The sequence below is a fragment of the Vallitalea maricola genome (genome assembly GCF_036985595.1).
Lineage (GTDB): Bacteria > Bacillota > Clostridia > Lachnospirales > Vallitaleaceae > Vallitalea > Vallitalea maricola.
Map to the genome: position 1 here is coordinate 1 of NZ_BTPU01000020.1, position 57,671 is coordinate 57,671.

The following is a 57,671-nucleotide window of genomic DNA, read 5'->3' on the forward strand; positions in this document are numbered from 1 at the left end:
AACATATACATATACTATTTTCAAAATCCACGTCCGAACAAAACATTTTTTCGACCCACTTCCACTAAAATTCAATTCTTCAAAAGCTTTTATTGTTGAAGCGATTAATTAAATGGTATATAATTAATAAAAGTAGAACTGAAAATATGATTGAAACATATAAGTGATTAATAATTATTCGAATTGAGAAATAGAATATAATTATAGTAATTTTCATTCATATTTTAGATACTACATGGTATAATTACTCTAGGCTATATGAAGGTTTACTATTGTTGCATTGGTGTTAAGTAAGAGATATAAGGTGATATTATTGAGGATTGGTTTTTTTGATTCAGGGATAGGTGGAATAACAGTTTTAAATGAAGCCCTTAAAATGCTACCAAATGAAGAATATATATATTATGCGGATTCAATTAATGCTCCTTATGGGATTAAGCCAAAGGAAGTAGTTAAGAAATACATATATAATGTGGTTGAATTTCTTATATCTGAGGATATTGATGTTTTAGTTATTGCGTGTAATACAGCTACTAGTATAGCGGTCAAGGAATTAAGGAAAATCTATGATATTCCTATAATTGGAATGGAACCTGCTGTAAAATATGCTGTAGAACGTGATAAAGATATGAGAATTCTCGTAACAGCAACTGATTTGACTCTAAAGGAAGAGAAATATCAGAAGCTGGTGGAGAGAGTTGATAATGAGTCGAGGGTTGATTCGTTAGCACTTCCAAAACTAGTTGAATATGCTGAGGATTTCATATTTGAAAAAGAAGAAGTTGTACCTTATCTAAGAAAACAGTTAGAGCCGTTTGATTGGAGTAAGTATGGTTCTGTTGTACTTGGTTGTACACATTTTCCATTTTATAAAAGTTATTTTAGGGAGATTTTACCGGGACATGTGAAAATATTGGATGGCAATGTAGGTACTATCAGGCACCTAAAAGATATCTTAGATAAAAATAATAACTCTTATGGTAGCGGGGATAAAAAAATGACATTCTATTATTCAGGTATAAAAGATGAGGATAACAGTATTTTGAAGAAATATCTTAACAAACTATAGAGTTATAGTTACAGTAATTTATTAAGATAAAGATTGGAGTAGAATAAATGGGTAAAAAAATTTTAAAAGAAGTAAAAGATATTATTATATTTGCAGTTATAGTTATTGTTAGTGTAGTAGTCATTCAGAGTTACGCATTGGCATCAACTAAGGTTCAACAACATTCTATGGAAACTACTTTAATGGAAAATGATTTTTTATTTGCTGAGAAGATATCATATATTTTTACAGATCCAGAAGTGGGAGATATCATAGTATTCTTGCAAGAGAGACCCGAAGGTTTTTGGGGGAATCCAATAGGTATCTGTATTGAAGACACTTTAGGAAAATTTAAAAGGGATGATCCTAGGATGAGATATGTAAAAAGAGTAATAGGTTTATCAGGAGATAAAGTTGACATAAGAGATGGTAAAGTATTTGTTAATGGGGAGCAATTAGAGGAATCCTATACAAAAGGTATGACAGATGCTAGGAACATTGAATTTCCTTTAGTAGTTCCAGAAGGACAATTATTTGTTCTTGGTGATAACCGAGAATATAGTTGTGACAGTAGAAATTTTGGATGTATAGATAAAGATAATATAGAAGGTAAAGTAGTTTTTAGACTATGGCCTCTTAATAAGATGAGAGCATTTTAAGAATAACAGTTTTATTAGTAACTTTTTAATAAATATAGCTTCTGCTATATCATGTGTTACTAATAAAGCTGTTTTATTTTCTTTTTTTATTATAGTACCTATTTCATCTCCAGCAGATAGCCTTGTCTGGTAATCAAGTGCTGCAAAAGGTTCGTCTAATAATAATATTTCAGGCTTTAATGCTAGAGTCCTGATAAGAGCTGCTCTTTGTCTCATCCCCCCTGAAAGTTGCGATGGTTTATAATTTTTGAAATTATGTAAACCATATTGTTTGAGTAAATTATCTATATATTCAAGATTCTCAGTAGTCAGTTTATTATTTATTTCTAAGCCAAGCAATACATTTCTATACACTGTTCTCCATTCAAAAAGGTGATCTTTTTGCAGCATATATCCAATGTAATGAGAATCATTATTTATCAAAGACTTATCAAGGACAACTTCTCCAATTGAAGGCTGTATCAGGCTAGATATAACTGATAATAGAGTGGATTTGCCACAACCACTTGGACCTACAATACTGATAAATTCTCCTTTATTAATCATAAGGTTAATGTTTTCTAGAGTCTTTGTTTCGCCTTTTGGGGTGTGATACGTATATGATAGATTTTGAATCTTAACTAAAGGAGACATATGGACCTCCAACTTATTTTAGATATACTATATTGTATTAGAATATATATTGTTTTGTGTTAGATATAAGGTTAAAGTAGAGAAAAAATACTATTATAGGTAGAAGTATTTTTGGTAATGTGATATCATATATAGTAGTTAAACTATTATATATAAAAGCAAAGGTGGATATATGAAAAAAATTACGCTGGATATCAAGCAGAAGAATGTCTTTTTAATATGTATTGCATTACGAAATATCTTTGAAGCGATAGCTATGCCAGGGAATCTCGTATTAACAAGTTTTATGATTTTTCTAGGGCTGGCGGATTATGAGATGGGATATATTCTTGGCTTCATAGCTTTAACCAATATATTTCAGTTGTTTTCACCATTGATATATGAAAAGTTTGGAAGTCCTAAGAAGATGGTATTAGTTACAAGAACACTAAGATTCGTTATATTTTATTTGATAATGTTATTACCTTTTTTAGAGAATTCACGGTTTATCATTCTATTATTTATTATATTTACATCAGTGTCTTTTACATCTTTGATGGGAGGAACTTTTTTAGCATGGAATGATAGAATAATACCAATGGACAGGAAAGGAAGATATTACTCTACACGTAATTTGATAGGAAATGGTGTTGGAATAGTTATCCCATTATGTGTTGGTAAGATTCTTGATAATTATGTACATAGTACAAGGTTATTTATGATAATATTCATTGTAAGTATCATATTTGCTATTGGAGAAATACTCATTATTACTAAATTGGAAGATTATCCATTAGTAACTAAGGGTAAACTATCTCTGAAACAAACATTGACCTTGCCGTTAAAAGACACTAAGTACAGACAATTTATTATATTCTCGTTATTATGGATGTTCGCATGGAATTTTGGTAGACCATTTTTTAACATATATGCAATAAAATATGTGAAGCTTTCCTATGGTTTCATTGCTTTTGCATCTAGCTTTACTGCTATAATAAAATTGTTACTTGCAAAAGTTTGGGGAGCAGGTGTTGACCGTTATGGTTTTAAGAAGATTCTTAAGTATACTGGGTTATGTTTTATGGCAACACATTTCTTATGGTTTTTTATTTCTTTAGATTGTCATATAATTTACTTTTTATTTTTCTTATTAAATGGTATATTTATGATAGGATTTAATATAGCTAAGTTCAACGTCAACTTAAAATTAACTGACCATGAGCACAGACTTTCATATATGGCAGTTAATGCAGCTATAACAGCAGTATTTTCTTTTTTAAGTACTAACATAAGTACAATAATCATTAGAGTGATTGATCCATCATGGAAAATATTTTCTTTAGATATTTTTCAATTACTATTCGGTATAGCAGGTATATTATATTTGATTGCTCTGATTTACATAAACAAGAAAGATATATAATACATAGAAAGGTACGGTGATAAAATGTCCTTAACACCAGCCCCAGCTTTAGAAAAAGGGCTAAAAATATTAGAAATAATAGCAAGAGAAGAACAAGTAAGTTTTAATCAGCTTCAATCCATGACAGGTTATAATGTTAGTAGTTTGAATCGTTATCTACATACATTACGTTATCTTGACTATATACAGAAAAACTTGAACAACAAATATATAATAGGATTAAAATTTTTTAGTTTGGCAGAGAAGAGTAACAGATGGCATTTCCTTAAGGAAGTAGCTAAGAAATATTTAGTGGATTTAAGTAACAGGTACGGTATCAGTTTACTGCTTATAGGATATTCTAACGACCAATTCATTGTTTTAACAAAGCAAGCTCACAAGGATAATATTACAATGATGAGTGTTGATACTTGCCGTTATTATGAAGAATCTATCACATGGGCTTTACCATATATTGTTCATCTTGAAGAAGAAGAGCAAAAACGGATTGAAGAAACATATGTAAACAATAATAATAATATATTAGATGATGTGAACCAATTAAAATCACATTTTTTAGAAAATGGATATGTTCTAGATAATGGATTCGTAAATAAGAATATACTACGTATAGGAGTACCATTATATGCTGGCGAATCCAAACCTATTGCTGTGTTGGGAGCAGGAACCTTCAAACAGCACTTGGAAGATAATGTAGATGATGTGATTGAAGCTATGAAGGATACAAGTACTAAGATAAGCGAGTTGGTCTTTTAAATACAATAATATTTATTTTACATTAGTCAAATGTAAACCACCCGTTATACGGGTGGTCATGATTATTCAATATTCTTAATTGCCTCTTCAGCAAACTCTGTTGTAACAATTTTATCATATTCTACTCTTTTATCTAATTCACCAGCTGAATCAAGAATGTTTTGAAGTAGGTCAAGACCTGCTTTTTCAAAATATGGGTCTTTTCTCCAAGTATCTTGGTCTTTATATCTTTGCACAATCTGAATAAGTAATTCCATATCAGTATCTTTGAATTGTGGCTTAATAACTTCAGCAATTTCTTCAGGTGTATGTTCATCAACCCAAAGTTGACTCTTATAGATAGCATTGGTAAACTGTTGTATAGTTTCTGGATTGGCTTTTATATAACTTTTTTCAGCCATGTACCCAGTATAAGGAACTAAACCGCTTTCAATACCTAAAGATGCAACTACATGACCTCTGCCTTCGTTTTCGATTTTTGAAGCAGATGGCTCAAATTCTGCTGTATAATCTCCTGTACCGCCAATAAATGAACCAGCTGTAGCGGTAAAATCAATATTGGTAATGATCTCTACATCTTCAAATGGTTTGATATTGTTCTTTTTTAGGATGTATTCTAGAACCATCTGAGGCATTCCACCTGGACGACCGCCAATTATTGTTTTGCCTTTCAAAGCTTCCATATTGAATTTTTCATCAGTTCTTCCAATTAAAAAGTTTCCAGCTCGCTGGGTAAGTTGTGCGAAGTTGATTACATAGTCCTCTTTGCCTTCATTAAAAACGTATATAGATGCCTCTGGTCCCATGAAAGCTATGTCTGCGTTATTAGATATTAGAGCTGTCATTGATTTATCTGCGCCCCATCCAGAGGAGTAGTTAGCTCAAAATTTCTTTAATAAACATTTCTGAGTACGGTGCATTTCTTCTTTTACTGGAATTGTGTACTGCATACTTTCACAGAATGTAATTACATTAGTGGAATTTTATTTTACTTTAAATTTGTCTGTTTTTTCTTTTAAAGTATATGCAACGTTTTTTTGCTCTTCAATACTAGCACCAATCTCTTCAAATGAACTAGCTTGTTCTTCAATGACACTGTCAATCTGTTGAACGGAGCTTGCATCCTCTTGAATTGATGATGACATCTGATCCATTGCTTTTGTCATTTCTTCAGCTACTAAGGTTTGCTGATTAGATGATTCTGATATCATTTCAATCTTATCATTTATATTTTTGATTGAGCTTAGTATATTCTTAAAATGATCATGAATGACATTAGATTTTTCAACGCTGACGTCAACTAATTCCTGTCCTTGAGAAATAGCTGAACTAGCATTATCAGCCTTTATTTGTATTTCACCTATCAATTTACTTATACTTAATGCTGATTCTTTACTTTCTTCTGCTAGGTTTCTAACTTCATCGGCAACTACAGCGAACCCTTTACCATGTTCACCAGCTCTTGCTGCTTCTATAGCTGCATTTAATGCAAGTAGGTTAGTCTGCTCGGAAATATTGGTAATTATAGTTACAATTTCACCTATTTTGTCAGATGATGCCTTTAAGGTAACAATAGCTTCGTATACTTGATCTGTTGATATTTTTACTTTATTGTTTGCATTAACTACTTGTTGAATATTATCGGCACCTTGATTAGTATATTCTAGAGCAGAATTACTATCTTCAAAAGCATTTTTGACTTCTTGTGAAACCATATCAGCAGTACTTGCTAATTCCTCAATGCTTGCTGTTGCTTCTTCAATTACACTAGCATTATTCTGAGAACTATCAGATAAACTAGCTATGCCATTAGATATCTCTTCCATTCCTTGGTTGGAATGATCCATTCCTAATGAAATCTCATTAGATGATACTGCTAAATTATCCGCATTAAGCTTTACTTGTGAGATAATGTCATGTATGTTGTCAACAAATAAATTGAAGTATTTTGCTAGTTCTCCCAATTCATCCTTAGTAGATATATTAAGTCTCTTGGTCAAGTCTCCTTCACCTTCTGATATATCCTTTAACATGTTTATAGATTTTCTAATAGGTTTTCTAATTCCTCTTGATATAAGGATACCTAGAATGATTGCTACTACAACTCCTAAAGTAATTGCCCCAAGCACTATCAACTTAGCAGTAGTGTATGTCTCTATCCCTTTATCATTAGCTTTATTAGCCACTTCCATGTTAAGGGCAATAATCTCATCAAGCATACTATTAATTTTTAAGAATAATTCTCTATTATTTAATGAGATTTGTTGTGATCGATTGTCTATTTTTACTATTTTATCATCAGTAACTGATAAACCTGATGTAATAAGCTTATCTTTTTGTTTAGATAAGTCTATTATTTCTTGATTTAGTTCTATCCACTTATTCCATTCTGTTGTTAGTTCTCCCCAAATGATAGCTTCATCATCTGTTTGTGGGAGTGCTGAGTATACTTCCCATGCTTTGTCAGCCCTATCATAAGCACTTTCAATATAAGCATATTGATCATTTATGAATTTGGTGTTATATAAGTCATTATTAATTAATGCACGTTCTCCCGCAATGATAGCTGTGTGAGCTTCATTAATGATTAGTAGAGATTCTACACTAGGAAGACTTACGTCAGCAATCTCGTATTGATCATTCATTATAAGATCCATTGCACGATAACCAACAAATCCTACAATACCAGTAATTAAAGAAACTAATAAGAATCCAGTTAAAATTTTTGTTGCAATTTTCAAATTCTTGAACCAATGCATGTTACTACCTCCGTTAAAAAAATTCTAGTTATATAGATAACATGCATTATATCATTTTATGTTATATTTTGTCAAAATTATCCATATGTATTTATGTAAAAATCTATATTATAGATTCTATTTGTACAATAATTTTTTCAATAAAATTAATAGGACATATTATAGAAGGCATATTAATAGATATATGTTAATATGGGAGAAATTCAAGTGGAAAATGATAATATAACTAAGATAAAATATGTTAATGGTATTAAGGTTATATGTAATTACAAGGGGGAAGACAAAGAAAAAGAACAAGTGGAGGATAGAGTATTCAATATATTAGTTGATATAGGCAGGAATGATTAGAAAAAACAATTCAATGTATGTATGCAGGGGGTGTTACTTATGTATCATAACATAAAGGGATTAAGGACTATAGCATTGTATAGGGTTAGTACTAATAAGCAGGATGAAGCTATGCAGAGAAAGAGCTGTAGAGATTTTTGTGAAAATAATGGACTAAAAATAATAGATGAGTACACTGAAATTGATGTTTCAGGGTTTAAAACTCCTCTAAAAGATAGATATGAATTGATTAAGATTCTTATGCGAGCGGAAAAAAAAGAGTTTGATATATTATTAATCTATAATAATGATAGATTAACCAGACGTTCAGACGAAGCACCTCACATTCTACAGGTTCTGTCTAATAATGAAATAAAAGTATTTGAAACTTCTACAGATGCTGAAATCAAGACGGATTCCCACATGGACAAGTTAATGAATTTTTTTAATAGCTGGACTGCTGAGTTCGAAAGTATCAAGACTTCTATGAGAGTCAAATCCTCTTTTGCAGATAAAAATGAAGAAGGAAAATTTTTAGGAGGGTTGCCATTTGGATATAGATTAATTAATACTAATTATAAAAATAAAAAAGGCAAGTATATAAATAAGATGATTATTGATGAGAATGAAGCAAATATAGTAAGAAAGATATTTGATTTATACATTAATAAAAATATGGGTACAGTAAGAATAGCTAATTACTTAAATGAAAACAGTTATTTAACTAGAAAAAAGAAAGAGGCATTAGACCATAATATTGATATAAAGGAAAATCAATATTTATGGAGAGCTTCAACTATAACAAGAATATTGAGAAATCCTGTATATATAGGTCAGAAAGCTTATAATAAAACTAAATCAACCAGAGATAAGGTAGTCAAGAACAAAAGAGAAGAATATAAGTTACAACCATATAACGAAGAGCTTAGAATAATAAGCAACGAAGATTTTTATCAAGCAGGTTTTTTATTAGAAAGACGTAAAAAAAGAAAAAATGTTCATGTAAGTACGGCAACAATAAGTGATAATGCACTTTGTAGTGGATTAATCTACTGTAGATGTGGAGCAAAGCTGAAAACAGGTTATTCAATAAGTAAGTATCATAGAAAAAAAGATAATAAGGATATACAGTTGAAAATATATTATTATTTTTGCCCTAATTCTAAGGTTAACAAAGTAAAGCATAAGGATATTACAAATAAAAATATATTCAGTGTACTAAGATATGATTCTATCATTGATAAAATAATACTACATGAATTAAGAAATTTTAATAATAGGAGATATCAGCAAGTCTTAAATGAAAGAATCAACAGCAATATTCATATAAAACAAAATGAACTCAATAACTTAAGACTATTAAGAGGTAAGCTTGAAAAACTAATTGTAAAATATGAAATAGCTATAGATGAATGTTTTATAAATGGTGAAAAAGATAAAGTTGATATATATATTAATAATATCAATCGTAACAAGGCTAAACTTACAAAATTAGATATGGAAATAAAGAGATTAACAGATTATAATTCTGATGGGGATAGAAAAATAAAAATGAATACGAGAAATGATGAGTTTAGCAGCTTAGGAGATAGATACAGCAATGCTTCCTTAAATGAGAAGAAAGCAATTCTAAGTAAAATAATTAATAAGATTGTAATTAGTGAAGATGAAATAATCATAGATTTTATGTACTGATGTACTCTTTTCCCCATCCTGTAGTTAGTTCAATATCCAGTCCTTCATCTTCAAAGAAACCTTTCTCAATAGCTACATATTGAGGAGCATAGAATATTGAATGTACAACTTCGTTAAGTCTTACAGTTGTAAGATTACTTTTGTTATTACATCCACTTAGTATTGCAGATAATGCAACAATTATAAGTACTACTAAGCTAACCAATTTTCTTCTCACTAATAAATCCTCCTTATTTTGTGATATAAACAACTGCTGGTTGGTTGCTTACTTTGGTATTAAATATACTATGCAACTTAGATTGTACCTGTTACACTTATTACCTATAGTAATAATCTTAAAATGATAATAGAAAATTATAATTATTTTGGTAGATTTTTTCCTTTAAATATAACTGTTTATATGGTAAAATATGTTGAGTTTTGACGTAATAATTAAAAGGTGATTAATGATGAATAATTTTAAAGAAATTATTAAATATTATTTGGTTTTTTTTAAGATAGGGTTATTTACTATCGGTGGAGGTTACGCAATGCTTCCTATAGTGGAAAAAGAGTTAGTAGAAAAATACAAATGGTCCACTGAAGAAGAAGTTCTTGATAGTTATGCATTAGCACAATCTATTCCAGGAGTAATAGCTGTAAATACATCTGCATTACTTGGTATAAAAGGAAAGGGATTCTGGGGTGCGGTGGCTGCATCACTAGGAGTCATATCTCCATCTATTATTATAATAGTTATTATATCAATATTTTTTAACAGGTTCAGAGAGATTACAGCAGTAGCAAATGCTTTTAAGGGAATAAGAATTGCAGTCTTAGCGTTATTGATACTATCAGTCTACAAAATGGTCAGAAAATCTGTTAAAGATATATGGGGAGTAGTACTTCTTACGGCATCTTTTGTTTGTGTCTTGATTTTTAATATATCACCAATATATGTAATTGTAGGAGCTGCAATCATAAGTATATTCATTTACTATAGAAAGGAAAAAGATAATGATCCTAGCTAGGTTATTCTATGAGTTTTTTAAAATCGGTCTATTTACTTATGGTGGGGGTTTAGCTATGCTGCCTTTACTTCAAGAAAAAGCGACTACCTATGGTTGGCTGACTAAGGAACAGTTTACTGATATGATAGCCATATCCCAATCAACACCTGGAGCTATTGCAATCAATATGGCTACTTTTGTAGGTTATGACCAGGCAGGGTTTTTAGGGTCACTAATATCGTCTATAGGAGTTATACTACCAGGCTTTATAATTATAATTATTGTAGCAAAGTTTTTGAAGCATTTTAATGAGAAACCTGTTGTCAAGGCAATTTTTGTAGGACTTAGAGCAACTGTTATAGGTCTGATACTTACCGCTGTTATTAATGTAGCTATGGTTTCCGTTGTTAACATTGATCTATACAATGAAACTAAGATAATAGGAAATTTATTTGATATAAAATCAATAATACTATTTGCAGTTACTATGTTTGCAGTGATAAAATACAAGAAGCATCCTATTTATTATATTATTTCAGCAGGGATTATAGGGATTATTATATGGTAATAAATGAAAGGATCTGATCTAATGGATTATATACTAGATGTTCACACTCATACAATAGTTAGTGGACATGCATACAGTACTATGCAAGAAGTGGTTGAACAAGCTGCTAAGAAAGGTCTAGAGTTGGTAGCTATTACTGACCATGCACCTGCTATGCCAGGTTCAGCACATATGTTTTATTTTAGTAATCTAGGAGTGTTACCACAATATATTGATGGTGTCGAAGTACTAAAAGGTATAGAAGCTAATATAATCAATTATAATGGTGATATTGATGTTAGTGAAGTAATACTTAAGCAATTGGATATAGTAATTGCAAGCCTACATCCACCATGTATTGATTTTGGAAACATAGAAGAGAATACAAATGCAATAATAGGAGCCATGAAGAATCCTTATGTTAATATAATAGGACATCCAGATGATGCAAGATATCCTCTTGATTACGATAAAATTGTTAAAGCGGCAAAAGAGCATAATGTTCTCTTAGAGGTAAATAACAGTTCCATGAACCCTAACGGGTTTAGAAAAGGTGCTGATAAGATAAAGATTATGCTTGAGAAATGCATGAAAGAAAATGTTCCTGTAGTTATTAATAGTGATGCTCATGTATCATTCGATGTTGGAAATTTCGATAGCGCAATTAAACTTATTGAAGAAATTAATTTTCCAAAAGAGCTGATAGTTAATACTTCTACAGAAAAATTAAAAAGATTTTTGAAAGGATAAATTATTGCTTTACTTTAATATTTTATCGTGGTAAAATTTGATTAAGGAGTTTGGGCATAATAGTAAATGGGAAAACCATTTGGTTTTATTATTATACCTTAAGAAAGGGAGAGGGATATAAATGAGCAAGAATATTAAATCAAATGAGTTGGATAGGCTTTTTGAGGCTATATTGAACTTAAAAAATCCTGAAGAGTGTTATTTGTTTTTTGAAGATATCTGTACAGTTAATGAATTACAGTCACTTGCCCAAAGACTACAAGTTGCTAAGATGTTAAGGGAGCAACATACATACTTAGAGATTGCAGAAAAAACCGGGGCATCTACTGCAACTATAAGTAGAGTTAATAGGTCATTGAATTATGGCAATGACGGTTATGATATGGTATTTTCACGAATGAAAAGCTAACGTTAAAACGTTAGCTTATTTTATTTCCCTTTATTCTCTTTTGTGTCAGAGCTTTGCTTGAAATATCTATCTATCAATTTTTCTGCCAAGTGTTTCTGGGCTGTTGCTTGTAAAGTCAATAGATATATGATATTAAACAGCTCCAACATATCTTTGTCTTTACCTTCTATATCAGAATCTTTAAATGTATTAACTGCTACTTCAATAGTATTTTCTATATGCTGCTTAAATAGTTTAAACTCATCTTTCTGGACATTCAATAATTTATCATAAAATTCTTCCAATGAAAAATCTGAATTGTTTTCTAACATATCTTTTATAGGTGATAAAAGTTTTTGAATATCAGTAATGGAAAGCACATGTTTAGAATAATAAATGAATATTAGCATAATCATATGATCAGGCGAATATTTTTTCTTTATTGGTGGTGGCAGTATATGGTTTTTACTATAGTTGTTAATCATTGTCTTAGTTAATATTTTATCTTCATCTCTACGTTTTAGGGAGCCTAGATTATCATCCATAAAAGTAGTTACTTGATCCATATACAGGCTTATATTAGGTATGTCCTTTGAATAAACATGATCCATGGTCTCCAGTTGGTTTAATAATTTTTTCATATACGTTAAATAATTCATTAATTTATCACCTCATTATATGATGAGTAGCACTTAAAAAAGATAACTAATCAATAATAAAAATGTCTATATATTGTATTTTATGCATTATAGTTATTATATAGTATATAAAACTACTTAGCAAGAAGTTTGTTAAATTAAGTGTATTATATTGAGACGCAAATACTTTGAAATAGTCCTATTTTGCTCTAGCGAATTTATGTTCGATATGATATTATATTATGTATATGAAAAACTCTACTATAGGTGGTAATAGATATGGATAAAAAATATGACTCTTTGAATAAGGACCAGAAAAAAGCGGTATTACATACAGAGGGCCCCTTGCTTATATTAGCTGGAGCAGGATCAGGAAAAACAAGAGTATTAACACATAGAATAGCTTATCTCATAGAAGAGAAGAAAGTAGCTCCTTGGAATATTCTTGCGATCACTTTTACCAACAAAGCAGCTAAAGAAATGAGAGAAAGAGTAGACAGCCTTGTTGGCTCTGGAAGTGAGGATATATGGGTAAGTACATTCCACTCCACATGTGTTAAGATACTAAGACGTCATATTGATAAAATAGGATATGACCGATATTTTACTATATATGATACTGATGACCAGAAAAAATTAATCCGTGACTGCATGAAACAGCTTAATGTTGACCCTAAGCAGTTCAAAGAAAATAGTATTCTAAGCAGTATAAGTTCTGCGAAAGATAAGTTACTTACTCCTAAGAAGTTTGAAAAACAAGCTTATGAATACAGGGATCAAGTAGTATCAAAAGTATATACAATGTATCAAGATAGGCTTAAGAAAAACAATGCTCTTGACTTTGATGATCTATTAGTAAAGACAGTTGAAGTTTTCAGGCTTTGCCCAGATGTATTATCATATTATCAAGATAAGTTTAGATACATAATGGTAGATGAATATCAAGATACCAACCATGTGCAATATATTTTTGTAGGTTTACTAGCAAGCAGATATAAAAATCTATGCGTTGTTGGTGACGATGATCAGTCTATCTATAGATTCCGTGGTGCTGATATTAGTAACATACTTGATTTTGAAAAAGATTTTAGAAATGCTGAAGTTATAAAACTTGAGCAAAATTATCGTTCTTCTAAAAACATTCTAGAAGCTGCTAATCAAGTAATCAGTAATAACTATGGCAGAAAAAATAAGACTCTCTATACAGATAATGAATCAGGAGATTTGATTAATTATAGATGCCTTCAAAATGAACAAGCTGAAGCAGAATTCATGGCTGGTGAGATAATAAAAGGCATTGAATCAGAAGGCAGAGATTTTAAGGATTATGCAATCCTATATAGAACCAATGCTCAATCACGTGTTATTGAAGAAAGATTCATACTTAACAATATACCTTATAAAATTGTGGGTGGTACATCTTTCTATCAAAGAAGAGAAATAAAAGATATCTTAGCATATCTTAAAACTATAAATAACAGTACAGATGATATTGCTGTAAAAAGAATAATAAATGTTCCAAGAAGAGGAATTGGTACAACAACAATTAATAAAGTAGAAAATTATGCATATAATAATGATGTGAATTTCTTCGACGCACTTTGTGAAGTGAGCCAGATACCAAATATGACACGTTCATCTAAGAAAGTGGGAGCATTTACCCATTTTATTAAAGTATTAAGAGTTGAGATGGCAACCATGAGTCTAGTTGATTTAACCAATGAAGTTATTGAGAGGACAGGTTATGTCAAAGAGCTTGAAGCGGAAGGTACTGATGAGGCACATGGAAGAATTGACAATATTGGAGAATTGATTTCCAAGTTAACTGAATATGAAAACAACGAAGAGGAACCAACCTTAAATGGTTTCTTGGAGGAAGTAGCCCTTATAGCTGATATAGATAACTATAATGAAGAGACAAATGTTGTTGTTCTTATGACTATGCATAGCGCTAAAGGCTTAGAATTCCCTTGCGTTTTCATTTCTGGTATGGAAGACGGTTTGTTCCCTAGCTATATGAGCATATCTTCAGGACAACAAGAGGATATTGAAGAAGAAAGAAGATTATGTTATGTAGGTATTACAAGAGCTAAACAGAAACTATATCTCTTAGGTGCTAATTCTAGAATGATTAGAGGTATGACTCAATATAATCAAGTATCAAGATTCATTAAGGAGATTAATAATAAATTATTTGATCTAGAGTACACAAAACCAGTACAGGACATGCCTAATGAGAAAACTAGTTTCAGAAAAAATGCTCATAGTTTCTTGAAGTCCAATCCATATGTGGTTAAAAAGAATGCAAATAAGATGCCAGCTCCTGGAAACTTTACCCTAAACTATGAAGTAGGGGATTTAGTTAAACATATGAAATTTGGTATAGGTGAGGTACTTGCTATACAACCAGGAGGAGCAGATTACGAAGTTACAGTTAATTTTCCAAGTGCTGGTGTAAAAAAACTCATGGCTAGACTAGCAAATCTTAAAAAAGCTTAAAATATTATTAGATTAATAAAATTTTAATAAAAATAAGAATAAAATTGGTTTAAAAATGCAAAGAATAATGGTATAATTATACAAAATATTCAAAAGAAGGGTTGGTGTAAGTATGATTGAGAAATTTAATAAAGAAGAGTTCCTTAATATGATGCAGGTAAACGACTTGCTAAAGAAGTTTAAAGGCAATGATAAGGAAGAGAAAGAACATAAAAGCAAGACATGGGTTTGGGTGGTACTTGGTGTAGTTACAGTTGCCGCAGGAGCTTTTGCATTATACAAGTTGCTAGCCCCAAATGAATTCGAAGAATTTGAAGACGAAGAGGATTTCGAGGAATTTGAGGAATTCGAAGATGAAGATTTTGAAGATATGGATTATGAAGAAAGTGACAATTACAGCGCAGACGAACCAGTAGAAGAGTCACAATCTGAAGAATAGTAAGATTTACAGCGGAGAATATTCTCCGCTATTTTTAAGCAATAAAGAGTTAACGGTAATTAAATACTGTAATTATTATTATAACGGTACTATTGAGGAGACTTATATGAAGAAGAAAGATATTATTGAAGGTATTGTTGAGAAAGTTGAATTTCCTAATAAGGGAATTATAAATATAGATTCAGAGAAAGTTATTGTCAAAAATGTAATACCAGGACAGAAAATAAAAGCTGTAGTTACTAAGAAAAGAAAGAATAAAATAGTAGCTAGAGCATTAGATATATTAGAAAAGTCACCTATGGAAGGTGACGCTCCATGTAAAGTATTTGGTAAATGCGGAGGATGTTTATATCAGTCTTTACCATATGAAGAGCAATTGAAACTAAAGGAATCACAGGTTCTAGAGTTATTAGATACATTAGGTACCCATTATGAATATGAAGGTATAACTAAGAGTCCTATGGAGTTTAATTACCGTAATAAGATGGAGTATAGTTTTGGTGATGAGTACAAGGATGGACCTCTTGCATTAGGTATGCATAGAAAAGCGTCATTGTATGATATTGTTACAGTTGATGATTGTAAGATAGTTAGTGATGATTTTAATGTGATACTTAAGACTACTCTTGATTATTTTTCTAAGAGGAATATACCTTATTATTATAAGAGAACACATGAAGGTTACCTTAGATATCTGGTAGTAAGGAAAGCTGTTAATACACAAGAGATTCTTGTTAATCTGGTTACTTCTTCTCAGATGGATTTTGACCTTGGTGAATGGGTTGGTGAGTTGAATAATTGTAATCTGGATGGGGAAATAGTATCTATAATGCATACTATTAATGATAATCTAGCGGATGCAGTTAAGGTGGACGAGATTAAAAAGTTGTATGGCAGGGATTATTTTGTTGAGAAGTTGCTTGGATTAGAATTTCGTATTTCATCCTTTTCGTTTTTTCAGACCAATTCTCTAGGTGCAGAGAAATTGTATTCTGTAGTAAGGGATTATGTTGGTGAGACTAGGGATAAGGTTATTTTTGATCTTTATAGTGGTACGGGAACTATTACTCAGATGTTAGCGCCTGTTGCAAAAAAAGCTGTGGGGGTTGAGATTGTTGAGGAAGCTGTGGAAGCGGCTAAGGAAAATGCTAAGTTGAATGGACTTAATAATTGTAAGTTCATAGCTGGGGATGTGCTGAAGGTTATTGATGAGCTTAAGGACAAGCCGGATATCATTGTGTTAGATCCACCAAGAGATGGAATTCATCCTAAGGCTCTTGATAAGATTATTGATTATGGTGTGGAGCAGATTGTTTATGTTAGTTGTAAGCCAACTTCTTTGGTTAGGGATTTGGAAGTGTTTTTGAGTAAAGGGTATAAGGTTGAGAGGGTTAGGTGTGTGGATATGTTTCCGCATACAGTGCATGTGGAGGTCGTTGTAGGAATACAAAGGAAAGAATCTATGAAATAGCTGTATTTACAAGGGCTTTGAAGGATTTTAAGTTTGTGAAAAATGGGCGGGATTTTAAGAGTGAAGTGCCTATTGGCGAATTTAAAATTTGCATTGCATTGCGTGACTATGAAAAGTAGACATGTTGAAAATAAAATAATAGTAATAAATATAAGATAGGATTTGATTGTAGCGATCAAATTCTGTCTTTTTAGTTTGCAGGAAAAATGAAAAGTTAGTCATGAAAGGAGTTTATAAAATGTGTAAAGTAATAGCAATAGCCAGCCAGAAAGGTGGTACAGCAAAGAGCACAACATGAAGAAACTTAGCAATAGCATTAAAAAATATGGAGTATAAGGTTCTTACGGTTGACTACGATAATCAAGCTAATAGCTAATCTTACAGATTGTTTTGGTATTGAAAGATCGGATAAGCTAGAGATTACCCTATATCATCTAATGGAAAGAATTATCATGGATGAAGATCTACCCAAAGAAAGAGGAATACATCATTACAAGAGAAGATGTGGATGTATTACCCGCTAGTATACTTCTATCAGATATTCAGATTAAATTTGTATCAGCAATGAGTAGAGAATATATTCTTAAAACAATCATTGACGAGATCATAGAAGATTATGAAGAGGAATTCAATAAAAATTATAATTAATTCAAATGAAGATACACTTAAAATAGAACAAATAGTTGAATTTGAAAATCACCCATTCAAGTGATATGAAGGTGAAAGATTAGATGAAATGGTTGAGAGTTCAAGCAGTTTGGTGTTATTGTACCTATTGTTTAGTGGTAGTCCTAAATCCTTAAGAATATCCGCCACTGACAGTTCGCCTTCATCACCATTGTACAGTTCGTGTAGGTAAAGAGGAATGTTTTGACAGTTCCTGTTTTATTCGAATAAAGTTACAATAGGCATTGCTATTATTTGGATGACTGCATATAATATTATTTGTACGCAAGCAAAGGAGGTCACACATGGATTTATTTCTGTTCAGGAAGCTTTCGGTGTATCTGAAAGACGAATACAAAAGTTCTGCGAGGAAAACCGTATTTCCGTATGTGGCTTATACTCAAAGATACAAAGAAGCCGGAGGACGGACGATACAAAATCAAAAATATAGAAAAATAGTCACGAGGAGGTGTATACATGGCTATGTGGAATCCGTGGCGGGGCTGCCACAAATATAGCGAGGGCTGTAAATATTGTTATATCCACAAAGGAGATAGTAAAAGAAATATAGATACAAATCTTATTGTTCGGACAGACAAATTTGATGTTCCTATTGTAAAAAATAAATCTGGAGAATATAAAATTAAAGCAGGACAGATTGTATTTCTGTGTTTTTCTACCGACTTTCTCATTGAAGAAGCCGATTCTTGGCGTCAGGAATGCTGGGCAATGATAAAGGAGCGTTCTGATTTGCACTTTATTTTTCTAACTAAAAGAATTGAACGGTTTATGAAATGCATTCCAGAGGATTGGAGAGACGGATATGACAATGTGACCGTAGGTTGCACAATTGAAAATCAAGATAAGGCAGATTATCTACTTTCCTTGTTTTCTACTTTGCCAATCAAACATAAAAATATTATCTGCCAACCTTTAATTGAAAAAGTAGATATAGAAAAGTATTTGAATAAAGTAGAATTAGTTGTAGTAGGTGGTGAGTCTGATAAAAATGCACGACCGCTTAACTATGATTGGGTACTTGACATTAGAGGGCAATGTGTCCGTAAAAATGTGCATTTTGAATTTAGGCAATGTGGCTCACATTTTATCAAGGAGGGAAAAGAATATAATTTAGATGTTAAAAAGTTGTGCAAACAAGCAAGGAAAGCAAATATAAATTGCTAATCCCCCCTTTTGAAAATTCATGCTCGTTAATTTGTGCATGAAAAGAGAGGACAAACTATCTGAAAAATATTATATTATCATAAGGAGCTGGTTTTATGGAATGGATTGAAAGGTTAAATAAAGCAATTAACTATATTGAAGAACACATCGTAGAGGAGATTAATTATGAAAAGGTAGCCAAAGTAGCTTGCTGCACTACATATCACTTTCAAAGAATGTTTGCTTATATGGCAAATGTGCCTCTTTCAGAGTACATACGCCGTAGGCGTATGTCTCTGGCGGCAGTGGAATTACAGGACAGTGAGAAAAAAATTATTGATGTAGCTTTGAAATATGGTTACACTTCACCTACAGCATTTAATAGGGCTTTTCAAAATATTCATGGGGTTGCCCCCTCCCTTGTAAAAGAGGGAGGAATTGTATTAAGAGCATACCCACCTATTAGCTTCAAAATTACAATTAAAGGAGCAGATGAAATGAATTACAGAATTGAAAAGAAAGAAGCTTTTCGCATTATTGGTGTGGCACAGCCGCTACACAAAGAAATTGAAAAGAACTTTGAGATTGTGCCGCAAATGTGGCAAAAGGCTGCTATAGACGGAACTATCCCGAAATTGGCTGCCATGATGGACGGTCAGCCTTCAGGATTGTTAGGGGTGAGTGCCTGCAATGATGAGGAAGAATGGAAATATTTTATTGCCGTTGCAAGTACAAGACCGATTAATGATACTTTGGAAGAATATATCGTTCCTGCTTCTACATGGGCTGTATTTTCCGGTGGTGGAACGAACCAATCTATCCAAGAGTTAGAGCAGCGTATAGTTACGGAATGGCTTCCTACTTCTGGGTATGAATATGCCAATGCTCCAGATATTGAAGTTTACTTAAACGCTGATTCGCAGAATGCAAAGTATGAAGTATGGATACCTGTGGAGAAAAAATAATTAAGAAGTATAAATATTTAGAAATAACAAAGAGGTGAAATATAATTGAGTGAACAATTTAATGCATTTCTTGATACAGTAGATAGTCGTTACCAAAAATTTGTTATTGAAATCAATGACTTTCTTACACTAAACGACTGTAAATGCGTAATAAAAACAGCCAAAAGTGGATTTGTTGTCTCCTATATTTTAAGCAAAAACAAAAGAACAATCGCTACTTTTATATCTAGAAAAACAGGAATGAAAATACGCATTTATCCTGAACATATTGGACAATATGCAGATTTTCTAAATACCTTGCCCGATAAAATGAAAAAGGAAATCAAAAAAGCTTCTGTATGTAAACGATTGATAAATCCAGATGACTGTAACCCCAAATGTGTGATGGGATATGATTTTTTAATGGACAATGAATATTACCAAAAATGTCGTTATATGGCGTTCGTGCCGACTCTCAGTGAAGAAAACAATCCATATATCCAATCCTTTTTAGAGCATGAAATCCAAACACATTAAAAACTGGTAATATATAGCTAAAAAACAAATAGCTACCCAAAGGAAATAAAAAAAATATTGTTTTGGCTACAGAGCATCTATGCGCCTTAACAAAATTATTTAATAAAGATGCTTTCCGATAATAAGCATTTAAGCTCACATGAAAACCCAATAAGAAAAGATATTACTGAGAGCTTAGTTAATTATTCATAATATAAATAAAGATGCAGTTGATTTAGGCGAGATAGAATTAATGATAGAAATGTATTGTGAGGAAAAAGAAAGAAAAATCTTAAAACGTTATTAATAAACTAATGTGGATTAAAAATATAAAGTAAGTATTTGTAAAGAGTGTTTCATAAATTATTTGTCCTAACTTGATACTATCATATGTCGTCGCAACCCTTAATTTTACTAGTGTTTCAGCTGTTTTGTGATTTTTATTTTTTTACTAAAAACAGCCAAAATTACGTCGAAAAAGACCTAAAAAGGAGTATAGAAATAAGATTTGCTATATGATCTCGTATGTGTAAACACGTTAGTCAATAGTAAGTTTTTTGTTTGCAAAATCTAAAATGGGTAGTAAATAATCCTGAATTCATTCAAATGAGAATTCAGGATTTTTTAGTGTCTATTTAGTACTGACTGTTAAATACAAAGCATAAATAACTTAATATTAAAAAGATATTTGGTAAGGAACACATAACAGTGTTGATAATTATTGAAATATGTTTTAAAATTATAAAAAAAATGTTTAGTTTTCCTCAAAAAAATTAACCAATGGTTAATTTTTTTGAGCAAAACATGAGAATACCTCACTTGTTTGAGTTATATATCTTTGGTATCATTTAATTAATAAAGATAGACATAAATTGAGTTTAAAAGTAAAGGGAGGAATCAACTTATGAAAATAAGTGAAATTATTAGATATTATCGAAAAAAGGAAAATCTTACACAAGAACAAGTTGCAAATCATTTAAATATAAGTGCACCAGCAGTAAACAAATGAGAGAAGGAAATGTCTTATCCAGATATAACACTGTTAGCACCACTTGCAAGATTATTAAAAATTGATGTTAATACTTTATTAGCATTCAATGAAGAATTAACAGATGAAAAAGTGGACAATTTTGTAGAAGAAGTTGTGCATATATCAAAAACCTCTGGCTATCAAAAAGCTTTTGAAAAAGGCTGCGAGTTAATAAAGCAATTTCCAACTTGTGATAAGTTAATATATTGGATATCAACAGCATTAAGAATAGAGTTATATTTTGTACGTTAAAGCTATCTTAAATAGATTTTTAGTATATGAATGTTAATATTAAAATTTAAGAGCAAAATTAATAAAATGAAATTATTTATTATAAAACTTTATTTACATAATTTTTTGTTGCAAATGTCATTTGCCTCTATTTGTTATAATATTATAAATAATAAGCATATACATAAACTTTATATCACATAGTAATGCTTATTATTAATATTATAAATAGGAGGAGAAAAAATGTTAAAAAAATTATTTTCTATTAGTATGGTAACTTGTATATTGTGTTTGTGTATCACAAGTAATACGAAGGCTTCAGTAACATATGATGATTCAGTAATTTATGGTGCTTCTTGGAATAATGGTAATATAGTTGTTGAAATGAGCAGTACGGATGGATATTTCAGACATTTTATGGCTCAAATTAACTTCTTTGACAGTAGTAACACACAAATAGATTACATGATAGGGGGGGCTCATAGTCTTTCTTTTTATAAAGAATTTAGAACAAGTTATTCATGGGATTATGCGATAGTTTATTTTAGAATTGATCATTACATAGATGAAACAAAAATATATAATATAAATTAGTAAATTATATGATATGGTATAAAAAATGTAAAGTTATTTAAAATGTACAAAGCACTGATTAGTAAATATTAAGGTGGCAAATAAAATATTGCCACCTTTTTGCCACCAATAAAAAGGTTATAATAAAATACGATATAGTTCAATTAAATTAACAATTTCCTTTAAAGGTGTTAATTTAAAGAGAGATAAGATATAATACAATATGATATATTAAAATATTTCAATAAAACAAACGGTGCACGTTGGCATTGTCAACAATCCCTACAGGTCGCTCTTTGCAAATCATCTTCATGAGTTGTTTCATTTGCCAACCACCTCGCTAACAGGATGCAACTCAATATATCCTCTTGTTCCTATAGGCTCAAGCTGAATCCGAGGATTTGTGTTGTCCCAACAGTAACCAATAATAGAGGGATCATATCTGCGAGCAGAACCCTGAACCTCGGAAATTGCTTCACAATAGTCTTCTTCATTAAATGGCTCACCTTGGAACATCAAATATTTTGCCGATGGTAATGTAATCATATCAAACCCATCTGGAACAATGCCGTCGTAATCGCAAAACACCTCGACCCCTTGCACATATTCTGAGGTGTGTGGTTTTTGATAGACAGGTGGCAACCACAAACAGACAGGCTCACCGCTAATGGATTTAATACTGGTAAGCAAACCCCAAACATCACAGCCGACTTCTTCACAATAAGCAAAATAATCGGTTGCGGTTTGACCACGCTTTATAATTACTTTACGAGCAGGTTTCTCAATTAATTGGATAAAAACAGTTTTAGTGTTATTCATGAAATTCTCCTTTCTTGCTTTTGAATGATTTGCTTTATAAGGAGTGAAAAGATAGAGAGGTATCGGTGCTTTTGCATATTCCTTTGGGTTGCACCCAAACTCACGCAAAAAAGCTCGTTGATATCCGTCTACACTACCGAACCCAAATTCTAAAGCAACCTCAATAATCTTGCAGTTTTCATCTCGTAGCTTTAGTGCGGATTTGGATAGCCGTAGCCGTCTGATATAATCAGCAGGTGTTGTACTCAAGAATTGAGTAAATAGTCTATACGAATGCCAAGGAGAAAAGTGTGATACACTTGCCAATTCAGATAGGGAAATATTTTCAGATAAATGATTCTCAATATAATCCTGCATACACCTAACAGCAGATATTTGTTCCTCCATTATTTAACCTCCTTTGAGCTTTTATCGTAGCATGGAAAGAAGAATATTTCTCGACTATTTTTGCTAAGTTAATTTTATTATACCATATCTAAAAGCAAAACCACTGCCTTTACGCAAGTATTGACTGGACTATATTAGGTATGTAGCGAAGTAAATATCTTTTATTAATGATGCTATTGTGTTGTGCTTGAAGGAGTTCATATGGGATTTTTTGCTCAGATGGGTAAATATGGGAGTTGACTTATTTGAGATGAATTGGGTTCAAAGCATTGCACTGTTTTTTTCTTATCTTGCATGGACTCTTTATGTTACAGGACTTGTGGTTTCATTTTTTGAAACAGACATCAGATGTTCATGCTATTTATATGCCTGAGCCATATCAAGATGTAGTAGGGGCCTTGTGCCATCGTGATTATAAAGGAGTATAAAATTATTTGAATTAATTGTATTAGAATAACTTTTAAAATGTGCGCTAAATAGAATGTGAATTTGATAAGTACTATTGATATAACTAAAAAGGAACATATCTCCGCACAGTATCTCTGACTCATAGGTATTGTGTAAGAGAGTGAAAGAGATAGGATTTGATTACAAAATCAGATGCCTATCTCTTTTGTTTTTACAGAAAAATTATTAATCTAAAAGAGATATAAAGATGAGCAAAGTATGCTTTTGACAATAAAGTACGAATACGCTAAAATGTAAAATAAAGGTGGCAAGGTTTTGAAGACACACTTAGTTTTTGCAATTTTCTAGAATGGAAAAATGTAGAATTTTACAGCTTGATTTACTATAAAGTAAAAATAATAATATTGGAGGAATTTAAAAATGAGCAAATACGACGATGCAATTAAACTAATGGAAGAGCGTTGCGGAAACGGTAAAGAAGTAATTATTGCCCTTGCGACAATATCATTATCTGCGAACGCTGCTGGTAATCCCCGTCCAGCTGTCCGCATGGTTTGCGCTTATTATGAAGACGGTGTATTTTATGTTTCCACGGACGCAAGAAAAAATAAAACCTTGCAAATTGAGAAGAACAACGAAGTTTCCGTCAGCGGGTTGGATGATTATGCTTTCCAGGGCATGGCTGAAAATCTCGGTTGGGTCAAGGACGAGAAGAATGCGAAAATCAGAGCGGAGTTCAAAAAAATCTTCGGCTGGTTCGATGAGGTTGGAGACGAGGACAATCCGAACTCAATCGTTCTGCGTATCACCCTCACAGAAGGTACCATTATTGACAATGAAAAAAAATACGGTGATCAGAAGTATGAAATTGATTTTATTAATAAAGTGGTAAAATGAAGATCTTACAGCTTGATTTATTAAGCCATAAACTTATTATACGAGGAAAAGAATGAATGAATTTAATATCGGCGGGGCAATGCCTATAATCCAATTTAAGGAAAAATAAAATAAGGAGATTTTCTTATGCAAAAAACAATGGGGGACATGGCAAAATTCTTGAAACAACTAATACCAGTGAATATTCCTGAAAGATATACAATCAATTCTATGTTTAGAAACATTTCAGATGAAGAGGACATCCGAAACGGCGTACTTGCTTTCAGAGATTTCCTATATCGATTTTGCGATTGTTTAATCTCTGACAACACTATATGTGACGTACCTAAAAAAGGCAAGAAAAAGTTTTCAGACGAAACAACTTTGACGGTAGAGTTTCCATTCTTAAACAACATTAAGAGTATATTAATAAACATAGGTCAGCACGGTATATTATCCGAGAAAGGTGATTCACTGTTGGTTAATGGCTGGGAATTACTTAGCGTTAAAAGATCTCTTAATAAAAATTCAACTGCAAAAATTTCTGTTCCGCAAATGATTAAAAGCATGCGATTTCTGACTGAATGCGGTATTGATTTTGATGGTATTGACTTGAGTATGAAAAAAACTGATATATCAAAAATTGAAGCAGTAGAAATTACATATCCTGATTATCCGATTATGCTAACAGGTTGGAAGGTTTTGGGGATTGCCCAAAATGAACTATCATCCCGTAAAAATGACGATATTTTACTCCGATGCGATTGTTGAAAAACGAGGATACGGAAGTCGCCTCTATTTTGAAAGACTTTGTCTATCCGTTGTCTGCTCCTTTGCAAGAACTAGTCTTAAAATTACATCAACATTATCTTGATTCGGGAATGAAATGTAATGTAGAATTAGGGATGTTCTGTGTTCATTTTATTTACTCGTATAAAGGCAAAGCAATATGGAGATTTTCGACATCGTTGCATAACGGTTACCGTATCATATTTAAAACAAAAAATACCTCAAAATATGCTGATGTGATCGAGAAATTCCCGGAGTTTTTACAGGAAAAAATATCTAAAGGATATGGATGTGATAGAAAAAAGGGCAGCGGTCATGGCAATTGCCAAAAAGGTTGTGAAGGGTTTCGTTTTTCTTTGAATGAATCATTACTTGATATAAGTCAGGAATTAGAAATATGGCTAGATAGCGAACTGGCAAGCATGCAAAAAAATAAGAATGGTCAGAAAACACCTCACGGTACCAAGGTGTAAATAGTAACCTAATTGGTTCTAAAAATCTAAGTATATCTGTAAAAAACCAAAGGGCTAATCTCTTAGCTTGCTCTGGGGTTTTTAACTTGATTAGATGAATCTAAACGATTTAAGAAGATTTTAGATAGCAAAGAATCAAATCATGGCAGTTATGATTATTATATTAATTTACATAATCAAAAATTTAAAAAATGTTATTGATAAAGTCATCATAGGCAAGGTTGATGAATCAGGTATTAAGGAATCCTTATTCAGTAACTTTTGCTTTCAAGGTTTGATAGTTGGGGAAGATTATACATCAAAAAAGTCCTTGGGAATACATAAAAGTGACGATTTTGTGTATTCCTATGGATAGAACCCCCAAGATGGACTTAATAGGTTAATAGATAAAGATAAGACATTAAAAGCTATAAGTCCAGAAAAAGCATTTGATGTTGTGTTAATGGTAATAGTTTTTTGTTTTGGTAAATCTAGGGCATTAGATAGTTCTTTTTTCTTGAGTATTATGAAATTATCTGTTATATTGATAGGCATTTATGGAAAAATATGTTATAATTTATCTTGAAGATACTAAAGGAATGACTAGCATTATGGATATAGAAGAATTATTAATATTAGTTCCACTAACTCTTGGTTGTATTTAATTGGTTTCCTAGAAAACTATTATAAAAATCAAGGATATACAGGGGTAATGGAATCAAGATTTAAAATAGGTGAGTTATTACTACAGAAACAAATAGATTTTGGTTGTATATATTTAAAATAAAAATTATTAATATGGAGGTATTTATGAAAAAAGTTGTTTTTGGGGGAATATTAACACTGGCTGGAGTAATGCTTATTGGAATTATTTATATTCCAACTTCGATACAATGTATGAATTTAGATAGCTGGATGACTCATCGTAAATTTATATCGGCTATGAAAGAATTAGGTCTTACATTTCCGTACTATTTGAGTATTGTTCTTCTAATAGTAGGTATAGTAATAGGATTAATTGGGTGCTTTGAAAATTCAATTCGGAAATTAATTAATTTGCAAAATAACAAACAGAAAGATTAAAGTTATAATGAGTAAATAAAAAAGATTCTTTAAATAGACTCTTTTTTAATTTGCTAAAAACGAAGATATCATTATTGGAATACCTGAATACATAAAAAATATCGTAGAAAATTTAATGTATTTAATTTTAAAATACTGACAAGTATATGCCAGGGTTCGTTTGTTATTGTATTATAAAGATAATAATTACACAAATGGATATGGCATCATAATTTCTTGTTGATTATATTATCTTTATTGTATAATAATTGTAGAAAGCAAGAGGAGTTATGTAATATGATTACAAAAGAATTGGTAAATAAAAGTATTGATTATATCATACGACATTTAGACGAGGAGATTTCGATTGAAGATGTTGCAGATTATTGTCATTTGTCAAAATATCACTTTAGCAGAGTTTTTAAAGCAGAAACAGGAGAAAGTATCTATGCCTTTATCAAACGTTTAAAAATGGAACAAAGTGCTTTAAGGCTCAAGCTTGAAAAAGATAAATCCATTACAGATATTGGAGTTGATTTTGGATACAGTTCATCAAATTATAGTTCAGCATTTAAGAAGCACTATAATATTTCTCCTGGGGAATTTCGAAAAGCCATGAATATAACAGATGTACCTGATCCTTTTTGCTCGGAAAAGATTGCCTGGTTTCAATCATTTGAGGAATATGCTCAACAGATTACAATAATGGAACTGGATGATTTCGTAGTTATTCACGAAAGACATATTGGAAATTATATTGAGTTGGGGAAGAATTGGTGTAAATTCAAAGAAAAATATAAAGATTATTTTAAGGAAGATACGCTTTTGATTGAAAGGTTCTATGATGATCCATCCATTACAAGCGTTGAGCAATGCTTATATGATATATGCATGACAGTTGATAATAATTGTTCGCTGGATAATGTTATAACGATTAAAGGAGGTAAATTTGCAGTTTATCGCTTTGATGGCTTGGTACAAGATATTTTTGCCGTTTTTCAAGGTGTATTTAATATTTGGCTGGCAGACAGCGGTTATGAAATGGATAAAAGATATGGATTGGACATTTATCGAGACATTGATACCCAAAACAAGCATGTTGTAGTGGACTTATGCATACCGATTAAATAGAGCAAGAATTCAGAAGTAATAAAACAGACATCCTACTATAATGAGAAATGTCACAGGGATATAATCGATTTGAAAGGAGTCTGTTTTGTGTTTTTAAAAGTAATAGAAACAAACGATATATACAGATCATTGCAATAAACTATAGTACTGGATTAAGTATAAATTAAATTCAGAATTTAAAGCTCTGTAAAAGCGGAAAATGGAGGGTTTCAATATGTTTGATATAAGGAAAATTCAGGAACAGGTAATCTATAGGTCAGTTAAAAGTGCAAGAAATGATGAAACAGCAAAAAAAATAGTATATGGAAAAGATGAGTTGGCTGCAACGGAGGATAATCCCACATGGGTAAAGTCTACAATGAAGAGATTAGAAAATCATTTTGATAAGTCGGCTGTTAGTGAGATTAGAAGACACTGTCAGTGCGGATATGGAATGGACGAAAAATTAAAGCTGGTGAAAGAACTGGTAGAATTATCGTCAAATATGGAGGAGTTCGGAAATTTGGACAAAGCAAAAGCAGCTGGACTGTTTTGTGAAAATGGGGAGCTTTATTTGCAATTTTCTTTTTGCCCATGTCCAATGCTTGTGGATGTAGATAGACTAGATACCGATACCTGGTGTCAATGTACGACTGGGTATAGTAAAGTCCTTTTTGAAAAAGCTTTTGAGTGTAAGGTAGATGTAGAGCTACTAAAAAGTATAAAAATGGGTGATGCGATATGCCTTATGAAAATAATTCCACAAGGGAATATCTGGAAATAGAATCAATAAAATACTCCTGTCGTTTACACATGGTAGAGCTTATATGGAAACATATTATATTATTCAAATATTCATGTTGTCCTAACTTGACACCATCATACGAACAGCAGATTCTGATGATTCTATAATAAGTAGGTGATCATATGATTAAACAAAGAAAACCCATAGAACCCCTTATGGCTTATATTGATGAACTTTGGTATATTGATGAAGCTGTCACAGTTATGTCAGATATTATTATGCCAACAGGTCAAATACATATTGTTTTCAATCTCGGTGACAGTTATAAGCTAGTTGTTGATGAGCATGAATTTTCTGCACCGGATTATGCATTGTTTGGGCAGTTTAAGAACCCTATTGAAGTGAGGTATGATGGTCATCATATAAGGCAGCTTGGCATTGCGTTTAGACCTTCTGCTTTTCTGATGTTTTTTGGAACATCACACAGTTTATGCCTAAATACCATCGTTGACTGCAATAGCTTAACTGACCATAGTTTAATGTCAGCGTTAGTAGAAATTGCAAAAAAAATTCATAATGAAAAAGAGATTAATGGTTTTGACAGTATTGAATCTTTATTCTTAAACTATGTTTGCAAAGATACAAAAATCAAATTGCTCGATTCAATGATAACCTTTATTGAAAAGAGGAAAGGAAATATAGATATTAGAGATATGGCTAAAACGTTTGGTTATTCAATAAGCTCTATCGAAAGATTATTTAAAAAATACTTTGGATTAACACCAAAGGCGTACAGCGATATTATACGCTTTAAGCAAAGTATCATATCTGAAGACCCTAAATCTTTTTTTTATGATCAATCCCATTTTATAAAATCATGCAAAAAGTATACGTTGAAGTCTCCTAAAGAATTAGGGAGTGTATCTGAGATAACACTAAAATATATGCTTAAAGAGCTGTCATAAGTTGATGATTTTTTACAATACTTAAGCCATTAGAGGGATTATACTTAGAATTAGTAGAGATTATATTGATAAAGGAGTTCTATAGATGAAAAAAGTATGCATGTATTATTTTACAGGTTCAGGGAATACTCTGAAAATTGCAAAACATATCCAAACAGTATTTAATGAAAATGGTTATGAGTGTAGTCTTAGAAATATGGAAGATTCCTTAGAAAAGAATGATGAACTCTATACCTATATTGGGTTATTATTTCCAGTAGCCATTCAATCGACGTTTCCCTTAGTTTGGAATTTTGTCAACAATTTACCCGAAGTAACAAAGCAAAAAATTTTTATGGTCGATACTTTAGAATCTTTTTCAGGTGGTGTTGTAGGACCCATGAAGAAAATACTGACTAAAAAAGGTTATCATTGTGTTGGCGCAATTGAGATAAAGATGTCAAGCAGTATGCAAAGGAATAGTAAAAAAGTTGAGGCTGATCAAAAAAAGAATGTTGAAGCAGTGAAGACCGCTAGTGATTTTGCCAAAAATTTAATAGCAGGTAAGACTAGATGGAATCGTGTTCCAATACTGTCAGATGCCATGAGGTCAATATCAAAAGATAGAAGCATTTGGACAAAACAAAGTCAAAAACTAACAATAGATCATAATTTATGTATCATGTGTGGTATATGCAAGAAGAATTGCCCTGTGAAAGCTATTTCTGATAGTACAGGTAAAATTGAAATAAACCATAATCTATGTGAAAGTTGTATGAGATGCGTTAATAGGTGTCCAAAGAATGCTTTTAAGTTGGGTGGTAAAATAGTGTATCAAAATAAGTAGAATAGTGTAATTTTAGGAGATAGTGAAATTCCCTCACTTTCATTCATATCTACAAATTACATTCTTGTATTCTACTAAGTATGTTTATTGCTTTTTTGCGTATAAGTTCGTAATCCTTTTGCACATCATTGAAAAAGTGTGTATTTCTTCTTCTGTCAATGCTTCTTCAATTAGGTTCATAATTTCATTTCCAAAGTCCTCAACACGATTCAAAAAGGCTTTACCCTCTTTAGTAAGCACAAGATTGTAAGAACGGCGGTCATTAACCTGCCTCTCCTGAATAATATACTGTTTTTCCAGCAAACGCTTTGTCAATTTTGAAATTCCAGATTGTGAGATACCTCTCATTTCAGCAAGTTCTTTTGTGGTTTTCGAACCCTGCTTATTCAATGTATTGAGTATATAGTATTGTGCTGTTGAAACACCCTCAACGTTGAATCGATTTGAATCTGATACAATCATGCATTGAAAGGGAACATAACTTTTCTCTAATTCTTTTATAGCCATTAAGCCAACCTCCTATTTTTCATTAATGTACTTTTTTAGGTGCTTTCCCGTTAAAGAATCTTGACAATTGATTAAATCTTTTGGCAATCCTGCAAACATAATTTTACCGCCGTTCTGTCCTGCATAGGGGCCTATGTCGATAATCCAATCTGCTTGACAGATAATATCTAAATTATGCTCAATTACAATTAGAGTAGAATTTTGATTCACAAGGCGATTCATTACACCAATCAACTGTTTTATATCAGCCATATGCAAACCTGTTGAGGGTTCGTCCAAAACATAAATCTGACCACCGTTTTCAAGTTCGGAAGCAAGTTTAATTCGCTGTAACTCACCACCTGAAAGTGTACTTAGTGGTTGTCCCAAAGAAACATACGTAATGCCAACGTCCGAAAGCCGTTTCAGCACTGTTACAATTTCTTTTTCCTGAAAAAATTCTAAGGCTTCCGTAACTGTCATTTTAAGAACATCAGCAATATTTTTTCCTCTTAGCTGATAGGCAAGCACTTCGTCAGGATAACGATTTCCGTGACATTCTTCACATACCGTAACAATTGTATCCATAAACGCCAAATCTGTATAAGTAACCCCTAAACCTTTGCAGGCAGGACAAGCACCTTGTGAATTGAAACTAAATATGGATGCGCTTACACCGTTTCTTTTTGCAAATAATTTTCTGATAATGTCAAAGATACCTGAAAAGTTGCAATGTTGGAACGCTTTGACGCTTGAATCCCTTTCTGGTCAATAAAAACAGTTTCAGGATACAACCGTGGCAATACCCCATTGATAAGCGTACTTTTCCCTGAACCGGCAACCCCGGTTACAACAGTCATTACTCCTTTTGGTATATCAACCGAAAGGTTTTTCAAGTTATGCATTGCTGCATTGTGAATAGAAAGGAAGCCTTTCGGGGGGCGTGTATCAGTTTTTAGTTCAGGGCTGTAGGATAAATATCTTCCTGTGAGTGTACCAGCTGTTTTCAGTCTATCTAAATTTCCTTGATATACAACTTCACCTCCAGAAGTTCCTGCACCCGGTCCCATGTCAATAATATGGTCTGCAATTTTTATCATATCCGGGTCATGCTCTACGATCAGAACAGTGTTACCTTTGTCACGTAACAGCCTCATAAGCTCATTAATTTTGCTTATGTCATGCGGGTGAAGTCCTATACTCGGTTCGTCAAAAATGTAAGTGAGTTCAGTCAAACTGCTACCAAGTTGGCTAACCATTTTAATTCTTTGCGACTCCCCGCCTGAAAGTGTAGAGGTTTCTCTGCTTAAGTTTAAGTAGCCTAACCCAATGGATACCATGTGCTGAATCCGATTCTCAAGCTCCGCAACAATTGTAGCGGCTACAGGAGCATGAACGGATTGTATAAAATACAGAAGCTCGTTTATCTGCATATCTGCACATTGTGCAATATTTTTACTGTTCACTTTACAAGACAGCACTTTATCATTCAAACGTGTCCCGTGACAGTGGGGACAATCTTGTTTTACAACGAAACGCTCAATTTCTTTTCCATATCTGACCTTTTCGCCATCTTCTTTTTTAAGAAAACTCCGCTCAATGCGTGGAATCAGCCCTTCATATAATGAAGTTTTATGCCATTCGGGTGTGGGATTTTTAATCTTAATTCCGTTAGTGTAAAGCAACAGTTTCAATTCCTCGGCAGAATAGTCTTTCAATTTTTTATCATTATCAAAAAAACCTGAATGAATATACCGGGTTAATCGCCAACCGCCAGGTTTAAAAGTTGGAAAACGGATAGCTCCCTCATTTAAGGATTTATTTTTATCTAACAGCCTTTCAATATCGATGGTTTCAATTTTCCCCAATCCCTCACAATGTTCACACATTCCAGCCGGATTGTTGAATGAAAAAACATCTGAATAACCTACAAATGGTTCTCCAATCCGGGAAAACAATAAACGTAATACAGAATAAATATCTGTAATTGTCCCTACTGTTGACCGGGCATTACCCCCTAGTCGTTTTTGATTGATAATAAAGGCTACAGATAAATTTTCGATAGTATCCACATCGGGTTTTCCGTAATGTGGCATACGGTGGCGGATAAAACTGGTGTAGGTTTCATTTAATTGTCTTTGCGATTCTGCCGCTATTGTATCAAATACCAAAGATGATTTTCCTGAACCGGAAACACCTGTAAAAACCGTAATTTTTTTTTTGGGTATCAGAACATTTATGTTTTTTAGATTTCGTTCTCTTGCACCTGATACATGAATATAATTATCATACATACTTTTACCTCGCTACTATTTATATGACATGGTTGATATATGAGTGGGTTAACTATATTCTATCATCATTTTAATTTCTTTGCAATGACTAGAATAGAATTTCTTGAAAAGCATAATAATTAGAATTATTTAAATCATGCATATGATGTGTGATTGGTGGGAGATTTTCATGCTCAAACGACTCGGCTCTCCAAGTTCATAGTTTTTAGAGGGCCTTTGTTATGTGTCAATTTGGCTTTCAGCTATTATGTGAGGAGCCGTCATCTTACCATAAAAGTATTAAAGAAAGGGTAGAATAGATAATTAAAAAAGTACCATTTTAAAAGAAATAATCTGAAAGATGAACATTTTTAAAGTTACTAGTTAGATAACAAATAAAAAAACTAAAAATAGTTTAAAAGATTGAAACATGTAATATTTAGTAGTATAATATAAACACATACAAGTTACTAATTATTATAGTGGAAATATTAAAGATGTTTTTTGACAACTTTATACTGAATACATATACAAAAAAATAATATTCGGAATTGTAATAAGTTAATGTAGGTATCATGAGTAGATACGAAAAGCAAAAATAAGTGTTTTTAAATTAAGGGGGTTAGTTGATAAGAAACTATATAAAAGTTTAAATTTTATAAAGAGAGGTAAAATAATGAATAAAAATAAAATTGATAGACAGAACAAAATCGGGTTTAATTGCTTTTGCATGAACATTTCTGCAATATATGAATACTATGATAAATTGTTTTTAGCTTTAGCATATATTAATTGTGACTTTTTATATAATAAAGAACTCTTCTTAAAATTTAACAATCCTAAGAAACCGGTTGAATATATTTCTCCTGATAATGATTTAATTATTGTTGGACCTATCGATTCAGTATACAAAAGTGATGAGATTAAATTCATTAAAGAAAGCACTGATAGTATATGTCCTATAGAAATAAAGAAAATTTGTAGTAGTGAAGATGTAGATTTAGAAAAAATTAATGAGAATTTTCTATTACAAGGTATTCCTGTAATTTTTACATGTGATCATTATTATATGTATACAGAATATAAAAAAATAACTAAAGATATTATGAAGTTTCATACACCAAGTCATATGCTTGTATTGATTGATATAGATTTTGATAACAATACAGCATTTATTGTTGATAAGTTCTATTCATTTATAGGAACTGTAAAATTAGATTTATTAAAAGCATCAATAAAATCTCAATATATTGAAGATGGTTCTTTTATATATTTGGATGATTGTTATAAAAAAGGTGATAATATCACATTTAATGAGTCATTTGATAAAAATATGGAGAATCTGTATAAAGATATATACATTAATGATGATGGACATAAATATTATAAAAATATTAAAGCCTTAAAAATGTTTAGAGAGGATTTTCACTATATTATTACTTCCCTTGAAGAAACAAAAGGTAAATATGCTCCACAGTTTTTATCAAAGTTAGTTTCCACAACAATACTTCAAAGGTTGAGCTTTAAGAATTTTATTAAAACTTATAAGGATAAATTCACAGGAGTTGATAAATTAATAAATTACCTAGAAGAAAGTTACAAACTATGGAATAGAATTGATGTTTATAATGACAAGACCTATTTATCTAAAAAAACCTTAACCCAAAATGAATCCAAATACATAGCTTTGTTAGATAAATTAGTAGATGTAGATAACTTGTTGTATGAAGAACTGCAAAAAATAAAGATCAAGGATTAATTAATAATTCAACTTTCACATAAAGTTGGTATAAAGTTTTGTAAACACTTTTGTTTTCTTGTAAAAAAAAATATTGCACAGTACCTTTATCTGGTAAAATGTAATCGCTAAAAACAATTAATCCATCCATAGAATAAACGTGCATACAACTATGATACATTATAATGACTTGACTTGTAAGATTTTCCATATGGACAGTTAGAATGTTATTGGAAAAATGTAAGGATGTTGATGAAGCGATTAAACTGCTTGAGAACGTACCTTCAATGACCTCAAAGTTGTTTTGTATTAGCGGATAACTTAGGAAAGTTAGCAGTGGTTGAAATGTGTCCTAATCAGTCGGCAATAAGAATTCCAGAAGGTAAAGAAAGATTTGTAGTCGCTACGAATCACTTTAATCATGAATCAATGAAGAACTTTGATAATAAGCCTGTAGATAATTGGTATGGTACTTTAGAACGATATCAAACAGTGAACAAAAGCTAGCCAGTGTAGAAAAATTTACTGGAGAATTAGGGATTGATATTGCATCAGGAAAACATGGCTTCTTGTGTCAGTATAAGAAAGAATTACGATTTGACACACTATGGTCTGTCAGTTATAGTATTAATAATCTATCTATTAAGAGGGCGGAAGGGAATCCTAAGAGAGCAAAATTTAAAGAAGATAAGCGTCTTCAGAAACAGGTATAGGAGTGGAGTCGCTGTAGTAATAAGTAGGTAATATAATATGACAACAGTTAGAAACCCAGTAATATAAAGGGGTTGCGAACTGCTGTCCTATTTTTTTATACCCGAGTACAACATATAGAAACTTAGCAAAAGGATTAAAGAACATGGATATAAAGTTTTACTACTGGATTGTGATAATCAAGCTAATCTTACGGATTGTTTTGGTATAGAAAGTCCAGATAAGTTTGAGGTTACACTCTATCTTTTAAGGGAAAGAGTCATTATGGATGAAGATTTACCAGAGAAAGAAGATTATGACTTTGTTTTACTTGATGCTATTCCTTCTCTTGGATTAATGACTTTAAATGTTCTACTGATCTATCCTCAAAATCCTGATGCGTACCTTTGTTGCAGATATGAAAACGTGGAATTTAAAGGGAGGCATATCCATCCTATGGAATGATATGGTAAGCTTAGTCAATTTAGCCAGTATCAGAATATTGGCGAATGGCTAATAAAAAAATTGGTTTGTTAATTAGTTTTGTTAACAAAATTTTGCCTATATTGATTTGGAGAAACCCCGTACTGTTTTTTAAAAGTTCTGATAAAGTGTGTAGTATTTTCATATCCTATACGTTTATTTATCTCACAGATTTTTAAATCAGTAGAAACAAGGAGCTTAATTGCTTTATTAAGCTTTATGGTTTGAATCATTTTTCTAAAGTTGTGACCTGTGTGAAGCTTAATAAGTCTACTTAAATGGGAAACTGTAAAATTAAATTTATTTGAAAGTTCTTCCAATGTTACTGTTTTATAATTATTTTGAATATAAATTAAAATATCAGAAAGATTTTGATTACTTTTTCTTAATTCTGTTGGTAATTCAACAGTGTTTTTTTCACCTCTAAGTAAGTTAGCAAATAGAATCAATAAAACGTAATTTAACATTTTATTACTATATTTTCTCCTTTCTAATGATTCAATAAAAATGTGCTTTATAGACATTCTTACTGTAGTACTGTTATTAGTCCTAAATATAATATAGTTGTTATAATTCTTAGTATATAAGATTTTTGTAAAGAAAGATGATAATATATTTTCATCATCAAGAATTTCCAAAAAAATACTATCAAAGGTACTTTTTCTTACTAAAATATTTATTACAATAGAATCATCAAAGACTTCTACAGAGTGTTCTGCTTCAGGAGAAAGAATACATAAATCCCCTTCATTTAATGTGATTTTATCTCCCATAATATTTTGGATGCAGTGACCTGAATATATATATAGTATTTCAAAAAATGAATGTTTATGATTAAAGACAGGAGTGTAACGATCATGCTTAATAACGTGAATATTCAACTCTTCATTATTAAAAATATCCTCCTCTAAAAACATTGATGAATCAGGAGTTAGGTTTAATTCTGGGATAATGATTTTATTTTCTTTAACAAAATTAAGATCTATGTTATCAGTAAACTCTTTATACGTTCTGGGATTTTGCTTTGCTAAGAAGTAGTCTTTTAAAAAAAGTTCACGTAAATTATACTTTTTGAGATATTCATCTAATTCTTGCATATTCATTTTACCACCTCTTTACAACATTTTTAGAATTTCAACTATAATAGTAAGTATTTAAGTAGCTTGTATGGTTAGTTTAACTATAACTTAGACATCAAAAAATGTCAACTTTTTTGCTCAAGTTATGTTATTGATTTGTGTAATGATATCGTTTAATATTAATATAAACGGCATCATTCACTTGCCAAAAAACTAGTAGGAATAAGGTTTTAAGAATAATGTATTTAATACTACTATAATAAAAGTAAGTTTTAGAAAAAATAAAAGAACTATTTTAGTAGTAAAAAATAAAGATATTATCGCAGGAGGAATTATGGATAAAATGAATACAACAAGCTTTCCTAAAAACTTTTTATGGGGAGCGGGAGCATCTGCTTTTCAAGCAGAAGGAGCTTACAATGAAGATGGGAAAGGACTTACAAGTGCAGATTTACATTCTTTTTTAAAATCAGATATTCAAGCAGACACAAAAATTGCAGTGGATTTTTACCATAAGTATGAAGAAGATATAAGGCTTATGAAGGAACTTGGCTTGAATAGTTTTCGTTTTTCTATTTCATGGGCTAGAATCTTTCCTAATGGTAATGACTCAAATGCAAATGAACTTGGTGTAGCTTTTTATGATAAAGTAATTGATCTTCTTGTAAAATATAACATTGAACCAATTGTAACACTATATCATTTTGACATTCCTCAGAATTTAGTTGAGGTTTATAACGGATGGGCATCAAGGAAATGTATTGATGATTATGAGAGATACGTTCATTATTGCTTTAAAAGATATGGTGACAGGGTCAAATATTGGATAACAGTAAATGAACAAAGGGTAATAGCAGAGTCTAAATCATTAGTAGGCTTCAAGGAAAAAGAGGGCTGCAGCTGGGAAGCAATTAGACATCAAATGAATCATCATCTTTATCTAGCTAATGCAAGGGCTATAAAACTATGTCATAAGATTCTTCCAGATGTTAAGATTGGAACAGCGGTCTCTTACTTAACTACCTATCCGGCAACGTCAAAGCCAGAAGATGTATTTGCAGCAAAGGAACTGGAAGATATATGGTCATTTGCTACCATGGACGTTTATTATTATGGAGACTATCCAGATTATTATAAAGCATATATGAAGGAACAAGAAATTTCTATTCAAATTGAAGAATCAGATTATGAAACTTTAAGAAATGCTAAACCAGACTTTATTGGCGTCAATTGGTATCAAACGGCAACAATAGAGTATAATAAATTTAGAGTAAAAGAGGAAAAGAAAGATCAAATTGAACCTACAACTATGGGATTAGGAGGAAGGGTTAAAATAGTAAAAAATCCTAATCTAACATATACAAAATGGGGCTGGCCTATTGATCCAAAAGGCTTCCGATTAGCTTTAAGAAAAGTTTATGAACGCTACCATCTTCCAATTATAGTTACTGAAAATGGTCTTGGAGCAGCAGATAGCTTAACAAAAGATAATAAGATTCATGATGAATATCGTATTGATTTTTTGAAACATCACCTGTTAAGTATTAAGAAAGCAATAGAAGATGGAGTAGTAGTTATTGCTTATAGTTATTGGTCATTTATTGATATTTTAAGTTCTAGCAATGGAATGAATAAGAGATATGGGTTTGTTTATGTTGATAGGGATGAATTTAACATAAAAGATTTAAAACGAATAAAGAAGGATAGTTATTATTGTTATCAAAATATAATAAAGGATAATGGTTCTAATCTGGAATAAAAGCAAATGAAGGGATACACATGTTTGTCTTGAAGTGATTAATGGAGCGTTCAATAATTGTGCGAATCTTATAAAGAGAACCAGTCAAAGGATAGTACGATTCCAGCCTTGATTTTTACATAAAGCAGTATTAAATTCAGCTGGTATGAAACTCAGAAATATTAAAGTGTTCTTGCAAAAAAAATGAAGAAGAGTGATTGATAAAAGAATCCTGACACTCTGTAAAAATATTGCTTAAGGAAAGTTGTTGAAATTTAGTTGTCATAAATTTTCCTCCGTTCGTGATATAGAATTAGTGTATATTTTATCACAAGCGGAGAGAAAATTTATAAAAATAAAAGAATAAAACCCTTAAAAATAAGGGGTTGAGGTATTTATCAAATGCCTAAAAATATTATAAAAGGAGAGAGAGTATGGCTAAATTTAATGATTTTTTACAAGAAAAAATAACACCAGCCATGAATAAGTTTGGGAATAACATTGTTTTAAGTGCAATTACAAGAGGGGTTATGGCATCTTTGCCACTTACATTAGGAACATTTTTAATTGCTATAGTTGCCAACTTTCCAGTTAAGGCGTGGACCAATTGGCTTGCAGCGATCGGATTAGATACGCATTTAAATGCAGTTGTTGGAGCTACAACTGATATGCTGGCATTATTTTTTGCTTTTACAATTGCATATAATTATGCAAAACTTAAAGAGTCAGATGAATTGATAGCAGGAGTATTATCATTGGCATCATTTATTATTGTTATGCCTCAACAAATTAACGGCGCTGATGGAAATTTAATAGCTGCATTGGAAAAAACTTACTTAGGGAGTAGTGGTATTTTTGTAGCAATGCTTACAGCTGTTTTAGTTGGAGCATTATATTCATTCTTGGATAAAAAAGGCCTAGTCATTAAGTTGCCAGATAGTGTACCGGAAATGGTATCAAAATCTTTAGGACCTGTTTTTATCGCTATGATTATTTTTGTAGTAGTGTTATTTGTACGTATTGGATTTGCTTATACATCATTTAACACAATATTTGAATTTATAAATACGGTTGTGGGAAAACCTGTTATGCATTTAGGTTCATCAACTATTGCACTGTTAATCTTTTTTACAATTGCAAATATATTATGGTGGTGTGGTATTCATCCAGCTTCATTGCAAGGTGTATATATGCCAGTAGCCATGGGTGCTATAGCAGCTAATGTTGCAGCATTTCAACAAGGGGATCCATTACCTTATACAGCTTTCATGGTATTGTTTTTTACTTATGTTGGGGTTGGTGGTAATGGTAATACTCTAGGATTAGCAATTAACATGGCTATATTTTCAAAATCGGAGCGTTATAAAGTATTAGGTAGGATATCACTTGTGCCAAATATTTTTAATATTAATGAACCATTAATTTTCGGAACACCTATGATTTTTAATCCGTTTTTCTTTGTTCCTATGGCCTTGTCTTCAATAGTAACTGGCTTAGTTGGATTGGTTTTTGTTAAGATAGGAGCGTATAATTCTTTTAACCCACTAATTCTATTACCTTGGACAACACCACCGGCTGTTACAGCAGTCATTACAGCAGGATTTTTAGCAGCTGTAGGCGTAATTTGTGCAATTTTTGCCTCAGTATTATTATATTTCCCATTCTTTAAGATGGCAGATAAGCAAGCATTGAAGGAAGAACAAGAAAAATAAATGCAACGTTATATTAGTTATATTGTTTAAAAATAGATAGTAGTTTCATATAAAATTGAAAAGAAAGTGGGATTAGCAGTGAATGAACTGGAAATAAGTATTATTAATATTATAGTAAATGCAGGAGAAACTAAATCGTACGCATATGAAGCATTAGCAAAAGCAAACGAGACAAAGTATGAGGAAGCAGATAGGTTAATGAAAAAAGCAAATGAAGCACTAAATCTAGCGCACAATGCTCAAACAGAAATGTTGCATAAAGAGGCTTCAGGGCAGAAGATAGAAATATCAGTTCTTTTTATACATGCCCAAGATCATCTAATGACAGCTATAAGTGAAAAGAACCTTATAGAGCAAATAATAGAATTGAGAAAGGTTGTAAACACTTTAGTTAAAAATAAAGGAGAGAAAAGCAATGATTAAGATTGGATTGTTTTGTGCAAGCGGAATGTCAACTAGCATGATGGTAAAGAAAATGATAAAGGCAGCTGAAAAAAGAGAGCTGGGTGTAGAAATTAATGCATACCCAGAATCAAGCCTTGCAAAAGTACTTGATGAAGGAATAGATGTAGTATTGCTCGGACCGCAAGTAAAATTCAAATTTCCATCATTAAAAGCTTTGTGCGAACCTAAAGGTGTGCCAATAGATGTAATAAATTCATTGGATTATGGAATGATGAACGGAGATAAAGTATTATCAGCCGCTATAGAGCTAATGGAAAATAAATAATAGTATGTTAAGGTTGGAGGGTCAATAACTCCAGCCTTATTTAATAAATGAACATTTGTTAAAATGTACATGCTATTATATAATCTTAGATTGAAATTCCAGTTTAGAGTAATTAATCAGATAGATGTTTTAAAATTCAAATTACATTGGATAAGAATTATAATTAGCATGATTCAAGAGGAGAAAAAATATGAAGATAATAAATTTGAAAATAAATCATATAAAAAATCCACTAGGCTTCAGTCTAGATAAACCAACCATATCTTTTGTTGCCTGTGATACTAAAGCAAATTTACAAGTAGCTGCTAGAATAGAGGTAGCCTATGACAAGGAGTTTTGCAATATTGTTTTCGATAGCGGAAAAAGCGAACAAATAGATAGCTTGGGATTTGAGCTATTTATAACTTTAGAGCCGCGTACTCGCTATTATTATAGAGTAACAGTATGGGCAGATAATGGAGAAACTGCAATCAGTGAAGCAGCTTGGTTTGAAACAGCTAAGCTTGATGAATCTTGGAATGCAAAATGGATAACACCAACATTAGATAACAAAAGACATTCTGTATTAAGCAAAAAGTTTAATATCCAAAAATCCAAAAGATATATAAATTCTGCCCGGGCCTATGTATGTGGTCTAGGCTTATATGAAATGAATATTAATGGAAAAAAGTGTGGGGATGAATATCTCACACCAAACTTTAATGCATATAATAAATGGCTTCAATATCAAACTTATGATATTACAGATACATTAGCTGAAGGCGAAAACAGTATTGATGTTGCACTAGGAAATGGATTATATAAGGGGCGCTTTGGTTTCGATAGTGAAGAAAACATATATGGAGATAAATTTGCCTTATTATGTGAAGTAGTTATTACTTTTAACGATGGAACAACAGAGATAATAAGATCGGATGAAACTTGGAAGGCAAGAAAAGGGAAGGTCTTATACAGCAATATTTACGATGGAGAAGTTTATGATGCTGGTTTTGAGGATGATACTACTTATGATGTTGAAGAGATAGATCTAGGACATGACAGATTGAAAGCTAGGCTGAGCCTTCCGGTAAAAATAAAAGAGACATTAAAGCCATTAGAAGTAATAAAAACACCATCAGGAGAAACTGTCCTTGATATGGGTCAAAATATGGTTGGGTGGATAGAATTCAGAACCAATGCACCAAAAGGCAGAGAAATACTATTACAATATGGTGAGCTTCTTCAAGAAGGCAATTTTTATAGAGAAAATCTAAGAACTGCAAAGGCAGAATTTAAATATATATCTGATGGGGGGGAGGCTGTAGCTAGACCTCATTTTACGTTCTATGGATTTAGATATGTAAAGATAAATGGTTGGTATGGGGAAGTAAATGCAGATGATTTCACAGGCTGCGTATTGTACTCGGACATGGAACTTACTGGACACATAGAAACTAGCAATCCTTTAGTTAATAGGTTATTTTTAAATGCTTTATGGGGACAAAAAGGAAACTTTTTGGATATTCCAACAGACTGTCCTCAGCGTGATGAACGTATGGGATGGACAGGAGACGCACAAGTATTTTCAGGAACAGCATGTTTTAATATGGATACCTTTGCATTCTTTACAAAGTATGGATATGATCTTGGTAGCGAACAAGAAGATAGAAATGGAATGATACCAATGGTTGTGCCAGCAGCAAATCTAAAGGGCGGTGGTTCTAGTGTCTGGGGAGATGCTGCAACTATAATACCATGGAATGTATATGTTCAGTATGGTGATAAGAGCATATTAGAACAGCAATTTGATAGTATGAAAGCTTGGGTAGACTATATCTGGAGAGAAGATAATGCTTCAGGTTCCAAAAGACTTTGGACTAAAGGTTTCCATTTTGGAGACTGGCTTGCCTTGGATGGAGAAGATCCAAGTTTTCCAACCGGTAGAACAGATATAACATTTATATCCTCAGCGTATTATTATTATTCTTCTAATATAGTTGCAAAAACTGCAAAGGTATTAGGAAAAACAGACATAGGAAAAGAATATGAAAAGTTATCAAACGAGGTAAGAGAAGCAATTAGAGACGAGTATTTTAGTAAAAATGGACGTATCACAATCAATACACAGACAGCCTTAATAATTTCGTTATTTATGGATCTCGTGCCTGAAGGTAAAAGAGAAAGAACTATAAATGATTTACGTGAGAGATTTAAAAAAGATAACAATCATCTAAAGACAGGCTTTGTTGGTACACCATATATTTGTAAGACATTATCGGAAAACGGGTGTAATGATTTAGCCTATACTTTACTGTTAAATAAGGATTACCCAAGTTGGCTTTATGCAGTTACAATGGGTGCGACAACCATTTGGGAGCGCTGGAATTCTGTACTCCCAGATGGGAAAATAAGTGGTACGGACATGAATTCATTAAATCACTATACGTATGGGTCTATAGTAGAATGGATGTATAGGTATATGGCTGGAATAAACCCAGTAGAAGATAACCCTGGTTTTAGACATATAAAATTATTGCCAAAGCCAGACTACCGCCTAAAATATGTAAAAGCAAGTTATAACTCAGCAGTTGGATTGTGTGAAAGTCAATGGGAAATAACTGCAGAAGGAAAATTAAATTTTAAATTTATAATACCATTTAACGCTTCTGCGACCTTAATATTACCTGATGCAAAATTAGAAAATGTTAAGGTAAATGGTAAGTCCCTAAACGATACTCTCCTTATTTCAAGGCAAAAAAATGAACATGTGTATGTAGAATTAAATAGCGGTTCCTTTGAGTTTTATTACGAACCAGAAATTGCTTATATTTAGATATAATAATAATGATTTTAGTTGTAAAGAATTAGTGAAATATAAAGTGAAATTTCCATTAAAAGGAGCATCATATCATAAATTTTATAATTTGAAAGGAGGATTCAAGTTGATAAATTTGAAGAACAAACCATTTTATTTACAGGAGCAGGATATTGAGTGGGTTGAAGAAACTCTTGATTCTATGGATTTAAAAGAGAAGGTTGGACAATTATTTTGCACAGTAGGAGTAATGGATGACAAGGAGCAGTTAAAAACTTTTTTAAACAAGGTAAAGCCTGGTGGTATAATGTATAGGCCAGATAAAGGAGAAAAAATTCAAGAAATTCATAGAGTTCTTCAAGATAATTCCAAAATACCTCTGTTAATTTCGGCTAATCTAGAAGCAGGTGGGAATGGTATAGCGACGGATGGAACTTATTACGGCAAACAAATGCAGATTGCAGCTACAGATGATGAAAATATGGCATATAAACTTGGTATAGTTTCAGGAAGAGAAGGAAGAGTAGTAGGCTGTAACTGGGCTTTTGCTCCTATCGTTGATATTGACATGAACTTTAGAAATCCAATAACAAATGTTAGAACTTATGGAGCAAACTCAGAAAGAGTGCTTAGAATGGCTAGAAAGTATATGGAAGGAATAAGTGCAAACGGACTTGCTGCAGCAATTAAACACTTTCCAGGTGATGGAGTAGATGAAAGAGATCAACATCTTTTAACTTCAATTAACTTCTTATCAGTTGATGAATGGGATGCAACCTTTGGGAAAATATATAAGGGAATGATAGATAGCGGAGCACAAACTGTAATGGTAGGACATATTGCTCTACCTGAATACTCTAAAAGTTTTGTTCCAAATATGAAAGATGAGGATATAATGCCTGCTACATTAGCTCCAGAATTGCTTAATAATTTACTTAGAGATAAACTAAGTTTTAATGGACTAATCATTACAGATGCAACACCTATGCTTGGATTTACTACTACTGAAAGAAGAGAAATTGCAGTCCCTAAAGCTATTGCATCAGGCTGTGATATGTTTCTATTTAATAAAAATATAGATGAAGATTTTGGATACATGCTAAAAGGTATAGAAAAAGGAATTCTCACAATGGATAGATTAAATGAAGCTGTAACAAGGATACTTGCTTTAAAAGCATCCTTAGGATTGCACAGACAAAAGGAGAGTGGGACTCTAGTTCCAAATAAAGATGCACTGTCTGTATTAAAATGCGAAGAACATGAAAAATGGGCAAAAGAATGTGCTGATAAATCTGTAACTTTAGTTAAGGATACGCAAAATCTGCTTCCTATTACTCCGGAAAAATATAAAAAGATAAGGCTTTATGTATTAGGTGATAGTGAAGGTGGTTTTAAAGAAGGGTCAGCCGTAACTGACTCTATCAAATTAGCTTTAGAAAAACAAGGTTTTGAAATTTATCTTTTTGATAATGAAAATCTAGATTTTGGAGAATTATTTGAAGGTAGTGTTAGCAGTTTAAAGGAGAAATACGATTTAGCGCTCTATATTGCCAATATAGAGACAGCAAGTAATCAAACAACAGTAAGAATTAACTGGACACAGCCTATGGCAGCTAACGCCCCATGGTTTGTTAAGGAACTACCCACAATTTTTATATCTGTAGCTAATCCATACCACTTATTAGATGTACCTATGGTAAAAACCTATATTAATGCATACTCCTCTAATGAATACGTAGTTAAAGCAGTAGTTGAAAAGATTACGGGAAAGTCAGAATTTAAAGGAATAAATCCTGTTGATCCTTTCTGTAATGTTTGGGGATCAAAACTTTAGGACTGGATGTGAATTATATGAGTATTAAGGCAGTAATATAAGTAAAAATAAGTGTAGTTAGGAGAAGCTTTATGAATAAGGATATTCATGATAAATTAATCGCTTTAACAGATGAGGAGCAGAGAATTATAAATGGAGAGTATGAAGTTAATAAAAGCTTATATACGGATAATGGGCAATTTATAATAGACAGTAATAAACTATTAGGAAAAGATGAACTTATAGATATAAGAAAGCATACAAGGTTTATCCATTTTCCAAAGCATAAGCATAACTATATTGAAATTAACTATGTTTATCAAGGGAGCTTAACAGAGATAATTGATGGAAAAGACATAACTCTTCAAAAAGGAGAATTGGTTTTTTTAAATCAATATATTACCCATGAAATAGAAGCTGCTAAGGAAGAATGCATAATAATAAACTTCATAATAAAGCCGGAGTTTTTTGATTATATATTAGGATTTTTAGAAAATGATAATATAATCAGCAGCTTCTTAATAACAACCTTATATACTAATTATAAAGAGGGAGAATATTTATATTTTAAAGTTTCACATAATAAGAAAATTCAAAGTCTCGTAGAACGAATAATAACTGAACTTTATACTTCATCTGTCATGAGCAAAGCGACAATTAAACTTTTAGTAGGGCTGTTAATAGTAGAACTTGTAAAGAATTCACAGGATGTAGAGACTTATTCTGTGGATAATTATGAGAAGATGTTGATAATTCAATGTTTAAAATATATAAATGAGTTTTATCAAAAAGGAAATCTATTTGAAATATCTAAAGAACTTAAACAACCACATTATAAGTTGAGTAAATTAATAAAAAAGCACACTAAGAAGACTTTTAAGGAATTGTTACAAGAGAAAAAACTTAGTAAAGCTGTAGAATTATTAAAGGTTACGGAATATCCTATAGTTAAGATTATTGACTTAATTGGATACGAAAATCCTACTTATTTTTATAAGATATTTAAATCCAAGTATGGGGTTACACCTAAAGAATATAGAGAAAAAAATTAGAGGATCATTAGAAATTGCTAATGGTTCTTTTGTTGGTGCAAATAAGGATAATAAAATAGACAAATGGAGTTATTAAATATAATTCGTATAAATAATATAATCAAGTTGGTGAAAATGATTACTAGATAAGGGGGATATTTTATGGAATACCATTTAGCCATTGATATTGGAGCTTCTAGTGGAAGACATATACTAGGATTCATAGAAGATGAACAACTTAAATTAGAAGAAGTCTATAGATTTAGCAATGGGATAAAAAAGGTTAATGATGAATATTGCTGGGATTTAAAAAAACTATTCTTGGAAATAAAAAATGGAATAAAGAAATGCAAAGAAATAGGAAAAATTCCTAGGAGTATAGGAATAGATACTTGGGCAGTGGATTTTGTGTTATTGGATGAAAATGAAGAGATTTTAGGTAATACAGCAGCTTATAGAGATGACAGAACAGAAGGAATGATGGAGGAAGTTTTTCAAATAATTCCTAAAGATATGTTATATAGATATACAGGAATTCAGTTTCAGAGGTTTAATACAATATATCAGCTTATGGCAATTAAGAAGAAAAATCCTGAGTATCTTAAAAAGGCTAAAACATTTTTAATGGTACCTGATTATTTCAACTTTCTATTAACAGGAAAGAAAGTTAATGAGTATACAAACGCCACTTCCACTCAGTTGGTGAATTCCTGTGATAGAATATGGGATGAAAATATACTAGATTCTTTAGGAATAAATAAAGAGATATTCCAAAAAATAAAACTTCCTAAAACTAATCTTCGAAGTTTGAGAAGTGAGTTAATAGAAGAATTTGGATTTGACATGGAGGTAATTTTACCTGCAACACATGATACAGGTTCTGCTTTTATATCTTCAGTATGTAATGATGAAGATAGTGTTTATTTAAGTTCCGGAACTTGGTCTCTAATGGGGGTGGAAAACAGATTCCCGATCTGTGTTCCACAGTCAATGAATTACAATTTTACAAATGAAGGTGGAATTGATTATCGCTTTAGATTTTTAAAAAATATTATGGGCCTTTGGATTATTCAAGAGGTTAAGAGGATGTACAAAGATGAGTATTCCTTCCCAGAGCTAGTAATAAAAGCTAAGGAAACTGATGAGTTTAAATCAATTATAGATGTAAATCACGATAGATTCTTAAATACTGAAGATATGATTATAGAGATACAAGCTTACTGTAAGGAAACCAATCAAGAAGTACCTAAAACTCCTGGTGAAGTAGCTTATTGTGTATTTAACAGTTTAGGTATCAGTTATGGAAAAGCTATAAAAGAACTTGAAGAGATATTTGAAAAGCAATATAAGAGGATAAATGTTTTTGGTGGTGGATGTCAAAATGAATTACTTAATCAACTAATAGCGGATAGAAATAATAAAGAAGTTTTGGCAGGACCAGTAGAAGCAACAGCCATAGGAAATATTGTAGCTCAATTATTAAGTTTTAATAAGGTTATTGATCTTGGAGAAGCAAGAGAACTTATATTCAAGTCATTTGAAATAAAAAAATACTTACCAAAAAAATTATAAGGAGGATATCATGAATATAAAAGAAAGATATTTAGAGGCAAAAAAGGATTACGAGAAGTTTGGTATTAATGTTGACAAAGTATTAGAAGATCTTGAGAAGGTTAAGATTTCTATTCATTGTTGGCAAGGGGATGATGTAACTGGTTTTGAGGTTTCACAAAGTGAGCTTTCTGGTGGAATAGCAGCTACAGGGAATTACCCAGGAAAAGCTAGAAACGCTGAGGAATTAAGAGCTGATTTAGATAAAGCCTTATCATTGATTCCAGGAAAGCATAAGGTTAATTTACATGCAATATATGCAGAAACTAATGGTATATTTGTAGAGAGAGATGAAATTAAGCCGGAATATTTTGAGAATTGGGTAAAATGGGCTAAAGAAAAAGATTTAGGTTTAGATTTTAATCCAACAATATTCTCACATCCAAAGGCTTCTGATGGATTAACTTTATCACATCCTGATAAAGAAATAAGAGATTTCTGGATAAGACATTCAATAGCTTCAAGAAAAATAGGAGAATATTTTGGAAAAGAACTTAAACAAACCTGCTTAACTAATCTTTGGATTCCAGATGGATATAAAGATATTCCAAGTGATAGATTAGGACCAAGAGCAAGACTTAAGGATTCTTTAGAGCAAATTTATGCAATAGATGTAGATAAAAAATACAATTTAGACTGCGTTGAATCTAAGGTGTTTGGAATAGGTGCAGAGTCTTATACAGTAGGCTCAAGTGAGTTTTATCTAAACTTTGCATGTAGAAATAAAATAATGTCTTTATTGGATACAGGACATTATCACCCAACAGAGGTAGTTTCAGATAAATTATCAGCTATGCTTTTATTTAATGAAAAAATAGCACTTCATGTAAGTAGACCAGTTAGATGGGACAGTGACCATGTAATAATTCTAGATGATGAACTTAAAGAAATCGCAAAGGAAATAGTAAGAAATGATGCTTTAGATAGAGTAATGATAGGTCTTGATTTCTTTGATGCAAGTATTAATAGAATTGCAGCATGGACTATAGGTACAAGAAATATGATAAAAGCTTTATTATTAGCAATGCTTACACCTCATGAATTATTAAAGAAATATCAAGATGAAGGAAACTTTACTGAAAGATTAGCTTTAATGGAAGAAATAAAGACTTATCCAATGGGAGATATATGGAACTATTACTGTGAGAAAAATGTGGTTCCAGTAGGTGAAAGCTGGATAAAAGAAGTGAAAGAATATGAACAAGCTGAATTATCAAAAAGAAAATAGGGATACAAAATGGCTATAGCAGATATACACTAGCCTGTTTTTTTGTGTTTAAATAATGTTTGTTCAGGAGCAGCTAAGGTAAGTTGGAGCCTTCAGAGAATAAGGGTAAAAACTTTCACCATAGGAGTGAAAAAGATTATTTGTTCATCAATGATTATTTATTTATAATCAACTTATCAAATATAAGACGAAAAGGAGAACGGATATGAAAAAGCATAATGTTTTATTAGTATGTGGTTCAGGTGCTTCAAGTGGTTTTATGGCAGCTAACATCAGAAAAGCAGCATCAAAAAGAGGATTGGAAATTAAAGTGAATGCGAGAAGTGAGGCTGAGATTGAGAATTATATTTACGAAATTGATTGTTTGATGGTAGGCCCTCACTTAGCATATTTGATGGATGAAGTTGATGAAATTGTTGGGGACAGGGACGTAAAAGTTGGGTTAATGAAACCCGAATATTATGCAACTTTGAATGGTGAACAAGCACTGGATCATATTTTATCATTATTTCAATAAGAAGGGGGATATGAAAAGATGAAGGCATTAATTAACTGGTTAGAAACGAGTTTTGCACCAAAAATGAACAAAATTAATAATAATGTATGGGTATTAACTCTAAAAGATTCCATAATGCAAACTCTACCATTTATTTTACTAGGTTCCCTATTCTGTCTTTTAGCCATTCTGAATAATTATTTTCCATCACTACCTTCATTCTGGACGCCATTTGGTTGGACTATGGGTAAAATCTCTCTATTTGTCGCATTTTTAATTCCCTTTAACTTAATGGAAAAGAAACGTCTTAGAAAACAACGTTTGATTGCAGGTATGACCAGTTTGGTTTTATATCTAATTGTTATTACACCACAAGTCGTTCTTGATGGAGCTCCTGGATTTGGACATGATGCATTAGGTGCGGGCGGTATGTTTATCGCTATTGTCTGTGGTATTTTTACTGGTGTCATTATGGGTATGTTTGGAAAATTTTCTTTCTTCAAAGAAGATTCTGTAATTCCTGATTTTGTAAGATCATGGTTTGACTCTATGCTTCCAATTGGAATTGTTATAGTTATAGGTTGGATTACAGTATTAATTATGAATCTTGATATCTATAGCATGATTCAATCTATTTTTACACCACTTGCAGGATTGATGCAAACACCTTATGGATTTGTCTTATTTATGTTCCTTGCTTGTTTCTTATATTCAATGGGTATATCCACTTGGGTATTAGCTCCAGTTATGAAACCTATATTATTAGCAGCTATTACGACTAACATTGCATTAGCTGCAGCAGGGAATACGTCAGCATCAAGTCTAAATCTTGTTACATCTGAAACCATGTATTCTGCATATTTATGGATTGGTGGTATAGGTGCTACACTTCCATTAGTTATTATGATGATGTTCTCAAAAGCTAAATCAATAAATGCGTTAGGAAAAGCTTGTTTACTTCCGGGTATATTCAATATTAATGAACCAGTAGTTTTTGGGGCTATTGCATGGAATCCAATTATGATGTTACCAATGTGGCTACAAGGTATTATTCTTCCAATTATTATATATGTATTTACAAAAGTAATTACTATTGCTCCTATTCCTACGATGCTATTTGATTTATGGTATGTACCATTCCCAATTTCAACATGGATTACAACGAAGAGTATTACAGGATTTATTTTATTAGCTATGGTCATTGCAACGTCTACAGCAATCTGGTACCCATTCTTTAAGGCATATGAAAAACAGCAAATTGAAAAAGAAACTTTAACCAACAAAAAGGAGATTGCATAATGGAACATGAAAAATTAGTTAGTGCAGCCATGAGTATCATTATTCATGCAGGGGATGCACGTTTGAATATAACACAAGCATTAAATGCTATTTCTGAAAATCAATATGAAGAAGTAAAGGATAAATTGAAACAAGCCCAGGAAAAAATAACTGCAGCACATGAAATTCAAACAGAAATCATTCAAGGTGAGGCAAGAGGAGAAGAAGTGGGGTATTCACTTCTTTTCGCTCATGCACAAGATACACTTATGACAATTAATAGTGAGCTTATTTTAGCAAAGCAGTTATATAAATTATTCGAATCATTTGAGAAGAGAGTTTTAAAACTTGAAAAAGGAGAGTAGAATTCATGAGTATGAATATAATAAAAGGTTTCCCAAAAGATTTCTTATGGGGGGGAGCAGTAGCTGCCAATCAATGCGAAGGAGCATGGAAGGAAGGAGGAAAAGGTTGGTGCGTAGCTGATATTAATCGCTTTCAAGCTGATATTCCACTTAATAAGAGATACAATGAAGAACTAACGACAAAAGATATTAATGAAGCAATGAAAGACTTAGAGGGTATTTATCCTAAGAGATGGGGAATTGATTTTTATCATACCTTTAAGGAGGATTTAAAATTATTAAAAGGACTTGGTATCAATACTTTTAGAACATCTATTAATTGGGCAAGAATTTTTCCCAGTGGTGATGAAGCAGAACCTAATGAAGAAGGACTAAAATTCTATGATGAATTAATTAATGAGATTATTGCAAATGGAATGGAACCTTTAATTACAATTTCTCATTATGAAATGCCGTTGAATTTAACCTTGAAATACAGCGGCTGGTATTCTAGAGAGGTCATTGATTTTTTTGTGAGGTATTGTCAAGTACTTTTTAATCGATATAAAGGGAAAGTAAGATATTGGATTATAGTCAATCAAATTAATTTAATTATACATGAATCTTTTAACCATTTAGGGATTGCTGAAGACAAAGTAGATAATTTACTAGAAGCAAAATACCAAGGTGTCCATAATGAAATGGTTGCATGTGCAAAGGCTACCCAATATGCAAGAGAAGTTGATAAAGATGTCCATATTGGCATGATGTTTTGTGATGATATCAGTTATCCTGCAACATGTAAACCAGAAGATGTACTTGCAAATTATAAGAGAAATCAAATGGAATTTTTATATGGCGATGTGTTGCTTCGCGGTAAATATCCAGGATATGCTTTTCGATTTTTTGACGATCACAACATTCATATCGAATTTGGTGAACAGGATGAGGAAGTTCTAAAAAATACAGCTGATTTTATGGCAGTTTCTTATTACTACACAAGGATTTGTGATGCAGAAAGTGCGAAGAAGAAGAAAACAACATACGATAACCCCTACATAAAATCAAGTGATTGGGGTTGGGGAATTGATCCTATTGGCCTTAGAACAAAGCTTAATATGTATTGGGATCGATACCAATTACCTATTATCATTGCCGAAAATGGCATAGGTGCCTTTGATAAGGTAGAAGAAAATGGCAGTATTCATGATGATTATCGTATCGACTACTTAAAAGCCCATATTAAACAGATAAAAGAAGCTGTTCTAGATGGTGTAGACGTAATCGGTTATTATCCATGGGGGCCCATTGACATAATCAGTTGTTCTTCATCAGAAATGAGCAAAAGATATGGATTTATCTATGTTGACCTTGATAATTATGGGAAAGGCTCCGGTAAAAGAACCCTTAAAGATAGCTATTATTGGTATAAAAAAATGGTTGAATCAAATGGGATAGAGTTGTAAATAGGTAAAACTCTAACACACTAAGTACCTTAATATAATAAATCATACACGATTCAAGTATTGTTTTGCTATTATAAAAATTTAGTGTGTTAGATAGAGTTATAATTGAAATAATACTAATAAGGAATTATAACGACATAAGAGAAGGATGAGGAATATGAAGAGGAAGTGTGTAAAACTAATTAAAGTTTTACTAGATCATGATAATTGGATGACTGCAAGTTATTTGGCAAGTGAGCTTAATGTATCGAAAAGAAGTATTAAAAATTATATAGCAGAAATTAATTATCATGAAAATGGACTTATTACTTCTTCTCGAAAAGGATATTCCATTGATTCTTCAAGAGCAAAAAAGGTATTGGATAATTCAAATATTAATTTACCTCAAAACTCAAAAGAGAGAGTCAATTATATTATTACAAGTATAATTATTAATGATGCAAGTGAGGACAAAAAAACTGATTTATATGAGTTGGGAAATGAAATATTTGTAAGCTATGAAACGATAAAAAAAGATATGGTAAAAGTAAAAAACAGACTTATTGAATTTGATTTACACATTGTATCTAACAATGCTTATATTACATTAGAAGGAGAAGAATTAGATAAGAGGAAATTATTAAGTCAAATTTTATATGAAGAATTTAGCAATAATGTTATGAGTCTAGAAGTTATTAAAAGGGAGTTTCCAAGTTATGATTTGGAGTTGTTACGATTCATTATAAGAGAGGAATGTAAGAAGTGCCATTACTTTATTAACGAATATGCCCTATTAAATCTTGTTCTTGATATTATTATTGGAATGGATCGTATTAAGAACGAAAGAACTTTTGGAAGCTCTCGAAATGAAGGGAAGCATTTTGGAATAAGAGAACAGAAACTAGCACAAAACATTGCAGCACAGATAGAGCGAAACTTTAATATAACCTATAGTCCTGCCGAATTGGAAGAATTAACGATTATTTTGTTCAGCCATCTTTTAAAGGTGGATTTTGCTACATTAAGTATTGATAATATGGAAAATGTAGTAGGTAAAGAATGCGTTCAAATTGTGAAAGAAATAAGAGCTTTGTTAAAGAAGACTTACTATATAGATACCAATAATAAAGATTTTATCGTTAAATTTACGCTCCATATAAAAAATCTGTTAGTACGACTGGAAAACGGCTATACGACAAAAAATCCTTTACTGAATCATATTAAAAATACATGTCCTCTTATTTTTGAATGTGCAGTAGAGGTTGCAGATAAACTAAGAGAAGTGACAAAATACGATATTAAGGAAGACGAAATCGCTTATATTGCACTTCATATAGGTGGCAACCTAGAGGCTCAAAAATCTAAGAGGAAAATAGTAAATTGTATTATTTTATTTCCGCAATATTATGATTTTTCTAACAAAATGATAGAAAAATTAAAAGAACATTATGGAGAAAGAGTGGAAATAACAACAGTAATAACTTCTATTGATGAGATAAAAGATGTTAAAAAAGCTGATTTAGTCATATCGACCATTCCTGTTTCTGAAACCATTGGTAAGGAGTCGGTTATGATAACACCATTTTTGAGCCATAAGGATTTTAATATTATCGAAGAAAAAATTCAAAAAATCAATTTGAAAAAAAAGAAAGCAAAATTGAAAAAACACTTAATGCAAATATCTAATCCTAAGTTCTTCTATAAAAATATGGATTTTAAAAATAAGCAAGAAACTATTCGATTTATGACAGATGTTATGAAAAAGGAAGGTTATGTAGAGGAATCCTATTATGATGAAGTTTTTGACAGAGAAAATCAAGCTTCTACAGCATATGAACATATTGCAGTACCTCATTCAATGAAAATGAACGCCAAAAAAACAGGGATGTTTGTACTATTGAATGAAAAGAAACCACTTGAATGGGATAACCATGCAACCAGTATTGTATTATTATTTGCAATTAATGAAGATGAAAGAGCAATATTTTACGATGTTTATGATAATCTCATAGTATTGCTTTTGGAAAAACTAAATGCAGCAAAAGTAATTCAGTGTAATACCTATATTGAATTTATTGAAGCTGTAGTCAAATGTTTTGGGTAAATAAGGAGGATAAGAAATGAGACAATTTGAATATGTCGTTACAGAACCTGTAGGTATTCATGCAAGACCAGCCAGCATGTTAGTAAAAGCGGCAATGGCCTATACAAGCAATATTACAGTTAAAAAAGATGGGAAAAAAGCAGATGTGAAAAGACTTATGGCATTAATGGCTCTTGGGGTTAAATGCAATGAAAAAGTTCTTTTTAGCATAGAAGGTGAAGATGAAGAAGCTGCTGCAAAAGAACTAGAAGCTTATTGTATTGAAAACTTATAATTAAGAGGGTATTAGCTATGAAAAAATACATTGGAAAATCAATATACAACAGCATTGCCATTGGAAAAATAAAAGTGCTGGAAAAGAAAGATAAAGTAATAAAACCAAATCAAATAGAAGATATAGGAGCAGAAAAACAACGTTTTGAGTCTGCAAAAACAAAAGCCCATAAGCAGCTACAAGATCTATATATAAAAGCGTCAAAAGAATTAGGGGAGGATAGTGCGGCTATTTTTGATGTCCACAAAATGTTATTGGATGATCAAGATTACCTTGATTTTATTTATAATATGATAGAACAAAAAGTCAATGCAGAGTATGCAGTCATAACAACAGGCGATCATTTCGCCTCCATCTTTTCAGAAATGGATAATGATTACATGAAAGAACGAGCAGCTGATATTAAGGATATTTCCGAAAGATTAGTTAGGATACTTAGTAACACAATAAATAATGATTATATATTAGAAGAGCCGGTAATAATTGTTGCAGATGACTTAACTCCCAGTGAAACAGTTCAACTCGATAAAGAAAAGGTACTTGCATTTGTAACCTTACGTGGTTCTACAAATTCTCATACAGCTATTTTAGCAAGAATGATGAGTATACCTGCCTTAGTCAGCGTTAAAATGGAATTAACTGAGCATATAGATAATCAAATAGCAATTGTTGATGGAAATACAGGGGAGTTTCTTATTAATCCTGACCCAGACACAATCTGCAATTTCAAAAAGATGAAGGAAGAAGAACAAGAGAAAAAAAGGCTTCTTCAAGCATTAAAAGGAAAAGAAAATGTTACACTTGATGGAACTAGAATAAATATATTTGCTAATATTGGCAATCTTTCAGATGTGGATGCTGTTCTAAAAAATGATGCTGGAGGTATAGGACTTTTTAGAAGTGAATTTTTATACTTAGAAAGAGATACTTATCCAACAGAAGAAGAGCAATTTCAAGTATACAAGCAAGTAGCAGAAGCTATGGAAGGAAAAAAGGTTATCATTCGAACACTGGATATCGGTGCTGATAAACAGGCATCTTATTTTAATATAGATAAGGAAGAAAACCCTGCTATGGGATATCGTGCTATACGTATTTGCTTAGATAGACCTGAATTATTTAAGACACAACTAACAGCTTTGTTCAGGGCAAGTGCCTTTGGAAACATAGCAGTTATGTATCCTATGATTATTTCTGTTGAAGAGATTGAGAAAATAATGAAAATTGTAGATGAAGTAAAAGCAGAGTTAATCGAAAGAAATATCAAAATAGGTAATGTAGAACAGGGTATTATGATTGAAACACCAGCTGCTGTCATGATAAGTGATCTTTTAGCAAAAAAAGTGGACTTCCTTAGTATAGGAACAAACGATTTGACCCAATATACACTTGCAATAGATAGACAGAATCAAAAGCTTGAAAATTATTATAATCCCCATCACGAAGCAATTCTTAGGATGATTAAACAGGTAGTGGACAATGGTCATAAAGCAGGGAAGTGGGTTGGTATCTGTGGAGAATTAGGTGCTGATCTTGTATTAACAGAAGAATTTATTCGAATGGGTCTGGATGAAATATCTGTGGCACCTCCATATGTTTTAACAATTAGAGATAAAGTTAGAAAGATGGATTTAACCAAATAGAGATTATCAACAGCTAGTAGACAATCCCTAGAATTATCAAACACAATTACAAGAAATACTAAGGAACCAAATAAGACAATAATAATGTAATATATAAGATGTAATACAATAGCAAAAA

General features: G+C 31.7%; 62 protein-coding genes. 51 read left to right on the forward strand and 11 right to left on the reverse strand.

Translation table 11 applies throughout. The features are described from left to right. Positions 1 to 313 precede the first annotated feature (313 nt). Entirely contained in the window at positions 314 to 1,069 is a 756-nt protein-coding gene (murI, locus tag AACQ14_RS06425) for a glutamate racemase (protein WP_339362751.1), read from the forward strand. Positions 1,070 to 1,116: 47 nt separating this feature from the next. After that, positions 1,117 to 1,707: a signal peptidase I gene (gene lepB, locus AACQ14_RS06430; RefSeq protein WP_339362752.1), complete on the forward strand. Its 591-nt coding sequence runs from the start codon at positions 1,117 to 1,119 to the stop codon at positions 1,705 to 1,707. Here lepB and AACQ14_RS06435 read toward each other — a convergent pair. Next, the gene (locus AACQ14_RS06435) at positions 1,675 to 2,340 is read right to left on the reverse strand and encodes an ABC transporter ATP-binding protein (protein ID WP_339362753.1); all 666 of its coding nucleotides are present in this window, start codon (positions 2,338 to 2,340) and stop codon (positions 1,675 to 1,677) included. The genes lepB and AACQ14_RS06435 overlap by 33 nt on opposite strands. Before the next feature lie 172 nt (positions 2,341 to 2,512). Here AACQ14_RS06435 and AACQ14_RS06440 point away from each other — a divergent pair, with 172 nt between their 5' ends. Both AACQ14_RS06440 and AACQ14_RS06445 read left to right on the forward strand, forming a co-directional pair. After that, positions 2,513 to 3,742: an MFS transporter gene (locus AACQ14_RS06440; RefSeq protein ID WP_339362754.1), complete on the forward strand. Its 1,230-nt coding sequence runs from the start codon at positions 2,513 to 2,515 to the stop codon at positions 3,740 to 3,742. A 24-nt stretch (positions 3,743 to 3,766) separates the two neighbouring features. After that, on the forward strand, positions 3,767 to 4,498 hold the full coding sequence (locus tag AACQ14_RS06445; RefSeq protein WP_339362755.1) for a helix-turn-helix domain-containing protein: 732 nt from the start codon (positions 3,767 to 3,769) through the stop codon (positions 4,496 to 4,498). A gap of 62 nt (positions 4,499 to 4,560) precedes the next feature. On the opposite strand, the gene AACQ14_RS06450 is transcribed toward AACQ14_RS06445, so the two are convergent. Beyond that, positions 4,561 to 5,343 carry an ABC transporter substrate-binding protein gene (locus AACQ14_RS06450; RefSeq protein ID WP_339362756.1) on the reverse strand — a complete coding sequence of 261 codons (783 nt, stop codon included), beginning with the start codon at positions 5,341 to 5,343 and terminating at the stop codon, positions 4,561 to 4,563. 138 nt (positions 5,344 to 5,481) lie between these two features. Further along, entirely contained in the window at positions 5,482 to 7,257 is a 1,776-nt protein-coding gene (locus tag AACQ14_RS06455; RefSeq protein WP_339362757.1) for a methyl-accepting chemotaxis protein, read from the reverse strand. Positions 7,258 to 7,464: 207 nt separating this feature from the next. Between AACQ14_RS06455 and AACQ14_RS06460 the strand changes: the two genes are divergently transcribed. Both AACQ14_RS06460 and AACQ14_RS06465 read left to right on the forward strand, forming a co-directional pair. Continuing rightward, positions 7,465 to 7,605 (forward strand): hypothetical protein, encoded by a 141-nt coding sequence (locus AACQ14_RS06460; protein WP_193774383.1) that lies wholly within the window; start codon positions 7,465 to 7,467, stop codon positions 7,603 to 7,605. 39 nt (positions 7,606 to 7,644) lie between these two features. Continuing rightward, positions 7,645 to 9,279, forward strand: a complete 1,635-nt coding sequence (locus AACQ14_RS06465; protein WP_339362758.1) for a recombinase family protein — start codon at positions 7,645 to 7,647, stop codon at positions 9,277 to 9,279. Here AACQ14_RS06465 and AACQ14_RS06470 read toward each other — a convergent pair. Beyond that, complete coding sequence (locus tag AACQ14_RS06470; protein WP_339362759.1) at positions 9,269 to 9,496, reverse strand: ABC transporter substrate-binding protein; 228 nt, start codon at positions 9,494 to 9,496, stop codon at positions 9,269 to 9,271. The genes AACQ14_RS06465 and AACQ14_RS06470 overlap by 11 nt on opposite strands. 232 nt (positions 9,497 to 9,728) lie before the next feature. Between AACQ14_RS06470 and AACQ14_RS06475 the strand changes: the two genes are divergently transcribed. The 4 genes from AACQ14_RS06475 to AACQ14_RS06490 all read left to right on the forward strand — a co-directional run bounded on the left by AACQ14_RS06475 (position 9,729) and on the right by AACQ14_RS06490 (position 11,974). Beyond that, positions 9,729 to 10,289 carry a chromate transporter gene (locus AACQ14_RS06475; RefSeq protein WP_339362760.1) on the forward strand — a complete coding sequence of 187 codons (561 nt, stop codon included), beginning with the start codon at positions 9,729 to 9,731 and terminating at the stop codon, positions 10,287 to 10,289. Further along, the gene (locus AACQ14_RS06480; protein WP_339362761.1) at positions 10,276 to 10,836 is read left to right on the forward strand and encodes a chromate transporter; all 561 of its coding nucleotides are present in this window, start codon (positions 10,276 to 10,278) and stop codon (positions 10,834 to 10,836) included. The genes AACQ14_RS06475 and AACQ14_RS06480 overlap by 14 nt, the downstream gene beginning before the upstream one ends. Before the next feature lie 21 nt (positions 10,837 to 10,857). Next, on the forward strand, positions 10,858 to 11,565 hold the full coding sequence (locus AACQ14_RS06485; protein ID WP_339362874.1) for a phosphatase: 708 nt from the start codon (positions 10,858 to 10,860) through the stop codon (positions 11,563 to 11,565). A gap of 121 nt (positions 11,566 to 11,686) precedes the next feature. Further along, on the forward strand, positions 11,687 to 11,974 hold the full coding sequence (locus AACQ14_RS06490; protein WP_339362762.1) for a YerC/YecD family TrpR-related protein: 288 nt from the start codon (positions 11,687 to 11,689) through the stop codon (positions 11,972 to 11,974). Between the two features lie 20 nt (positions 11,975 to 11,994). Here AACQ14_RS06490 and AACQ14_RS06495 read toward each other — a convergent pair whose 3' ends face one another. Then, positions 11,995 to 12,612 (reverse strand): DUF1836 domain-containing protein, encoded by a 618-nt coding sequence (locus AACQ14_RS06495; RefSeq protein WP_339362763.1) that lies wholly within the window; start codon positions 12,610 to 12,612, stop codon positions 11,995 to 11,997. A gap of 258 nt (positions 12,613 to 12,870) precedes the next feature. On the opposite strand from AACQ14_RS06495, the gene pcrA reads away from it, so the two are divergent. The 10 genes from pcrA to AACQ14_RS06550 all read left to right on the forward strand — a co-directional run bounded on the left by pcrA (position 12,871) and on the right by AACQ14_RS06550 (position 22,145). After that, a complete protein-coding gene (gene pcrA / locus AACQ14_RS06500; protein ID WP_339362764.1) occupies positions 12,871 to 15,090 on the forward strand; it encodes a DNA helicase PcrA in 2,220 nt (739 codons plus the stop codon). Between the two features lie 148 nt (positions 15,091 to 15,238). Next, positions 15,239 to 15,529, forward strand: a complete 291-nt coding sequence (locus tag AACQ14_RS06505) for a hypothetical protein (protein ID WP_339362765.1) — start codon at positions 15,239 to 15,241, stop codon at positions 15,527 to 15,529. 106 nt (positions 15,530 to 15,635) lie between these two features. Then, positions 15,636 to 17,000: a 23S rRNA (uracil(1939)-C(5))-methyltransferase RlmD gene (gene rlmD / locus AACQ14_RS06510; protein WP_339362766.1), complete on the forward strand. Its 1,365-nt coding sequence runs from the start codon at positions 15,636 to 15,638 to the stop codon at positions 16,998 to 17,000. 456 nt (positions 17,001 to 17,456) lie between these two features. After that, the gene (locus AACQ14_RS06515; RefSeq protein WP_339362767.1) at positions 17,457 to 17,648 is read left to right on the forward strand and encodes a P-loop NTPase family protein; all 192 of its coding nucleotides are present in this window, start codon (positions 17,457 to 17,459) and stop codon (positions 17,646 to 17,648) included. A gap of 495 nt (positions 17,649 to 18,143) precedes the next feature. Next, positions 18,144 to 18,851: a DUF5131 family protein gene (locus tag AACQ14_RS06525; protein ID WP_339362768.1), complete on the forward strand. Its 708-nt coding sequence runs from the start codon at positions 18,144 to 18,146 to the stop codon at positions 18,849 to 18,851. A gap of 95 nt (positions 18,852 to 18,946) precedes the next feature. Next, positions 18,947 to 19,795 carry an AraC family transcriptional regulator gene (locus AACQ14_RS06530; RefSeq protein WP_339362769.1) on the forward strand — a complete coding sequence of 283 codons (849 nt, stop codon included), beginning with the start codon at positions 18,947 to 18,949 and terminating at the stop codon, positions 19,793 to 19,795. 45 nt (positions 19,796 to 19,840) lie between these two features. Then, entirely contained in the window at positions 19,841 to 20,311 is a 471-nt protein-coding gene (locus AACQ14_RS06535) for a hypothetical protein (protein WP_339362770.1), read from the forward strand. Positions 20,312 to 21,194: 883 nt separating this feature from the next. Continuing rightward, positions 21,195 to 21,299 (forward strand): helix-turn-helix transcriptional regulator, encoded by a 105-nt coding sequence (locus AACQ14_RS06540; protein ID WP_339362771.1) that lies wholly within the window; start codon positions 21,195 to 21,197, stop codon positions 21,297 to 21,299. Positions 21,300 to 21,308: 9 nt separating this feature from the next. Then, the gene (locus AACQ14_RS06545) at positions 21,309 to 21,572 is read left to right on the forward strand and encodes a hypothetical protein (protein ID WP_339362772.1); all 264 of its coding nucleotides are present in this window, start codon (positions 21,309 to 21,311) and stop codon (positions 21,570 to 21,572) included. A 222-nt stretch (positions 21,573 to 21,794) separates the two neighbouring features. Further along, positions 21,795 to 22,145, forward strand: a complete 351-nt coding sequence (locus AACQ14_RS06550) for a hypothetical protein (RefSeq protein WP_339362773.1) — start codon at positions 21,795 to 21,797, stop codon at positions 22,143 to 22,145. A gap of 300 nt (positions 22,146 to 22,445) precedes the next feature. Here the strand turns inward: AACQ14_RS06550 and AACQ14_RS06555 are convergent, their stop codons facing one another. Next, positions 22,446 to 23,330 carry a helix-turn-helix transcriptional regulator gene (locus AACQ14_RS06555; protein WP_339362774.1) on the reverse strand — a complete coding sequence of 295 codons (885 nt, stop codon included), beginning with the start codon at positions 23,328 to 23,330 and terminating at the stop codon, positions 22,446 to 22,448. A gap of 229 nt (positions 23,331 to 23,559) precedes the next feature. Here AACQ14_RS06555 and AACQ14_RS06560 point away from each other — a divergent pair, with 229 nt between their 5' ends. The 5 genes from AACQ14_RS06560 (at position 23,560) to AACQ14_RS06580 (ending at position 26,231) form a co-directional block, all read left to right on the forward strand. Beyond that, positions 23,560 to 23,703 carry a conjugal transfer protein TrbL family protein gene (locus tag AACQ14_RS06560; protein WP_459112796.1) on the forward strand — a complete coding sequence of 48 codons (144 nt, stop codon included), beginning with the start codon at positions 23,560 to 23,562 and terminating at the stop codon, positions 23,701 to 23,703. Positions 23,704 to 24,158: 455 nt separating this feature from the next. Then, positions 24,159 to 24,635 (forward strand): pyridoxamine 5'-phosphate oxidase family protein, encoded by a 477-nt coding sequence (locus tag AACQ14_RS06565; protein ID WP_339362776.1) that lies wholly within the window; start codon positions 24,159 to 24,161, stop codon positions 24,633 to 24,635. 147 nt (positions 24,636 to 24,782) lie between these two features. Next, positions 24,783 to 25,385, forward strand: coding sequence for a hypothetical protein (locus AACQ14_RS06570; protein ID WP_339362777.1), 603 nt, complete (start codon positions 24,783 to 24,785; stop codon positions 25,383 to 25,385). Further along, a complete protein-coding gene (locus AACQ14_RS06575) occupies positions 25,382 to 25,876 on the forward strand; it encodes a hypothetical protein (protein ID WP_339362778.1) in 495 nt (164 codons plus the stop codon). The genes AACQ14_RS06570 and AACQ14_RS06575 overlap by 4 nt, the downstream gene beginning before the upstream one ends. 142 nt (positions 25,877 to 26,018) lie before the next feature. Next, positions 26,019 to 26,231: a hypothetical protein gene (locus AACQ14_RS06580; RefSeq protein ID WP_339362779.1), complete on the forward strand. Its 213-nt coding sequence runs from the start codon at positions 26,019 to 26,021 to the stop codon at positions 26,229 to 26,231. Here AACQ14_RS06580 and AACQ14_RS06585 read toward each other — a convergent pair. After that, positions 26,222 to 26,410 carry a hypothetical protein gene (locus tag AACQ14_RS06585; protein WP_339362780.1) on the reverse strand — a complete coding sequence of 63 codons (189 nt, stop codon included), beginning with the start codon at positions 26,408 to 26,410 and terminating at the stop codon, positions 26,222 to 26,224. The two genes, AACQ14_RS06580 and AACQ14_RS06585, sit on opposite strands and share 10 nt — an antisense overlap. A gap of 255 nt (positions 26,411 to 26,665) precedes the next feature. On the opposite strand from AACQ14_RS06585, the gene AACQ14_RS06590 reads away from it, so the two are divergent. The 5 genes from AACQ14_RS06590 to AACQ14_RS06610 all read left to right on the forward strand — a co-directional run bounded on the left by AACQ14_RS06590 (position 26,666) and on the right by AACQ14_RS06610 (position 30,563). Next, the gene (locus AACQ14_RS06590) at positions 26,666 to 26,938 is read left to right on the forward strand and encodes a hypothetical protein (RefSeq protein WP_339362781.1); all 273 of its coding nucleotides are present in this window, start codon (positions 26,666 to 26,668) and stop codon (positions 26,936 to 26,938) included. 237 nt (positions 26,939 to 27,175) lie between these two features. Continuing rightward, positions 27,176 to 28,048: an AraC family transcriptional regulator gene (locus tag AACQ14_RS06595; protein WP_339362782.1), complete on the forward strand. Its 873-nt coding sequence runs from the start codon at positions 27,176 to 27,178 to the stop codon at positions 28,046 to 28,048. Positions 28,049 to 28,247: 199 nt separating this feature from the next. Beyond that, entirely contained in the window at positions 28,248 to 28,811 is a 564-nt protein-coding gene (locus tag AACQ14_RS06600) for a DUF6144 family protein (protein ID WP_339362783.1), read from the forward strand. 143 nt (positions 28,812 to 28,954) lie between these two features. Next, positions 28,955 to 29,737, forward strand: coding sequence for a DUF6597 domain-containing transcriptional factor (locus AACQ14_RS06605; RefSeq protein ID WP_339362784.1), 783 nt, complete (start codon positions 28,955 to 28,957; stop codon positions 29,735 to 29,737). Between the two features lie 85 nt (positions 29,738 to 29,822). Then, positions 29,823 to 30,563: an EFR1 family ferrodoxin gene (locus tag AACQ14_RS06610; protein WP_339362785.1), complete on the forward strand. Its 741-nt coding sequence runs from the start codon at positions 29,823 to 29,825 to the stop codon at positions 30,561 to 30,563. An 84-nt stretch (positions 30,564 to 30,647) separates the two neighbouring features. Here the strand turns inward: AACQ14_RS06610 and AACQ14_RS06615 are convergent, their stop codons facing one another. The 3 genes from AACQ14_RS06615 to AACQ14_RS06620 form a co-directional block, all read right to left on the reverse strand. Next, positions 30,648 to 31,070: a MarR family winged helix-turn-helix transcriptional regulator gene (locus tag AACQ14_RS06615; RefSeq protein WP_339362786.1), complete on the reverse strand. Its 423-nt coding sequence runs from the start codon at positions 31,068 to 31,070 to the stop codon at positions 30,648 to 30,650. 12 nt (positions 31,071 to 31,082) lie between these two features. Further along, positions 31,083 to 31,637, reverse strand: coding sequence for an ATP-binding cassette domain-containing protein (locus AACQ14_RS24735; protein WP_353514012.1), 555 nt, complete (start codon positions 31,635 to 31,637; stop codon positions 31,083 to 31,085). An 83-nt stretch (positions 31,638 to 31,720) separates the two neighbouring features. Beyond that, positions 31,721 to 33,343 carry an excinuclease ABC subunit UvrA gene (locus AACQ14_RS06620; protein WP_353514013.1) on the reverse strand — a complete coding sequence of 541 codons (1,623 nt, stop codon included), beginning with the start codon at positions 33,341 to 33,343 and terminating at the stop codon, positions 31,721 to 31,723. Positions 33,344 to 33,998: 655 nt separating this feature from the next. Between AACQ14_RS06620 and AACQ14_RS06625 the strand changes: the two genes are divergently transcribed. From AACQ14_RS06625 to AACQ14_RS06640, 5 genes are all read left to right on the forward strand, one after another. Beyond that, entirely contained in the window at positions 33,999 to 35,081 is a 1,083-nt protein-coding gene (locus tag AACQ14_RS06625) for a cysteine peptidase family C39 domain-containing protein (protein ID WP_339362787.1), read from the forward strand. A gap of 203 nt (positions 35,082 to 35,284) precedes the next feature. Beyond that, on the forward strand, positions 35,285 to 35,380 hold the full coding sequence (locus AACQ14_RS24740) for a hypothetical protein (protein ID WP_353514014.1): 96 nt from the start codon (positions 35,285 to 35,287) through the stop codon (positions 35,378 to 35,380). A gap of 25 nt (positions 35,381 to 35,405) precedes the next feature. After that, on the forward strand, positions 35,406 to 35,567 hold the full coding sequence (locus AACQ14_RS06630) for a hypothetical protein (protein ID WP_339362875.1): 162 nt from the start codon (positions 35,406 to 35,408) through the stop codon (positions 35,565 to 35,567). Beyond that, the gene (locus tag AACQ14_RS06635) at positions 35,522 to 35,773 is read left to right on the forward strand and encodes a hypothetical protein (RefSeq protein ID WP_339362788.1); all 252 of its coding nucleotides are present in this window, start codon (positions 35,522 to 35,524) and stop codon (positions 35,771 to 35,773) included. Before AACQ14_RS06630 ends, AACQ14_RS06635 begins: the two co-directional genes overlap by 46 nt. Before the next feature lie 262 nt (positions 35,774 to 36,035). After that, the gene (locus tag AACQ14_RS06640) at positions 36,036 to 36,215 is read left to right on the forward strand and encodes a ParA family protein (RefSeq protein ID WP_339362790.1); all 180 of its coding nucleotides are present in this window, start codon (positions 36,036 to 36,038) and stop codon (positions 36,213 to 36,215) included. Between the two features lie 68 nt (positions 36,216 to 36,283). Here the strand turns inward: AACQ14_RS06640 and AACQ14_RS06645 are convergent, their stop codons facing one another. Beyond that, positions 36,284 to 37,330: an AraC family transcriptional regulator gene (locus AACQ14_RS06645; protein WP_339362791.1), complete on the reverse strand. Its 1,047-nt coding sequence runs from the start codon at positions 37,328 to 37,330 to the stop codon at positions 36,284 to 36,286. A gap of 316 nt (positions 37,331 to 37,646) precedes the next feature. Between AACQ14_RS06645 and AACQ14_RS06650 the strand changes: the two genes are divergently transcribed. The 16 genes from AACQ14_RS06650 (at position 37,647) to ptsP (ending at position 57,553) form a co-directional block, all read left to right on the forward strand. Next, positions 37,647 to 39,071, forward strand: coding sequence for a glycoside hydrolase family 1 protein (locus tag AACQ14_RS06650; RefSeq protein ID WP_339362792.1), 1,425 nt, complete (start codon positions 37,647 to 37,649; stop codon positions 39,069 to 39,071). Between the two features lie 413 nt (positions 39,072 to 39,484). Further along, complete coding sequence (locus AACQ14_RS06655) at positions 39,485 to 40,762, forward strand: PTS sugar transporter subunit IIC (RefSeq protein ID WP_339362793.1); 1,278 nt, start codon at positions 39,485 to 39,487, stop codon at positions 40,760 to 40,762. A gap of 66 nt (positions 40,763 to 40,828) precedes the next feature. Continuing rightward, entirely contained in the window at positions 40,829 to 41,185 is a 357-nt protein-coding gene (locus AACQ14_RS06660) for a PTS lactose/cellobiose transporter subunit IIA (RefSeq protein ID WP_339362794.1), read from the forward strand. After that, a complete protein-coding gene (locus AACQ14_RS06665) occupies positions 41,178 to 41,492 on the forward strand; it encodes a PTS sugar transporter subunit IIB (RefSeq protein ID WP_339362795.1) in 315 nt (104 codons plus the stop codon). The genes AACQ14_RS06660 and AACQ14_RS06665 overlap by 8 nt, the downstream gene beginning before the upstream one ends. A 190-nt stretch (positions 41,493 to 41,682) precedes the next feature. Continuing rightward, positions 41,683 to 44,304, forward strand: coding sequence for an alpha-L-rhamnosidase (locus AACQ14_RS06670; RefSeq protein ID WP_339362796.1), 2,622 nt, complete (start codon positions 41,683 to 41,685; stop codon positions 44,302 to 44,304). A gap of 109 nt (positions 44,305 to 44,413) precedes the next feature. Then, complete coding sequence (locus AACQ14_RS06675) at positions 44,414 to 46,120, forward strand: glycoside hydrolase family 3 protein (RefSeq protein WP_339362797.1); 1,707 nt, start codon at positions 44,414 to 44,416, stop codon at positions 46,118 to 46,120. Between the two features lie 71 nt (positions 46,121 to 46,191). Continuing rightward, entirely contained in the window at positions 46,192 to 47,151 is a 960-nt protein-coding gene (locus AACQ14_RS06680; protein WP_339362798.1) for an AraC family transcriptional regulator, read from the forward strand. A gap of 141 nt (positions 47,152 to 47,292) precedes the next feature. Next, complete coding sequence (gene rhaB / locus AACQ14_RS06685) at positions 47,293 to 48,702, forward strand: rhamnulokinase (protein WP_339362799.1); 1,410 nt, start codon at positions 47,293 to 47,295, stop codon at positions 48,700 to 48,702. A gap of 10 nt (positions 48,703 to 48,712) precedes the next feature. Next, entirely contained in the window at positions 48,713 to 49,969 is a 1,257-nt protein-coding gene (rhaA, locus tag AACQ14_RS06690) for an L-rhamnose isomerase (protein ID WP_339362800.1), read from the forward strand. A 205-nt stretch (positions 49,970 to 50,174) separates the two neighbouring features. Beyond that, positions 50,175 to 50,486, forward strand: a complete 312-nt coding sequence (locus tag AACQ14_RS06695) for a PTS sugar transporter subunit IIB (RefSeq protein ID WP_339362801.1) — start codon at positions 50,175 to 50,177, stop codon at positions 50,484 to 50,486. Positions 50,487 to 50,504: 18 nt separating this feature from the next. Next, positions 50,505 to 51,764, forward strand: coding sequence for a PTS sugar transporter subunit IIC (locus tag AACQ14_RS06700; protein WP_339362802.1), 1,260 nt, complete (start codon positions 50,505 to 50,507; stop codon positions 51,762 to 51,764). Then, complete coding sequence (locus tag AACQ14_RS06705) at positions 51,764 to 52,108, forward strand: PTS lactose/cellobiose transporter subunit IIA (RefSeq protein WP_339362803.1); 345 nt, start codon at positions 51,764 to 51,766, stop codon at positions 52,106 to 52,108. The genes AACQ14_RS06700 and AACQ14_RS06705 overlap by 1 nt, the downstream gene beginning before the upstream one ends. A 5-nt stretch (positions 52,109 to 52,113) precedes the next feature. Further along, complete coding sequence (locus tag AACQ14_RS06710; protein ID WP_339362804.1) at positions 52,114 to 53,553, forward strand: glycoside hydrolase family 1 protein; 1,440 nt, start codon at positions 52,114 to 52,116, stop codon at positions 53,551 to 53,553. A gap of 157 nt (positions 53,554 to 53,710) precedes the next feature. Then, positions 53,711 to 55,636, forward strand: a complete 1,926-nt coding sequence (locus AACQ14_RS06715) for a BglG family transcription antiterminator (protein ID WP_339362805.1) — start codon at positions 53,711 to 53,713, stop codon at positions 55,634 to 55,636. Between the two features lie 16 nt (positions 55,637 to 55,652). Continuing rightward, positions 55,653 to 55,910, forward strand: a complete 258-nt coding sequence (locus AACQ14_RS06720) for an HPr family phosphocarrier protein (protein ID WP_339362806.1) — start codon at positions 55,653 to 55,655, stop codon at positions 55,908 to 55,910. Positions 55,911 to 55,927: 17 nt separating this feature from the next. After that, complete coding sequence (gene ptsP, locus AACQ14_RS06725; protein ID WP_339362807.1) at positions 55,928 to 57,553, forward strand: phosphoenolpyruvate--protein phosphotransferase; 1,626 nt, start codon at positions 55,928 to 55,930, stop codon at positions 57,551 to 57,553. Positions 57,554 to 57,671: the final 118 nt, after the last annotated feature.

Bases quoted from the DNA above. Each gene is read 5' to 3' on its own strand.
- AACQ14_RS06695 (WP_339362801.1), top strand. From the start codon at position 50,175: ATGAAAAAGCATAATGTTTTATTAGTATGTGGTTCAGGTGCTTCAAGT.
- AACQ14_RS06435 (WP_339362753.1), bottom strand. From the start codon at position 2,340: ATGTCTCCTTTAGTTAAGATTCAAAATCTATCATATACGTATCACACC.
- AACQ14_RS06590 (WP_339362781.1), top strand. From the start codon at position 26,666: ATGAAAAAAGTTGTTTTTGGGGGAATATTAACACTGGCTGGAGTAATG.
- AACQ14_RS06540 (WP_339362771.1), top strand. From the start codon at position 21,195: ATGAAAATAAGTGAAATTATTAGATATTATCGAAAAAAGGAAAATCTT.
- AACQ14_RS06560 (WP_459112796.1), top strand. From the start codon at position 23,560: ATGGGAGTTGACTTATTTGAGATGAATTGGGTTCAAAGCATTGCACTG.
- AACQ14_RS06440 (WP_339362754.1), top strand. From the start codon at position 2,513: ATGAAAAAAATTACGCTGGATATCAAGCAGAAGAATGTCTTTTTAATA.
- AACQ14_RS06465 (WP_339362758.1), top strand. From the start codon at position 7,645: ATGTATCATAACATAAAGGGATTAAGGACTATAGCATTGTATAGGGTT.
- AACQ14_RS06700 (WP_339362802.1), top strand. From the start codon at position 50,505: ATGAAGGCATTAATTAACTGGTTAGAAACGAGTTTTGCACCAAAAATG.
- rhaA (WP_339362800.1), top strand. From the start codon at position 48,713: ATGAATATAAAAGAAAGATATTTAGAGGCAAAAAAGGATTACGAGAAG.
- AACQ14_RS24735 (WP_353514012.1), bottom strand. From the start codon at position 31,637: ATGGATACAATTGTTACGGTATGTGAAGAATGTCACGGAAATCGTTAT.
- AACQ14_RS06650 (WP_339362792.1), top strand. From the start codon at position 37,647: ATGGATAAAATGAATACAACAAGCTTTCCTAAAAACTTTTTATGGGGA.
- AACQ14_RS06715 (WP_339362805.1), top strand. From the start codon at position 53,711: ATGAAGAGGAAGTGTGTAAAACTAATTAAAGTTTTACTAGATCATGAT.
- AACQ14_RS06625 (WP_339362787.1), top strand. From the start codon at position 33,999: ATGAATAAAAATAAAATTGATAGACAGAACAAAATCGGGTTTAATTGC.
- AACQ14_RS06445 (WP_339362755.1), top strand. From the start codon at position 3,767: ATGTCCTTAACACCAGCCCCAGCTTTAGAAAAAGGGCTAAAAATATTA.
- AACQ14_RS06495 (WP_339362763.1), bottom strand. From the start codon at position 12,612: ATGAATTATTTAACGTATATGAAAAAATTATTAAACCAACTGGAGACC.
- AACQ14_RS06480 (WP_339362761.1), top strand. From the start codon at position 10,276: ATGATCCTAGCTAGGTTATTCTATGAGTTTTTTAAAATCGGTCTATTT.
- AACQ14_RS06670 (WP_339362796.1), top strand. From the start codon at position 41,683: ATGAAGATAATAAATTTGAAAATAAATCATATAAAAAATCCACTAGGC.
- AACQ14_RS06515 (WP_339362767.1), top strand. From the start codon at position 17,457: ATGAAGATCTACCCAAAGAAAGAGGAATACATCATTACAAGAGAAGAT.
- AACQ14_RS06600 (WP_339362783.1), top strand. From the start codon at position 28,248: ATGGAGGGTTTCAATATGTTTGATATAAGGAAAATTCAGGAACAGGTA.
- AACQ14_RS06580 (WP_339362779.1), top strand. From the start codon at position 26,019: ATGGCAGTTATGATTATTATATTAATTTACATAATCAAAAATTTAAAA.
- AACQ14_RS06710 (WP_339362804.1), top strand. From the start codon at position 52,114: ATGAGTATGAATATAATAAAAGGTTTCCCAAAAGATTTCTTATGGGGG.
- AACQ14_RS06490 (WP_339362762.1), top strand. From the start codon at position 11,687: ATGAGCAAGAATATTAAATCAAATGAGTTGGATAGGCTTTTTGAGGCT.
- AACQ14_RS06485 (WP_339362874.1), top strand. From the start codon at position 10,858: ATGGATTATATACTAGATGTTCACACTCATACAATAGTTAGTGGACAT.
- AACQ14_RS06530 (WP_339362769.1), top strand. From the start codon at position 18,947: ATGGAATGGATTGAAAGGTTAAATAAAGCAATTAACTATATTGAAGAA.
- AACQ14_RS06720 (WP_339362806.1), top strand. From the start codon at position 55,653: ATGAGACAATTTGAATATGTCGTTACAGAACCTGTAGGTATTCATGCA.
- AACQ14_RS06645 (WP_339362791.1), bottom strand. From the start codon at position 37,330: ATGCAAGAATTAGATGAATATCTCAAAAAGTATAATTTACGTGAACTT.
- ptsP (WP_339362807.1), top strand. From the start codon at position 55,928: ATGAAAAAATACATTGGAAAATCAATATACAACAGCATTGCCATTGGA.
- AACQ14_RS06585 (WP_339362780.1), bottom strand. From the start codon at position 26,410: ATGCCTATCAATATAACAGATAATTTCATAATACTCAAGAAAAAAGAA.
- AACQ14_RS06705 (WP_339362803.1), top strand. From the start codon at position 51,764: ATGGAACATGAAAAATTAGTTAGTGCAGCCATGAGTATCATTATTCAT.
- AACQ14_RS06450 (WP_339362756.1), bottom strand. From the start codon at position 5,343: ATGACAGCTCTAATATCTAATAACGCAGACATAGCTTTCATGGGACCA.
- AACQ14_RS06620 (WP_353514013.1), bottom strand. From the start codon at position 33,343: ATGTATGATAATTATATTCATGTATCAGGTGCAAGAGAACGAAATCTA.
- AACQ14_RS06630 (WP_339362875.1), top strand. From the start codon at position 35,406: ATGTGTCCTAATCAGTCGGCAATAAGAATTCCAGAAGGTAAAGAAAGA.
- AACQ14_RS06640 (WP_339362790.1), top strand. From the start codon at position 36,036: ATGGATGAAGATTTACCAGAGAAAGAAGATTATGACTTTGTTTTACTT.
- AACQ14_RS06680 (WP_339362798.1), top strand. From the start codon at position 46,192: ATGAATAAGGATATTCATGATAAATTAATCGCTTTAACAGATGAGGAG.
- AACQ14_RS06505 (WP_339362765.1), top strand. From the start codon at position 15,239: ATGATGCAGGTAAACGACTTGCTAAAGAAGTTTAAAGGCAATGATAAG.
- lepB (WP_339362752.1), top strand. From the start codon at position 1,117: ATGGGTAAAAAAATTTTAAAAGAAGTAAAAGATATTATTATATTTGCA.
- AACQ14_RS06610 (WP_339362785.1), top strand. From the start codon at position 29,823: ATGAAAAAAGTATGCATGTATTATTTTACAGGTTCAGGGAATACTCTG.
- AACQ14_RS06565 (WP_339362776.1), top strand. From the start codon at position 24,159: ATGAGCAAATACGACGATGCAATTAAACTAATGGAAGAGCGTTGCGGA.
- AACQ14_RS06525 (WP_339362768.1), top strand. From the start codon at position 18,144: ATGGCTATGTGGAATCCGTGGCGGGGCTGCCACAAATATAGCGAGGGC.
- AACQ14_RS24740 (WP_353514014.1), top strand. From the start codon at position 35,285: ATGTTATTGGAAAAATGTAAGGATGTTGATGAAGCGATTAAACTGCTT.
- AACQ14_RS06615 (WP_339362786.1), bottom strand. From the start codon at position 31,070: ATGGCTATAAAAGAATTAGAGAAAAGTTATGTTCCCTTTCAATGCATG.
- AACQ14_RS06545 (WP_339362772.1), top strand. From the start codon at position 21,309: ATGTCTTATCCAGATATAACACTGTTAGCACCACTTGCAAGATTATTA.
- AACQ14_RS06605 (WP_339362784.1), top strand. From the start codon at position 28,955: ATGATTAAACAAAGAAAACCCATAGAACCCCTTATGGCTTATATTGAT.
- AACQ14_RS06550 (WP_339362773.1), top strand. From the start codon at position 21,795: ATGTTAAAAAAATTATTTTCTATTAGTATGGTAACTTGTATATTGTGT.
- AACQ14_RS06655 (WP_339362793.1), top strand. From the start codon at position 39,485: ATGGCTAAATTTAATGATTTTTTACAAGAAAAAATAACACCAGCCATG.
- pcrA (WP_339362764.1), top strand. From the start codon at position 12,871: ATGGATAAAAAATATGACTCTTTGAATAAGGACCAGAAAAAAGCGGTA.
- AACQ14_RS06555 (WP_339362774.1), bottom strand. From the start codon at position 23,330: ATGGAGGAACAAATATCTGCTGTTAGGTGTATGCAGGATTATATTGAG.
- AACQ14_RS06665 (WP_339362795.1), top strand. From the start codon at position 41,178: ATGATTAAGATTGGATTGTTTTGTGCAAGCGGAATGTCAACTAGCATG.
- AACQ14_RS06475 (WP_339362760.1), top strand. From the start codon at position 9,729: ATGAATAATTTTAAAGAAATTATTAAATATTATTTGGTTTTTTTTAAG.
- AACQ14_RS06570 (WP_339362777.1), top strand. From the start codon at position 24,783: ATGGCAAAATTCTTGAAACAACTAATACCAGTGAATATTCCTGAAAGA.
- rlmD (WP_339362766.1), top strand. From the start codon at position 15,636: ATGAAGAAGAAAGATATTATTGAAGGTATTGTTGAGAAAGTTGAATTT.
- rhaB (WP_339362799.1), top strand. From the start codon at position 47,293: ATGGAATACCATTTAGCCATTGATATTGGAGCTTCTAGTGGAAGACAT.
- AACQ14_RS06455 (WP_339362757.1), bottom strand. From the start codon at position 7,257: ATGCATTGGTTCAAGAATTTGAAAATTGCAACAAAAATTTTAACTGGA.